Origin of the sequence: Streptomyces sp. NPDC050535 (assembly GCF_044457665.1) — a bacterium.
GTDB lineage: Bacteria > Actinomycetota > Actinomycetes > Streptomycetales > Streptomycetaceae > Streptomyces.
Window position 1 is genome coordinate 1 of the sequence record NZ_JBITHE010000011.1, and the last position, 56,455, is coordinate 56,455.

Consider the following 56,455-nt stretch of genomic DNA (forward strand, 5'->3'; position numbering starts at 1 on the left):
CCCGCGGTCCGGTGCGGCCGCCTCCCGCCCGCCCTCTTGTTTTTGTGCTTTTGTGGGGGGGGGGGGGGGGGGCCCCCCCCCCCCCCCGCCCCTCCGCAGACGTACGGACTACGCGTCGCCGCCCGCGGCGCCCGGGTCGGCGGCCTGCACGTCGAGCAGCTGATAGCGGTCGATCGCCTGCTTCAGCACCGACCGGTCGACCTTGCCCTCGCGTGCCAGCTCGGTCAGCACCGCGACCACGATCGACTGCGCGTCGATGTGGAAGAAGCGCCGAGCCGCGCCGCGCGTGTCCGCGAATCCGAAGCCGTCCGCGCCGAGCGACTGGTAGGTCCCCGGCACCCACCGGGAGATCTGGTCCGGAACGGAACGCATCCAGTCCGAGACGGCGACGAACGGCCCCTGGGCCCCCGACAGCTTCTGCGTCACGTACGGGACGCGCTGCTCCTCCTCGGGGTGCAGCAGGTTGTGCCGCTCCACCTCGACGGCCTCCCGCCGCAGCTCGTTCCAGGAGGTCGCCGACCAGACGTCCGCCTTCACGTTCCAGTCGGACGCGAGGATCCCCTGCGCCTCGACCGCCCACGGCACCGCGACACCGGACGCCATGATCTGCGCCGGGATGGTGCCCTGGTCGCCGGATTTCAGGCGGTAGATGCCCTTGAGGATGCCGTCCACGTCAACGCTCTCCGGTTCGGCCGGATGCTGGATCGGCTCGTTGTAGACGGTCAGGTAGTAGAAGACGTCCTCGCTGTCGGGGCCGTACATCCGGCGCAGACCGTCCTTGACGATGTGCGCGATCTCGTACCCGTACGCCGGGTCGTACGAGACACAGCCCGGGTTCGTCGAGGCGAGCAGCTGCGAGTGGCCGTCCGCGTGCTGGAGACCCTCACCGGTCAGAGTCGTACGACCGGCGGTCGCGCCCAGGACGAATCCGCGCGCCAACTGGTCGGCCATCTGCCAGAACTGGTCACCGGTGCGCTGGAAACCGAACATCGAGTAGAAGACGTAGACGGGGATCAGCGGCTCGCCGTGGGTGGCGTACGCCGAACCCGCGGCGATGAGCGAGGCCGTACAGCCCGCCTCCGAGATGCCGTCGTGCAGCATCTGGCCCGTCGGCGACTCCTTGTACGCGAGGAGCAGCTCGCGGTCCACGGACTCGTACTGCTGGCCGAGCGGGTTGTAGATCTTGGCGCTCGGGAAGAACGAGTCCATGCCGAAGGTGCGGTACTCGTCGGGCGCGATCAGCACGAACCGCTTGCCGATCTCCTTGTCCCGCATGAGGTCCTTGAGCAGCCGCACGAACGCCATGGTCGTGGCGATCGACTGCTGGCCCGAGCCCTTCCTCACGCTCGCGTACGTCTTGTCCTCGGGGAGCGCGAGGGGCTTCGACCGCACGACACGGGTCGGGACATACCCGCCCAGGCCCTTGCGGCGGTCGTGCATGTACTGGATCTCCTCCGAGTCACGGCCCGGGTGGTAGTACGGCGGCGCGCCGCCCTCCAGCTGCTGGTCGGTGATCGGGATGTGCAGCCGGTCGCGGAAGCCCTTGAGGTCCGCGGTCGTCAGCTTCTTCATCTGGTGCGTCGCGTTGCGGCCCTCGAAGTTCGGGCCCAGCGTCCAGCCCTTGACGGTCTGCGCCAGCACCACCGTCGGCTGGCCCTTGTGCGCCTTGGCCGCCGCGAAGGCCGCGTACACCTTCTTGTGGTCGTGGCCGCCGCGCCCCAGGTGCAGGATCTGGTCGTCGGTCATGCCCTCGACCATCGCGCGCAGCCGGTGGTCGTGCCCGAAGAAGTGCTCGCGGATGTACGAGCCCGTCTCGGTGGCGTACGTCTGGAACTGGCCGTCGGGCGTGGTGTTCAGCTGGTTGACCAGCACGCCGTCGCGGTCCTGGGCGAGCAGCGGGTCCCAGGTGCGGTCCCAGACCAGCTTGATGACGTTCCAGCCGGCACCCCGGAACTGCGACTCCAGCTCCTGGATGATCTTGCCGTTGCCGCGCACCGGGCCGTCGAGGCGCTGGAGGTTGCAGTTGACGACGAAGGTCAGGTTGTCCAGGCCCTCACGCGCCGCGATCGAGAGCTGGCCCAGCGACTCCGGCTCGTCCATCTCGCCGTCGCCGAGGAACGCCCAGACGTGCGACTTGGAGGTGTCGGCGATGGAGCGCGCCTCCATGTAGCGGTTCATCCGCGCCTGGAAGATCGCGCCGAGCGGGCCCAGGCCCATGGAGACGGTCGGGAACTCCCAGAAGTCCGGCATCAGCCGCGGGTGCGGGTACGAGGACAGCCCGTACGGCGCCTTCGACTTCTCCTGCCGGAACGCGTCGAGCTGCTGCTCGCTCAGCCGGTCCAGGAGGAACGCGCGGGCGTAGATGCCCGGCGAGGCGTGCCCCTGGAAGAAGATCTGGTCGCCGCCGTCGCCCTCGTCCTTGCCGCGGAAGAAGTGGTTGAAGCCCACGTCGTACAGCGAGGCGGAGGACGCGAAGGTGGCGATGTGGCCGCCGACCCCGATGCCGGGGCGCTGGGCGCGCGACACCATCACCGCCGCGTTCCAGCGGGTCGCGTTGAGGACCTTGCGCTCGATCTCCTCGTTGCCGGGGAAGAACGGCTCGTCCTTGGTGGCGATCGTGTTGACGTAGTCCGTGCTGCGCATCTCGGGCACGGCCACGCGCTTCTCGCGGGCCCTCTCGATCAGCCGCAGCATCAGATAGCGGGCGCGCTCCCGGCCGCGCTCGTCGACGGCGGCGTCGAGGGAGTCGAGCCACTCCTGAGTCTCCTCAGGGTCGAAGTCCGGGACCTGGCTGGGAAGGCCGCCAATGATGATCGGGTTGCGATCGGATCCGGAAGCCACGCTGTTCCTTCGCTGTCAGAGGGGGCTGTACTTCTCTGTGTTCACACCGTTCCCCATCGTGTACCCGGCGAACGGAATCGTCACCTCTACTGAGAGGTAACCGGGACGTTCTCGCAGTACGTTGGGACGTGCCCGGCCAAAACGCAACGATACGCTCAGTCCGTGACGCGTTCCGCAAAGCCGTTCGGGCCTCGTACGCTCGGAGGGCGCCGAAATCCGCAAACCGGACAGAATGGTGTGGTCTGTGTCACCAAGTACCGCGATTCCATGACTGGAGTTGCGTCGACACCGCCAGGATCGTCACCGTTTCGGCGGTCTCGACGGCCGGGTACTTGCGCGATCCGCCCCGTCCGTGTGGACTACGGCCAATGCTTCGCGTACGCGCGTGGCGAGCAAGACTCCCCAGGCTCCGACAAAGCCGCGGGAGACCCCAACCAGAAACATGATCAGGAGGCAACCCGTGAGCGCGACCGCGGACCACGCGGAGGAGAGGACGAATCCTGCCGCAAGGCTGGGGTTCCAGCCCGAGCAGGTGGTCCAGGAGATCGGCTACGACGACGACGTCGACCAGGAGCTCCGCGAGGCCATTGAGGAAGTCATCGGCAGCGAGCTCGTGGACGAGGAGTACGACGACGTCGCCGATGCCGTGGTGCTGTGGTTCCGCGACGACGACGGCGACCTGACCGACGTACTGGTGGACGCCACCACGTACATCGAAGAGGGCGGCGCCATCCTTCTGCTGACGCCGAAGACGGGCCGTGACGGCTACGTGGAGCCGAGCGACATCGCCGAAGCGGCAACCACCGCGGGTCTGTCTGCGACCAAGAGCGCCAGCGTGGGCAAGGACTGGAGCGGCAGCCGGCTGGCCACCCCGAAGGCGGCCAAGTCCGGCAAGCGGTGACGCTCCGCCTGTCGGGCCGGTAGACCGGCTCCCGGGGCTCCCGTCCCCGGACCCCCGGACACACTCGGCCTGACGGCCTCGTCCTCGAACGCCGGACCCGCTGAGAAGTTCAGCCGGTCCGGCGTTCTGCCATGTCGGCCTCCCCGGAACCGGTGGTGACCGCTGCGTAGGGTGGACTCACCCGAACAGCCCCCTGGAAGGGAAGCGTGTGACGACCATGCCGATCGAGGCCGGCACCAAGGCCCCGGACTTCGAGCTCAAGGACAACCACGGCGCCACGGTGCGGCTGTCCGACTTCCGCGGCGAGAAGAACGTGGTGCTGCTCTTCTACCCGTTCGCCTTCACCGGGGTGTGCACCGGCGAGCTGTGCGCCCTGCGCGACAACCTGCCGCGGTTCGCCGACCGTGACACCGAGCTGCTGGCCGTCTCGAACGACTCCATCCACACCCTGCGCGTCTTCGGCGAGCAGGAGGGCCTGGACTACCCGCTGCTCTCCGACTTCTGGCCGCACGGCAACACTTCGCGAGCGTACGGCGTCTTCGACGAGGACAAGGGCTGCGCGGTGCGCGGCACGTTCGTCATCGACAAGGAGGGCGTCGTCCGCTGGACCGTCGTCAACGCCCTTCCGGACGCGCGCGACCTCAACGAGTACGTCAAGGCTCTCGACACCCTGTGATTGTTCGGTCCCAAGCCCTGCAGGGTGCGGGAACCCCTCACTAGGATCGAGACGTTGATCCGATACCGAACGCAGTCGGGGCATCCCCGCCCCCGGACACCAATGGAGGACTCGTGGGAGTCAGCCTCAGCAAGGGCGGCAACGTATCGCTGTCGAAGGAGGCCCCGGGACTGACCGCGGTCATCATCGGTCTGGGGTGGGACATCCGCACCACCACCGGCACCGACTTCGACCTCGACGCCAGCGCCATCCTGACGAACGCGGAGGGCAAGGTCAGCAGTGACGCCAACTTCGTGTTCTTCAACAACCTGAAGAGCCCGGACGGCTCGGTCGAGCACACCGGGGACAACACGACCGGTGAGGGCGAGGGCGACGACGAGCAGATCAAGGTCAACCTCGCCGGCGTCCCGGCCGACATCGAGAAGATCGTCTTCCCGGTCTCGATCTACGACGCCGAGAACCGCCAGCAGTCCTTCGGCCAGGTCCGCAACGCGTTCATCCGCGTGGTGAACCAGGCCGGCGAGGCGGAGATCGCCCGGTACGACCTGTCCGAGGACGCCTCGACGGAGACCGCCATGGTCTTCGGCGAGCTCTACCGGCACGGCGCGGAGTGGAAGTTCCGCGCCATCGGCCAGGGCTACGCCTCGGGCCTGCGCGGCATCGCGCAGGACTTCGGCGTCAACGTCTGAGCGACAAGGCCCTTCGGCTCACACCCGTCCGGCGCCGCACATCCCACGTGCGGCGCCGGACGCGCTCCGCAACTCAACGTATGACCTCGGGGAGGAAAAGGATCATGGGCGTCACGCTCGCCAAGGGGGGCAATGTCTCCCTCTCGAAGGCCGCACCCAACCTCACGCAGGTGTTGATCGGGCTCGGATGGGACGCACGCTCCACCACCGGAGCCGACTTCGACCTGGACGCCAGCGCTCTGCTGTGCAACTCCGGCCGGGTGCTCGGCGACGAGTACTTCGTTTTCTACAACCAGCTCAAGAGCCCGGAGGGCTCGGTGGAGCACACCGGTGACAACCTCACGGGTGAGGGCGAGGGCGACGACGAGTCGATCCTGATCGACCTCTCCAAGGTTCCGGCCAACGTGGACAAGATCGTCTTCCCGGTCTCGATCCATGACGCCGACAACCGCGGCCAGACCTTCGGCCAGGTCAGCAATGCCTTCATCCGCGTCGTCAACCAGGCCGACGGCCAGGAACTCGCCCGCTACGACCTCTCCGAGGACGCCTCCACGGAGACGGCGATGATCTTCGGCGAGGTTTACCGCTATGGAGCGGAATGGAAGTTCCGAGCGGTGGGGCAGGGGTACGCGTCGGGCTTGCGGGGCATCGCTCTAGACTTCGGAGTCAACGTTTCGTAAAGCCGGGTACGGCGGGGGGAAACCCCCTCCGGACTTCGTCCGGGGGTAGCCCCCCAACACACGATGGGGTAACCAGTGGTCCTGAAAACCTTCGGCTGGTCGTTCGCGGTCACCGCGCTCGGCTTGGTCGCGGCGGTGCTGATCGACGGATGGACGGCGTTCGGGATCGTCCTGATCCTTTCCATTCTCGAGATCTCGCTGTCCTTCGACAACGCGGTGGTCAACGCCGGAATCCTGAAGAAGATGAGCCCGTTCTGGCAGAAGATCTTCCTCACCATCGGTGTTCTGATCGCCGTCTTCGGAATGCGGCTGGTCTTCCCCATCCTGATCGTCGCGATCAGCGCCTCGCTCGGCCCCATCGAGGCGGTCGACCTGGCGCTGAACGACGCTGACCGCTACCAGGAACTGGTGACCGACGCCCACCCGTCGATCGCGGCCTTCGGCGGCATGTTCCTGCTGATGATCTTCCTCGACTTCATTTTCGAGGACCGTGACATCAAGTGGCTCGGCTGGCTCGAGCGCCCGCTGGCCAAGCTCGGCAAGGTCGACATGCTGTCGGTCTGCATCGCGCTGATCGTCCTGCTCGTCTCCGCGCTGTACTTCGCCCCGCAGGCACATCTGCACGCCGGACACGCCGACAAGGCGGAGACGGTACTGCTCTCCGGCGTCGGCGGTCTCATCACGTACCTGATCGTCGGCGGCCTCTCCAGCTTCTTCGAGAACCGCCTCGAAGAGTCGGAGGAGCGCGAACACGAGGCCGAGGAAGAGGCCAGGCGCACCGGCAAGCCGGTCTCCGCGGTGACCCTCGCCGGCAAGGCCGCGTTCTTCATGTTCCTCTACCTCGAGGTCCTGGACGCGTCCTTCTCCTTCGACGGCGTCATCGGCGCCTTCGCCATCACCAACGACATCATCCTGATGGCGCTCGGCCTCGGCATCGGCGCCATGTACGTCCGTTCGCTCACGGTCTACCTGGTCCGCCAGGGCACCCTCGACGACTACGTCTACCTGGAGCACGGCGCGCACTACGCGATCGGCGCCCTCGCGGCGATCCTGCTCATCACCATCCGTTTCGAGATCAACGAGGTCATCACCGGCCTCGTCGGTGTCGTCCTGATCGCCTGGTCCTTCTGGTCCTCCGTGCGCCGCAACAACGCGCTCGCGGCGGCCGAGGGCAAGGGTGAGGGCTCGGACGACAAGACCGAGATCTCGACCGGGGTCTGACGCCGGTCCGGGTTCCGGGGTGTGACCCGGGCTCCGGTGAGGAACGCTCTGAACGGGGCGGCCGTGAGGACGAGTCCTCGCGGCCGCCCCGCGGCATATCGAGTGAAGGTGGGGGCGGGAATGGGTATGTGGCAGGACCTGTGGCGCGGGCGCTCGGCGGACTTCGACTCGGGCAGCGCGGCCAGCAACTCCATCGAGCTGACCAAACGGAACCGCACGGTCTCGCTCACCAAGCAGGGCGCGGCGACCGGCAACCTGCGCATCAACCTGTCCTGGCGGATGCGCACCTCCGACATAGGCGGGCCGCAACGCGGCAGCCTGCTGCGCCACCCCTTCCGCACGTTCAAGCCGGAAGTGGTCCAGGCGCACACCCAGAGCATGGTCAACGTCGACCTCGACCTCGGCGTCATGTACGAGCTCAAGGACGGCTCCAAGGGCGTCGTCCAGCCGCTGGGCGGCTTCTTCGGCGAGATCAACGGCCCGCCGTACGTCAAGCTCAGCGGTGACGACCGCTTCGGCTCGGCGTCCGGCGAGACGATCTACGTCAACCTCGACCACCGCGACGACATCAAGCGGCTCCTGGTCTTCGTCTACATCTACGACCAGACCCCGGCCTTCGACCGTACGCACGCCATCGTCACGCTCTTCCCGAGCAACGGCCCACGCGTGGAGATCAGCCTCGACGAACGCCACCCGCAGGCCCGTTCCTGCGCGGTCGTGATGATCGAGAACGTCAAGGACGAGCTGATCGTGCGCCGCGAGGTGCGGTTCGTCTACGGCTTCCAGGCCGAACTCGACCGGCTGTACGGCTGGGGACTTCAGTGGGGACGGGGGTACAAGTCGAAGGCCGCCCGCTGAGCGCCGCGCCTCCGGGCGCGGCCGTCCGTCAGCCGCCGAGCGCCGCCCTTACAAGGCGGATGTCGGCACAAGGCTCTCTCAGCGTCCGATGAACTGCGGTCCCTGCGGCGGCAGTTTGAAGTCCGGGTCCGGCCGGCTGCCGACCGCCTGCGGGAAGCCGTACGCCGGTGCCGCGGCCGGCGCGGTCTGCGGCCCCGGATATCCGTAGGCGGGCTGACTGGACGGCTGTGGATAGCCGTACGCGGGCTGGGTGGGCGCGGGCGCGCTCTGCGGCCCGGGGTAGCCGTACGCGGGCTGCTGAGGCACCGGGGCGGGCTGCTCGGGCGGCAGTGGCATGGAGGTCTCGGGCGCCGGGGCGGGCGCGGACCAGGCGGGGGAGTCGGGGGCGGCCACCTCCGACTCGTCCACCGAGATCCCGAAGTCACCGGCCAGCCCCTGGAGACCGTTCGAATAGCCCTCGCCGAGCGCCCGGAACTTCCAGCCTCCGCCGCGCCGGTACAGCTCGCCGCAGATCAGGGCCGTCTCCGAGCCGGTCTCCGGCTTGATGTCGAAGTACGCGAGCGGCTCGGCATCCGTGACGGACGCGTCGTACAGCAGGATGCGCAGGCCCCGTACACGGTCGAAGGTGACGTCCTCCGCCGATGCGACCAGCAGAATCTGTCCGACCGCGGGCTCGACACCCGACAGATCCGTCTGGATCGTGTCGGTAAGACCCTCGGTTCCGCGTTTCTTCCCGAGCAGCCTGACCTTGCCCGAGGGGTGGCGTGGCTGGTTGTAGAAGACGAAGTCCTCGTCGGATCGCACACGACCGTCGGGGCCGAGGAGCAGCGCCGAGGCGTCCACGTCCGGGACTCCCTGTCCGGGCGTCCAGCGCAGCACGGCCCGCACCGCTGTGGCGTCCAGCGGGACGTTCGACCCCTTCAGCATCGCGTGCGTCATGCGGTCATCCTGCCCTCTGGGGCCTGGTCACGACAATGCGGGGCAGAAGATCCCCGCACGGAGACGAAGAACAGGTGACACCGCTGAGTTACCAGAACTTCATGCTCGGTGGGAACCCCTGACATGGATCCATACGTACTATTACCGGCCACATTCGATCAGGCCGACTAGCCGCGACGGGGAGTTTCATGCGTCATTTTGGTCATATCGCCCCGGAAGAGCGGCAGCGCCTCTTCTACCGGGAGCCGAGCTTCTTCACCGCCGAATCATCGGCGCGGGTGCTCTCCGCGGCCCTGGGAGCCACCCTCTACAGCCCCGCGACCAGGCCCCAGCTCGCCGACGACATCGTCAAGCAGGCCGGGCGCGGCGTGGTCTCCATGGTGCTGTGCCTGGAGGACTCGATCGACGACGCGGAGGTCGTCGGCGCCGAGGAGAACCTGGTCAGGCAGTTCACCGACCTCGCCGAGCGGCCCGGGACCCCCGAGCTCCCGCTGCTCTTCGTACGGGTCCGTGAGCCCGAGCAGATCCCCGACCTCGTCCGGCGGTTCGGCCCCGCGGTGCGGCTGCTGTCCGGATTCGTACTGCCGAAGTTCACCGAGGAGCGCGGCGTCCCCTTCCTGGAGGCGCTGACGGCGGCCGAGACCGCGAGCGGGCGGCGCCTGTTCGCCATGCCCGTCCTCGAGTCGCCGGACCTGCTCTACGTGGAGAGCCGCAGGGAGACCCTGGAGGGCGTCCACCGCACGGTCACCAAGTACCGCGACCGTGTCCTCGCGCTGCGCCTCGGCGTCACCGACTTCTGCTCGGCGTACGCGCTGCGCAGGGCACCCGACATGACCGCGTACGACGTCCAGATCGTCGCCTCCGTGATCGCCGACGTGGTGAACGTGTTCGGACGGGCCGACGGCACCGGCTTCACGGTGACCGGGCCGGTGTGGGAGTACTTCCGGGTCCAGGAGCGGATGTTCAAGCCGCAGCTGCGCCGCAGCCCCTTCACCCCCGAGGCCGAGGACCTGCGTGACTCGCTGATCGAGCACGACATGGACGGGCTGCTGCGCGAGATCGCCCTCGACCGCGCCAACGGCCTGCTCGGCAAGACCTGCATCCACCCCTCGCACGTCCTGCCCGTGCACGCGCTGTCCGTCGTCAGCCACGAGGAGTACAGCGACGCCGAGGACATCCTCAGGCCCGAGCGCGGCGGCGGGGGTGTGCTGAGGTCGGCTTACACGAACAAGATGAACGAGGTGAAGCCGCACCGCGCCTGGGCCGAGCGCACCCTTCAGCGCGGCGAGGTCTTCGGCGTCGCCAACGAGGACATCGGCTTCGTGGAGCTGCTGGCCGCCGGACTTCCCGACCAGCCCTAGCCACTGCTCCCGAGCAGTGACGTGTACCGGTACCGATAAGGAATTGATGAACAACGTGGTGTGGACGGGGGCCTGGGTCGCCGAGCGGCTCGGCGTCGAACTGGTCGGCGACGAGAAGCTGAGCGACCTGCTGGGGCTCGCGCTGCGGCGCAACCCCAAGCGGGCGCATCTGCTCGTGTCGAACGTGCTCGGCAAGCACGTGCCGCAGTCGCCGTCCGTGGTGTACGGCTACGGGTTCGCGCTCGGCCGGCGCGTGCGGGACCTGCTGGGCGCCGAGGAGTCCCGCGCCGCGGTGGTCCTCGGTTACGCGGAGACCGCCACCGGGCTCGGCCACTGCGTCGCGGACGGGGTGGGCCTCGCGCCCTACCTCCACTCCACCCGCAGGCCCGTTCCCGGCGTCGCCGGCGCGGGCGGCTTCGAAGAGGCCCACTCGCACGCCACCTCGCACCTGCTCCTCCCCGAGGACCCGGACCTCCTCGCCGGCTCCGGCCCGCTGGTCCTCGTCGACGACGAGTTCTCCACCGGCAACACGATCCTCAACACCATCCGCGACCTGCACTCCCGCTACCCGCGCGAGCGGTACGTGGTCGTCGCCCTCGTCGACATGCGGTCGGCCGCCGACACGGGGCGCCTGGACGAGTTCGCCCGGGAGATCGGCGCCCGGGTGGACCTGGTGACGGCGGCCTCGGGGACGGTGCGGCTTCCCGAGGGGGTGCTGGAGAAGGGGCAGGCGCTGGTCGCCGAGCACGAGACGGCGGGGTCCTCGGGGTCTTCGGTGTCCCCGGGGTTCTCTGGGTCCTCGGGGTCCTCTGGGTCCGACGCGCTCGCTCAGCCGCGGCCCGGGAGAGCCGGCCGTGTCGAGCTCGGCTGGCCGCGCGGAGTTCCGGACGGCGGGCGGCACGGGTTCACGCCCGGCCAGCGAATACGTCTCGACGGCGCTCTGCCCGCCCTGGCCGCGCGGATCGCCGACGCACTGCCCGACGAGGCCCGGCGCGTGCTCGTACTCGGCTTCGAGGAGCTGATGTACGCGCCGCTGCGGCTGGCCCGCGAACTGGAACAGGTCGTCGCCGCCGAGGTGCGCTACTCCACGACCACCCGCTCGCCGGTGCTCGCCCTGGACGATCCCGGCTACGCGATACGCAGCCGGCTCGTCTTCCCCGCCCACGACAACCCGGACGACGGCCCCGGCGAGCGCTACGCCTACAACGTCGCCGGTGCCGGCTTCGACGCCGTGGTCGCCGTCGTCGACTCCACCGCCGACACCCCCGAACTGCACGCCGAGGACGGCCTGTTGGCGCAGCTCGCCGCCCACACGCCGAACGTCCTGCTCGCCGTCGTCCCTTCGTACGTCCCCGGGCGCCCGTCCACCGAAAGGCCCTCCATGCTCTCCGAGCCCCTCCGCGGCCCAGCCTTCTCCAGTTACGCCCCGGAGGACGTCGGCTGGCTGCTCCAGGACCTCTCGGACGTGACGCTGGAGGCGCCGACCGAGGAGCGCGAGGAGGCCATCCAGAGCGGCGGCGCCCACTACGCGGAGTCGCTGCCGGTCGAGTACCAGCCGAGCGCCCACTACCAGGAGCTCTTCCACGCCGCCCTCGGCACCTCGGCCGCCCGTATCGCCCAGGCGGTCGGCGCGGTCACCGAACTCGTACTCGCCGAGAGATCGCCGCGCCCCGTCCTGGTGTCGCTGGCCCGCGCCGGTACCCCGGTCGGCGTCCTGATGCGCCGCTGGGCCAAGGACCGCCACGGCCTCGACCTTCCGCACTACGCCGTCTCCATCGTCCGCGGCCGCGGCATCGACGCCAACGCGCTGCGCTGGCTGGCCGCCCACCACGACCCCGCCGACATCGTGTTCGTCGACGGCTGGACCGGCAAGGGCGCGATCACCCGCGAACTCGCCGACGCGATCAGGGAGTTCGAGGAGGCCGAGGGTGTCACCGGCTTCGACCCGGAGATCGCGGTACTCGCCGACCCGGGCTCGTGCGTACGGACGTACGGCACCCGTGAGGACTTCCTGATCCCCTCCGCCTGCCTCAACTCGACGGTCTCCGGCCTGATTTCGCGCACCGTCCTGCGTGCCGACCTGGTCGGCGAACACGACTTCCACGGTGCGAAGTTCTACCGCGAACTCGCCGGCTCCGACGTCTCCGTGGACTTCCTGGACGCCGTCACCGCCCGGTTCCCCGACGTCGCCGACGCGGCGGGCGCCCAGGCCAAGGAGCTCCTCGCCGCCGACCGCACGCCCACCTGGGAGGGCTGGCGGGCGGTCGAGCGCATCAGCGAGGAGTACGGGATCCACGACGTGAACCTCGTCAAGCCGGGCGTCGGCGAGACCACCCGGGTACTGCTGCGCCGTGTCCCCTGGAAGATCCTGGCCCGCGCGGGAGCCGGCGCCGACCTCGACCACGTACGCCTGCTCGCCGAACAGCGTGGCGTGCCCGTCGAGGAGGTCGCCGAACTCCCTTACACCTGCGTGGGGTTGATCCACCCGCAGTACACGCGCGGTGCGACGGGTGCCGACGGCAGGGCGGTGAACGCCTGATGGCCGCCTCGCCCAGGGTGCTCGTCGCCAGCGACCTCGACCGCACGCTGATCTACTCCGCCGCCGCCCTCGCGCTGACCACGCCGGACGAGTCGGCGCCCCGGCTGCTCTGCGTCGAGGTGTACGAGGGCAAGCCGCTCTCGTACATGACGGAGACCGCGGCCGCTCTCCTGACCGAACTCGGCGAGGCCGCCGACTTCGTCCCCACCACGACCCGCACCCGCGCGCAGTACCAGCGGATCAGCCTGCCGGGTCCCGCCGCGAAGTACGCGATCTGCGCCAACGGCGGGCACCTGCTCGTCGACGGGGTGTCCGACCCCGGCTGGCATGAACAGGTGACCGCGCGGCTGGCCGGTGAGTGCGCCCCCCTCGCCGAGGTGCGCGCACACCTGGAGGCCACCGCCGACCCGGCCTGGGTCCGCAAACACCGGGTCGCCGAGGACCTGTTCGCCTATCTCGTCATCGAGCGCGAACTGCTTCCCGAGGACTGGGTCAAGGAACTCGCCGGCTGGGCCGACAGCCGCGGCTGGACCGTGTCCCTCCAGGGCCGCAAGATCTACGCCGTGCCGAAGCCGCTCACCAAGAGCGCGGCGATGCGTGAGGTCGCCCGGCGCACCGGCGCGCACCTCACCCTCGCCGCGGGTGACTCCCTCCTCGACGCCGACCTCCTCCTCGCGGCCGACCACGGCTGGCGGCCGGGACACGGGGAGCTGGCGGAGGAGGGCTGGACCGCACCGACGCTCACCGTGCTCGCTGAGCGGGGGGTTGTCGCGGGGGAGCGGATCCTTGGGGAGTTGCTGGCGAGGGCCCGGTAGGAGTTTCGCGCCATGGTCGTCCCCCGCGCCGGGGGATCAGCCGCAGCAGCCCCCGCCGCAGCAGCCGCCGCCTCCGCCACCGCCGCCAGGGGCCGGGGCCGGCGCTGAGGCCGAACCGCCCACCGCGACCGTGGACAGCAGCTTCACCGTGTCGTCGTGGCCGGCCGGGCAGGCCGCCGGGTCGGAGGACTCCGCCATCGGGCGGCTCTTTTCGAACGTGTCGCCGCAGGTCCGGCAGCGGTACTCATAGCGAGGCATGAGGCACAGGTTAGCGGGCGCCCGGTGCCGCCGACGAGGGCCGGCGGCGCCGGGCCCACAGGGTGGGCGGCGCGGGATTCATTCGCGCGGTTCGGCTCGCTTCGCCCGTTGAAGGGCGAGCGCGTGGGCCTTGGCCCGCAGGCGCTGCTCCTGTTCCTGCCGCTCGGGATGGCGGGACTTCCAGTACGGGTTGTCGTGGGGCAGGGCCGAGCCGACCCTGCCGTACATCCCGAAGAACATCAGCAGGACGCCCACGACAAAGCTGAACAGCACGTTCTGGATGCGGAACGCGAGGAAGTTCGAGCCGGTGTCGAGCAGCGCCAGGTTCACGAAGCCGCTGAGGATGAAGGCGACGCCGAGGACCATGTTCAGGGTGGAGGCGAAGTTACCGCCGATCACCATCCCCGCGAACAGGAGCAGTCCGGCGCAGATCGACAGCACGCTGAGCGCGCCGTTCGTGCTCAGCCCGGCGACCTGGTCCCCGCGGGTGTCGAAGAAGCCGACCTTGTCGATCAGGCCCAGGATGCCGAACGCGAGCAGCACGAGGCCCATCAGGCCCGCGCCGATCCGGTAGAAGGTGCTGAGACGGTGATCGACGGGCAGATGCTCGTCGAAGTCGATGCGCCGCCTGGTTCCCGGGCGGAGTACTTGCGTGGCCATTTCCGCCTCCTCCCGCTGTCCAGCGGAGGCCTACGTACTCCCAGCATCCGCCCGCGACACCCGGACCGCCAATCCCGGATACACCGGACTCGTACGAGCCGCGCCGTCGAGGCCGCTCAGGCCCCGCCGCCCCGCTCCTCGCGGATCTGCGAGACCACCCGCGTCACCGACTGCCGTACCGCCTCGGTCTCGGTCAGGAAGTGCCAGTAGTCGGGGTGGCGGCCCTCCAGCGAGGTGATGGCGCGCTCCAGGCGGGCCACCGCGTCGTCGAGGGGGCGGGCCTGGCGCGGATCGGGGGTGTTGCGGCCCGCCATCGCGAGGCGCTGGGCGTCCCGGATGGCGAAGCGGGTGCGGTCGATCTCCTGCTGCGGGTTCTTCGACACGGCGTTCAGCCGCCGCAGCCGTTCGCCCGCCGCCGAGACCGCCTCGTCGGTGTTGTTGAGCAGCGCCCGCACCGTCGACAACAGGGAGGTCGCGTCGGGCCAGCGCTGCTCGTCGCGCGCGGTCCGCGCCTCCTTCAGCTTCAGCTCGGCCTGCCGTACGCTCTCCGCGGCCTGGTCCGGCACGTGCTGGAGGTCCTGCCAGCACGCGGCCGAGAACCGGCGCCGCAGTTCGCTCAGAACCGGCTCCACCTGCCCGGAACGGGTGGTCAGCGCCTGCGCGCGGGTGCGCAGCGAGACGAGGCGGTGGTCGATCTCCGCGGCCCGCTCGGGCAGCCGGTCCGCCTCCGCCCGTACCGCCTCGGCCTCCCTGGAGACCCGCTCGGCGCGCTCCAGCGTCTCCGGTACGCCGTGGGTGCCCGCCCCCTGGTTCAGCTTGGTCAGCTCGGGGGCGAGGGCGGCCAGCCGGGCGGCGAGATCATCGGCCTTGAGGCCCGCTCCCCGTACGCCGTCCAGCGCGTTCGACGCGGCCAGCAGGGTCTGGCGGGCGCGCTCGACGGACGGGGCGAGCCGGGCGAGCTGGGTCTCGGCCTTGCCGAGCAGCGGGCCGAGGCCCTGCTCGAACCGGTCCAGATCCGCCTTGACCCGGCTCAGCTCGTCCTTGGCGGCGGTGAGCTCGGTGCGGGCCTGCGTGGCGACCGAGGCCTCCAGCTCGTCCCGGTCGAGATCGTGGGCGTCGACGGCGGTGATGTACTGCTGGCTGGCCTCGTCGATGCGCCGGCCCAGCGCCTCGAAGTCGGAGACGGCGCGGCGGCCCGCCGGGGAGGCGTCGACAGCCGTGATGGTCTCTATCGAGATCCGCAGGTCGCGCTGGGCGGTGTCGAGTTCGTAGAAGGCGGCGGCCGCGGCGTCCTTCGCGGCCTGTGCCTCGGCCCGCTGGCCCTCGGAGCGCCCGCCGAACCAGCGCCGGGTGCCGCCGCCCGCGAAGGCCGCGGGCAGCGCGAGGACGACGAGCAGGGGCATGGTCATGAGGGTCAGCGCGTCACGGGCGGCGTGGAAGAGGGCGTACCGAGCACCGGCGGCGCGGCCTTCCCGGGACCCCGGAGGGCGACCACCTTCTGTCTGCGCGCATGGCACAGACGGCGTGTACGGCTGTGAAGGTGTCGCCGTCACATCCCTCTCCCGTGCTGTGATTCGCCCTGCCAGGTGTCATTCTCCCACCCGTTAAGGACGAACACACGGGTCGGTTAGTTCGCGGTTCGCACGGTGATCTTCCCATCGCCGGTGCGGGCGGACACCACATGGGCGCTGGCGTCGTTCCGCGGCACCGACACATCCACCGAGCCGTCTCCCGTCTCGGCCGTCACCTTGTACGTCTCCCGGGGCAGCGCGATCGTGACGGAGCCGTCCTGGGTGCGGGACTCGACGAGGTCCGGTACGGCGTCCAGCTCGAGCCGTACGGAGCCGTCGCCGGTGCGGGCCTGGACGTGCCGCGAGTCGACGCCGGACGCGTGGATGGATCCGTCGGCGGTACGCAGGTCCAGCGGCCCGGCGGAGTCCTTCACCCGTACGGAACCGTCGGCCGTGCGGATGCTCAGCGCCTCCGTGAACCCCTGCGCGCGCACGCTTCCGTCCCCGTCCTTCACGTCGACGGCGACGCCGCGCGGGACCACGATCCGGTGCTTGGCCGAGCAGTCGGCGATCACGCCCGAGCACTTCATCCGCAGCACCAGCCGGTCGCCGTCCATCTTCCAGGTCACCCTGGGGTCCCCGCCGACGGCGACACTGCCCTGGAACCAGCGCGTGACCTCGACCTTCCTCGTGTCGTCCGAGTCCGCCACGACCAGCTCGAGCGCGGAGTCGTCGGAGTCGACGGTGAGTGTGCTGCCGCTCAGGGCGAAGGAGCGGTGCTCGGGGTCCTTGTCGTCCCCGGCGCTGGCCCCGCACCCGACGGCGAGCAGTGCGACGACGCCGACGGCACCGGTCACGGCCACCGCCCGGGTCCGGGTACGTGCGGTGCGACTACGTGCGGTCCGAGTACGACCTGTGCGAGCCATGCGGATCTCCCCCTGCGATACGGCGACGGGTGCCGGGCCCCTCTGGCACCTGCTCTTCCGACGCACTTCGAACCTACGGATCCGCGGACCGCGGGGGCATCCGGGCCGCTCCCGGATCAAGGGTGGGGAAAACCCCCGAACCGGCCACCGGATACGGGTTTGCGGGGCATACCCCCCGGCAATGTAGGCTGTCGACTCGTCCTGGGCGCGTAGCTCAGTGGTAGAGCGCCGCCCTTACAAGGCGGATGTCGGCGGTTCGAAACCGTCCGCGCCCACCAGTCCCAGGACACGACTAAGGCCCAGGTCAACCGGTGCGAGCCGGGGACCTGGGCCTTGATCTTTCCCGACAGGGATCCGCCGGAGGGCGCTCCTCTTCAGGCACCCCATGACCTGACGTTCTCGCGCAAGTAGTCGGCGAGTTCGATCGGTTGAAGTCCCAGCGCTGCCACGGCCGCCACGTCCAGCACGATTCGGACGGGTGAGAAGTCCCCGGTGTCGGGATCATCCAGCTCGGGACCTTGGCGGCGGTCCGGATCCATGTCCAGCACGTCCGCGCGGAAGTAGTGCTGTACGACAGTGACCCTCTCGCCCGGTTCGGTCACGGTCAGGAACTCGCCGACAGGACCGATCGTGGCACCGATCTCCTCCATGACCTCGCGGCGCAGGGCCGCTTCAAGATCCGCGTCCTCGGGTTCGACGCCTCCGCCGACGGTCGTGTAGTACGAACGCCCGCCCGGCCAACCCCGACGCAGGAACACCAGGTGACCCCCATCGAGCAGCACCGCGCGTACGTTGCGCCGGACCTTCATGCCCGCGACGATAGCGATCCTGGTGCTTCCGCCGCTCCGCTACGAGGGGATCGCTTTCCGGGCCATGCTGTCCGCGTAGTTGAGCAGGGCCGAGACGGTGTCGCGGGCGGTGCCGGCTCCGCGGATCGGTGGCGCGCCTTTCAGGCGTCGTACCCGGTCGGCCCGACCCGTTGAAAACCCGGTGTTCTCCGGCACCCCGGTTCGGGATCATGGTCGTACGGCGGCTGGTTGGTCGGCGGGGCTGGACGGAAGGACGGGCCATAGCGTGGCGATCGAGGTGACGAAGGCGATCGACGTGGCTGCGGGGGCCGCGGCGTACGACCACTCGCGTATCCCCGACACTCCGGTCGGCGGCACCGTCATTCTGCTCAACGGCACGTCCAGTTCGGGGAAGAGCAGCATCGCCCGGGAGCTTCTCGAGGTTCTCGACGGGACGTGGTTCCACATGCCGGTGGACGCGTTCCACTCCATGCGCGGGGGCGGTGAGATCGCCGACGAGGATCTTCAGGCGGAGATCGACCGGACGGCCAAGGGCTTCCACCGCGCCGTCGCGGGCATGGCGGCCGGTGGCAACAATCTCGTCGTCGATCATCCGCTGAGCCGTCGCTGGCGGCTGCTCGACCTGCTCGGTCTGCTGGTGCCCGAGGACGCGGTCCTCGTCGGAGTCCGGTGTCCGCTGCCAGAGTTGGAGCGCCGGGAGCGTGAACGCGGGGACCGCCAGCCGGGGTTGGCCGCCATGCAGTACGACGCGGTCCACTCCCACGGGCCGCACGACCTCGACGTCGACACCAGCCTGTTGAGCCCGGGGGAGTGCGCTCTTCGCGTACGGGACTTCCTGGTGGACCGCCCCCGTCCCAGCGCCTTCGAAACGCTCCGGCGGACGTTCCGTACGCCGCTGATCCCTCCGGCGATGGACTGACCCGCCGCGTTCACACCACCGGGTCCTCGGGCCGGGTGTGCTTGAGGCTCGCGCGGGCGTCGACCGTTTCCGCGGGGGTCACCGCCGACCAGAAGCGGTGGCAGGTCACGAACACGGCGAGCTCGCGCTCGCGGCGTCGGAGCTTCTCCACTTCGGCCTGTTCGTCGGAGGTCCAGCCGGGGGACGCGGGGCGTTCCACCTTGCGCCAGCCGTTGGTGTCGCTGAAGCCGTCCAGCGGTTCGACCGACCAGGGGAGCCGCTTCAGCAGGGCCAGCAGCTCGGCCCGGACCTGGTGCAGCTCCTCCTGACCGGCCAGGAGGTCACTCGGAAAGTCATAGGTCGCAGCCACGCGGCAATGGTACGCCTGTTCGAATTTGGGATGCGAGTTCCTTCCGGGACTTCACACGGCCTCGCGGGCATCTGTCCGGTGTCGTCGAAGTCTGATCGGTACGGAGTGCGGGTGGTCAGGGGTGACCCGGGTGCGGCTTGATCGTTTCTGTGGTGATGGCCGGCGTATGGAGTCCGGCCCAGGGATCGTCACCTTTCGCCCGTGGTATCTGCGACGTGAGAGGTGAGTCCTGGATCCGGATCGTGCGATACGACCCGCGTCGGGGTCGGGGGAGCTTCAACGATGTGTGGGCTGGTCGGTTATGCGGGTTTTGCGGGCCATGCGCCGCGGGGCACTGATGACACTTCGCTCAAGGAGATGACCGAGACTCTGGCGTGCCGAGGGCCTGACGCCTCCGCCGTGTGGGCCGAAGGGGCAGCGGGGCTGGGACACACGAGGCTGGCCACCGTGGACCTTGCCGGCGGCAGGCAGCCCCTGATCCTGGAGCGCGACGGACGCACGGTACTGGCCGTGGCCTTCACCGGCGAGGTGTACAACCACGCCCGGCTGCGGTCGGAACTGACCTCTCTCGGGCACCGGTTCACCACTCGTAGCGACAGCGAGGTCGTACTGCACGCGATCGACGCCTGGGGCGAGAGGGCTCCGGCCCGTCTGGAGGGCATGTTCGCGTACGCGGCGTGGGAGCCGGGCCCCAGGCGGCTGACGCTGGTACGGGACCGGTTCGGGATCAAGCCCCTGTGCTACACGCGGATCGGTGACGCGGTGGTTTTCGGCTCCGAGCCCAAGTCGCTGCTGGCGCACCCGGCGGTGACCGCCCGGCTGGACCTCGACGGGCTCCGGGAGCTGCTGTTGTCCGCCCACCCGATGATCAAAACGCCCGGACGCAGTGCCTTCGCGGGGGTGCACGAGGTCGTCCCGGGCACCGTGGTCACCCTGAACCCCGAGGGTGTACGCGCCCGCCGCTACTGGTCGTTGGCCCCGGCCGAGCACCGCGACGACCTGCCCGCAACGGTGGCGCGAGTACGGCAGCTGCTGGCGGAGGCCGTCACCGGGCAGCTGGTGGCCGACGTACCGGTGAGCGTCCTGTTGTCCGGTGGGCTGGACTCCAGCGCGATCGCCGCGCTGGCCCGCCCCGCTGCCGGGACCCTGCACACCCTGTCGGTGGACCTCGGTGGTCAGGCATCCGACCGGGACGCCATGGGGCGCGACCCGGACGGCCCCTACGTCGAGTTGATGGTGCGCCACCTGGGCAGTTCACACCGCCGGGTACGACTGGACGCCGGCGCGCTCGCCGACCCGCACCGACGCGCCCGGGTGGGTCACCTGCGCGACGGGCTGACGCTCGGGGACTTCGACACCTCGCTGCTCCAGCTCTACCGCGCGGTACGCGAGGACTTCCCGGTTACCCTGGCCGGGGACGGGGCCGACGAACTCTTCGGCGGCTACCGCTGGTTCACCCCCGAGGTCACGGCGGCGGCATCCTTTCCCTGGGACAGCGTGCTGGACCGCGCGGACCTGACCCGGCTGCTGGACCCGGCCCTGGCCGCTGCCCTGGACCTGCCCGCACACCGCGCCGCACTCCACCGGGCCGCCTGCGCCGAGATCGAGCACCTGCCGGGGGCCACTCCCGCGGAGGCCGCGCTGCGACGGGACAGCTACCTCAACCTGACCCGGTTCCTGCCCTGCCTGCTGGACCGCGCCGACCGCCTCAGCATGGGCGTCGGCCTGGAGGTCCGGGTGCCGTTCCTGGACCATCATCTGGTCGAGTACGTCTTCAACACCCCCTGGGACATGAAGACCTTCGACGGCCGCGAGAAGAGCCTGCTGCGCGCAGCCGTCGCCGACCTGCTGCCCGAACCGGTCCTGGCCCGCCGCAAGAGCCCCTACCCCATGGTCCGCGACCCCGCCTACCGCGCGGCCCTCACCGCACAGGTCGACCGCCTCCTGACCGAGGCCGGCCCCGCCACCGACCTTCTGGACACCGCCGCCGTACACAGCCTGCTCCTCGAACCCACCGGCGCGGACCGCTTCCCCCGCGAAGGACTCGAACTCGTCCTGGACCTGGACCACTGGCTGCGCACCCACCGCCCCGCCCTCCGGCTCTGACCCCTTCCGAACCACGCCGATCCGCCACCGAGAACCACAGGACACCGCCACCGCCATGCAGCACGCCGTGATCACCTCAGCCGTCCGCACCCCCATCGGCCGCGCCCACAAGGGCGTTCTGGCGACCGTCCGCCCCGACGACCTGCTCGCCCGCACCCTCGCCGAAGCCGTGGCCCGCACCCCCGGTCTGACCCCGGACCAGGTGACGGACCTGGTCGTGGGCTGCGCCCTGCCCGGCGGTGAACAGGGCTTCAACATCGCCCGGATCGCCGCTGTCCTGCTCGGCTGGGACCACGTGCCCGGGGTGACCGTCAACCGCTTCTGCACCTCCTCACTGCAGGCGATCCGTATCGCCGCGCAAGCCGTGCGCTGCGGGGACGCCGACGTCGTCGTCGCGGCCGGAGTCGAGTCGCAGTCCCGTCTCGCCCACGGCAGTTCCGACACCTGGCCCGGTACCGAGAACCCCGCCTTCCACACCGCCGGGCAACGCACGATCCGGCGCTCACAGGCCGACGCGGGCCCCTGGAACGACCCACGCGAACAGGGCGGGCAACCCGACCCGTACATCCCGGTGGGACTGGCCGCCGAGAACACCGCCGACCTGTACGGCATCACCCGCACCGACATGGACGCCTACGCCGCCCGCTCCCACCGGCTCACCCAGCAAGCCCTCGAACAGGGCTTCCACTTCGGCGACATCGTCCCGGTCAAGACCCCGGACGGCACCACCGCCACCGCCGACGACTGCCCCCGCACAGGAGTCACCCAGCAGAGCCTCGCCGCCCTGCCACCACGGTTCCGCCCCGACGGCAGGGTCACCGCGGGCAACAGCGCGCCACTGTCCGACGGAGCCGCGGCGGTCGTCGTCATGTCCGAGAGCTACGCCCACGCCCACGGCCACACCCCGCTCGCCCGCATCCTGGCCACCGCCGTCAGCGCGGGCACACCCGAGACCGAGGGCCCGGTCCCCGTCACCGCGACGCGCACCGTACTGACCAGAGCCGGCCTGACCCTGGCGGACGTCGGCACCGTCGCCGGCAACGAACCCTTCGCCGCCCAGATCCTGGCCTACTGCACCGAACTCGGACTGGAGCCCGAGCGCATGAACCCGCACGGCGGCTCGATCGCCCTCGGGGAGCCCTACGGCGCGGCCGGAGCCCGGCTGACCACAACCGCCCTTGCCGCCCTGCGCCACGACGACCTCAGCACCGCCCTGATCAGCGTCGTCGCCGCGGGCGGGCAGGGCATGGCCATGCTCCTGGAACGCACTTCGTAGACCCCTCACCGCACGACGCCCGTGATCCACAGTGATCCACGCTACTTAAACCTCGATGGCACACGCATCAACAAGTAAGGCTGCTCAGGTAAGACTGTCCAGTTGAAACTGGACAGTCTTACCTGAAGGAATTACCGTGCAGATATGGATCAAGACATCGACGGCGCCGACGGCATCTCCGAGTCCGCCGCCCGCGCCGCCCGTGATCTGCGCGTGGCGTTCAGCCGGCTGCGGCGGCGGATCCGGGAGGTCTCCGAGGCGACGGACCTCACGTCTTCGCAGGTGTCCGCGCTCACGCTGGTGAGCAAGAGCGGGGCCGCGACGGCCAGTGCGCTGGCCGCCGCCGAGGGGGTCCGCCCGCAGTCGATGGCCGCGACCCTCGCCGCGCTCGACGAGCAGGGGTTCGTCCAGCGCGACCCGGACCCGGGGGACGGCCGGCGTCAGCTCGTCACGCTGACCGACGCCGGGCGCGAGCGGGTCGAGGGCACCCGCCAGGCCCGTTCGGAGTGGCTGGCCCAGGCCTTCGAGGACCGCTGCACGGAGGCCGAGCGGCAGACCGTCATCGAGGCGATGGCCGTACTGGAACGGCTCACCCGGCCGTGACACCGAACCTTGCTCGGATACCCAACCTCGCCCGGATACCGAGCCTGGCCCGTTCCGCCCGCCCCGCCCGGCCGTCCCGCCCGGCCCCCACCGGCTTCGACCGGCGCCTCATCGCCCCGATGATCATCGGGTCCGTGCTCAACCCGGTCAATTCCTCGATGATCGCGGTGGCGTTGGTGCCGATCGGGGCCGCCTTCGGGGCGCCGCCCTCGCAGACGGCGTGGCTCGTCTCCGCGCTCTACCTCGCCACCGCCGTCGGTCAGCCCGTCGTCGGGCGGCTGGTCGACACGTACGGGCCCCGACGCCTCTACCTCATCGGTACGGCACTGGTGGGTGTCGCCGGGCTGCTGGGCGCCCTCGCCCCGTCCCTCGGCGCGCTGATCGGCGCCCGGGTACTGATCGGATTCGGTACGTCGGCCGCGTATCCCGCGTCGATGTACCTCACCCGGAGCGAGGCCGAACGCACCGGGCTCAAGAGCCCGGCCGGTGTCCTGACCGCGCTCTCGGTCGCCAACCAGACCGTCGTCGTCATCGGCCCCACCCTGGGCGGACTGCTCATCGGCGCGGGCGGATGGCGCCTCATCTTCACCGTCAACATCCCGCTGTCGCTGGCCTGTCTGGTGCTCGGCTCGCTACGGCTGCCGAAACACCCGTTCCGGGCACCGAGCGCACACCGCACACCGGACGCGGTCGGCACCCCGCCCACGAAGCGTGCCGTCGACATCCCGGGCATGCTCCTGTTCGCCGCGATGCTGGTCTCGCTGATGCTGTTCCTGATGGAACCGGGCGTCGCCGATCTGTATCTCCTCGGGCTGACGGCCGCGGCGGGGACGGGGCTGTTCCTGCGCGAACTGCGGGTGCGGGAGCCCTTCATCGACCTGCGGGTGCTCGGCGGCAACCCGCCCATGCTGGCCACCTTCCTGCGTCAGTTCCTCAGCTTCACCGCCGTCTACGGCTTCCTGTACGGCTTCACGCAGTGGCTGGAGCAGGGCCGCGGGCTGCACGCGTCCGCCGCCGGACTGCTGCTGCTCCCGCTGTCGTTGAGCGCGCTGATCGTCTCCAGCCTGACCGGGAGGCGTGAGGCGGTTCGCGCCAAGCTGGTCGTCGGCAGCGTCGTACAGATCGTCGCCTGTGCGTTGCTGCTGGTGGTGGGCTCCGGCAGCCCGGTATGGCTGCTCGCCGCCGTCGGCCTCCTGATGGGGATACCGCAGGGCCTCAACGGCCTCGCCAACCAGACCGCCCTCTACCGGCAGGCCGACGCCGACCGCATGGGTTCCGCCGCCGGACTGCTGCGCACCTTCACCTACCTCGGCGCGCTGGGCGCCTCCGCGGCCACCGCGACCTTCTTCGCCCACGGCGCCGACACCCACGGGCTGCACGAACTGGCCCTGTTCATGCTCGCCGGAGCCGTACTGCTCCTGGTGGCGACCCTCCTGGACCGCTCCCTCCGCGCCATCACCCCGACCACCCCCACCACCCCCGTTTCCGGAAAGGCCTGACCATGGCTCTCACCACCCTCGACCCCCGTACCGCACTCGTCCTCATCGACCTCCAGAACGGAATCGTCGGGAACCCGGGCCTCGCCCCGTACCCCGGTGCCGAGGTCGTGGAGCGCGCGGCCCGACTCGCCGACGCCTTCCGCGCGCACGGCCTCCCGGTCGTCCTCGTGCGGGTCACCGCCGCCGCCGACGGGGCGGACGCGGTGCCCGGCCGGATCGACGGCGGCAGCCGCTCCCGTACCTGGCCGGAGGGCTGGGACATCATCGTCGGCGACCTGACCGGGCACGCCGAGGACATCACCGTCACCAAGCGGAACTGGGGCGCCTTCCACGGCACGGACCTGGACGTGCAACTGCGCCGCCGGGGGATCACCCAGATCGTGCTGGGCGGCATCGCCACCAGCATCGGCGTGGAGTCCAGTGCCCGTGCCGCCCACGAACACGGCTACCACGTCACCCTCGCCACCGACGCCATGTCCGACATCACCGAGGAGACCCACCTCAACAGCGTCGAGCGGATCTTCCCCCGCCTCGGCGAAACGGGCACGACGGCCGAGATCGTCGAGCTGCTGGCGAAGACCCGCCCCTGACGAGCCCCGAAGGCGGCGGTCAGTGACCGGCCGCCGCCAGCTCCCGCACCAGCCCGCTCGCCACCGGCACGGCCACCCCGTGCCGCTCGGCCGCACGCAGCAACGCCCCGCCGATCGCGTCCAGTTCAAGCGGACGGCCCGCCTCGGCGTCGCGCTGCATGGAGGACTTCGTGGCGGCGGGGAAGGAGTGGTACGGCACGAGCGCGGCGACCGGGTCGGCCGGAGCGCCGCATGCGGTGCTGACGGCCGCGGTCTCCTCGACCAGTGCCGCCAGCTCCGCGCTGTGCAGGGTGCGTACGTCACCCAGGGGCAGCGCGTAGCGGGTGGTCAGCAGGGCGAGCGGCGCGAGGAAGGTCAGCTTCGCCCACAGCGTCGCGGCCTCGCTGTCCTGGACGCGCACGCCGAGCCCGGCACCCTCCAGGGCGGCGGAGAGCGCGTCCAGCCGCTCCTGTGGCACCGTCTCACCGGTCAGGTCGACGTCCGCGAACGGACTGCCGTGCTCGATCAGGCCCGGGGCCAGGCGGGTCGACTCCACCCGGATCACCGCGGGGGCCACCCGGTCGGCGCCGTAGCGCTCGCGCAGGGCCGCCGGGTGCTCGACACCGTTCAGGAACGGTACGAGGAGACCGTCGCCCGGCGCATTCACCGGGACGCGTTCCAGGGCCGAGTCGAGTGCGGTGGCCTTGACCGCGATCAGGATCGCGTCGACGGGTTCGCGCAGCTCGGTGTCGGCCTCGACCCGCGCCGTGAAGTCGCCGAAGTGCCCGCTGCGTACCCGGATGCCGTCCGCGCTCAGTGTCCGCGCGGTCTCGTCCCCCGCCAGGCAGATCACCCGGTGTCCGGCACGCGCCAGCAGCGCCGCGAGCAGGCCGCCGACACCGCCGGGGCCCAGTACCGCGACCGTCGTACGCGAAACTCGCTCTGTCCTCATGGCTGTTCTGTTCCTCTCGTCGGTCGGCCCCTGAAGAGGTGGCCGCCTCGGAACGGATCATCCCAGCTCGTACGGGCCCGCCGATACCCCGGTGCGACGGACGAGGGTCCGCGTACGCGCGACACTGGACGTATGTGCCGCAGCATCAAGACACTCCGTCCGCCCGTCATCCCCGAAGAGGCCACCGAGGAGGAGATCCGCGCCGCAGCCCTCCAGTACGTCCGCAAGGTGTCCGGCTTCCGCGCTCCCGCCGCCCACAACCGTGAGGTCTTCGACCACGCGGTCGAGGCGATCGCGGCGGCCACGGCCGAACTCCTGGACGGCCTGGAGGTACGCGGCGCGGCACCCCAGCGCGCGTGAGCCCTGTCCTGCCCTAGGTACGGTCCGGCTCCTCGGACACGGGAGGCCGCCGCATCAGGTACGCCGCGCCCGCGCCCGCGCCGAACAGCGCCACGAGCGAAACGCCTGTGGCGAGCCAGGTCGCGCCCAGCCACTGGCCGCCGAAGTAGCCCAGGGCAACGCTGTAGACCGCCCAGGACAGGCCCGCGAGGATCGACCAGGGCAGGAAGTCGCGGACCCGGCGGTGGGCGGCGCCGGCGCCGAGTGAGACGACCGAGCGGCCGGCCGGGGCGAAGCGGGCGATCACGACCAGCGCGCCGCCGCCCCGGGCGAGAGCCGCGCCGAGACGTTCCTGCGCGCTGGTCAGGCGGCGGGAACCGGCGATGGCCCGGTCGAGACGCTCACCGCCGCGCCAGGCGAGGCGGTACGCCACCAGGTCACCCAGCACCGAGGCCGTGGCCGCGGACAGGGTGAGGAACAGGATGTCCGGCACCGCGTCCGGGACGTCGCCGGTCGCGGAGCCCGCCGCGGCGGCCGTCGCGGCCATGATGACCAGCACCCCGCTCGGCAGCACCGGCAGAAAGACGTCCAGCAGGACCGATGTGGCCACCGCCACGTAGATCCATGGGCTGCCGGTCAGCAACCCCACACTCTCAAGCACCGAAACACTCCCCTGTGATTCCCCCGTCGGCACACCCACGCCGCGGCGTAGCGGGGAGCGGCAAGGCGGCCTGTGACAGCCATACAGCGTACGCGGCGGGTGTGACACGAGTTCCACGGGGGGCTCGTGGGTCTCTCGCACGACGTTCACCCGGCTGCCGCCTCCGCACGGCGCACCGCGCCGACTTCCCGTACCAACGAGAGGGGGATCGATTTCGCGGGGCGCGCACCAGCCCGACCGGGAGGGTGCGCGCGAGCCCAGGAGGAGTTGGACAGCGATGGTGGCAGGAATATTCGTCGGCGTTCTGGCGTCGGCCGTACTCGCGACGGGCGGTGGCGGTACGGCCGCACCCGACGGCTACTGGATGCGGACGGACGCGCGCTTCGCACCGCCCACCGCCTTCGTGCCGTCGGCGGCGCTGACGTACGACGCGTCACTCGTGCCGGCGGCCTCCCGGATCGAGGTGAGCCAGCACACCGAGGCGGGCGGCGCCACGACCGTACGGCTGAAGGTCGAGGGCCTGAAGCCCGGTTACGTCTACGGCGTGCATGTGCACCAGAAGCCGTGCGGCGCCGAGCCGGCCGCCGCGGGCGGGCACTACCAGCACCGCAAGGACCCCGTCCAGCCGTCGATGGACCCGGCTTACGCCAACGCCGACAACGAGGTCTGGCTGGACTTCACTCCCGATGGGAACGGCGCGGGCGACGCGAGCGCGCGGCACGGCTGGAACTTCAGGCCCGGCGAGGCCTCCTCCGTCGTCCTGCACGACAAGCCGGGCATGACCGGCTCCAGGATCGCCTGCTTCACGGTCCCGTTCGGATGGACGACCGGAAAGGCCGCGACGGACTGACCGGGCACGACGACGGCGCCTGCCCCCCCCCGCGCGTACGACGGCGCCCGCTCCCCGCGTACGACGGCGCCCGCCCTCTCCTGCTACAGCGTCCGCCCTCTCCTACGAGGGGACGGGCGCCGCCGTCCGAGGGATCGTCGCGGGCGGGGAAGCCGCTCCTGATGCCACCCCCGAGGCCACCCGAAGCGCGGCCCGCGCCACCGCGTCCGCGTCCGCGAGCGTGACCGAATCCACGCCGGGTCTGGCCCCGGCGGCGGTCACCCAGTGCACGCCTTCCGTGGGCACCCCGAACGCGAACCGCCTTGTGTGCGGCCGTCCTTGACGGTCGATCAGACGGTAGGGGCGGGGTGTCACGTCCAGCCCTCCGGTTTCGTAGCCGTCGACGGTGTGCGGGCGGCACCGGCCCGTCCTCAGCAGATGCCCGAGGAGTTCGTCGGCGGTCCGCCGCACGTCCGCTTCCGGCAGCCGCGCCTCGATGAGGGTCGTCGCGCGGACGGCGGAGCCCGGCACGTCGGGGGAGTGCGCCACCCAGGCCCCGTCCTCGGCCAGCACCTCGGCACGGGGGCCGAGAACGGTCAGCGCGCCCGCCTCGATGAGCGCCGTCATCTCCTCGACGCGCTGCCGGGGCGGCCCGATGGAGAGGAACGCGTTGAGCGGTGTGTACCAGCGGTCCAGGTGCTCCCGGCGCGAGTCGCCCGGGAGTCCTCCGTGGTCCACGATCCGCCGCAGTTCGTTGCGCAGGTCGCGCAGCACGTCCAGGGCGGCCTTGAGCGGGCCCTCGACGTTCCCGAGGGCGGCCTGTGCGGCGTCCTCGCGCAGATGGCTGAGCAGCCAGTCCCGCCAGGCGCCGGGGCCGGCGAAGACCTGCCCGGCGTACGGGCGCGAAATGCGCTCCCAGGACCAGCGGTTGGCCTCGTGGATGCCGAACTCGGCGAGAACAGAAGCCTCTTCGGGGCCGCGGTGCGCGGCGGCGAGGAAGCGGTCCCTGAACCTTCCGGACCCGGGGCGCCCCAACAGCCCCTCGTAGTAGACCGTTTCCACCTCCTTCGCCACCAGCGGCCATATCTCGCGCAGGAAGTCCGGCGCGTCACCGTTGTCCGCGCGCTTGCGGAAGGAGGCGATCACGTCGTCGGTGAGGACGATGGGGAGGTGCCTGCCGTAGGGGCCCTTCGCGTTGTCGCCGCGGGCCTGGTGCGGGATGCCGCGGCGCGAGCCGGCGTACAGGAGCGGCTCGTCGCCCGAGGGGAGGTAACGCAGGCCGCCCCGGCGGGTGCGGGTGAAGCGGCCGCCGCGGCCGGTGGTCAACAGGGCCATGTGGTCGAAGAAGTTGAGGCCGAGGCCGCGCAGCAGAACCGGCTGTCCCGGGGCGAGCGGGGCGAGGTCGACGTCGGCCGGATTGGCGGGCCGGACGCGGCGCAGACCGTGCCGTTCGGCGTACGCGGTGAGGTGCCGCTCCGCGGGGTCCGCGAGGACCGGCAGATGGCCCTGGGTGAGGATCACGGCGGCGAGGCCGGACAGGGTGCGGCCGGTGGAGAGGGCGAGCGTCTGACGGCCGTCGCGCGCGTCGTCGAGCCGGGTCGCGCGGGCGGCGTGCACCTCGACCCGCACCTCGGGCGGCGCCCCGCGCACCACCTCGCCGAACACCCACTCCAGATAACGGCCGTACCGGGCGCGGGTCGGGTACTCGTCCGGGCCGAGGGCGCCGCCCGCCCACGCGTGCAGGCTCGGCCCCGGGCGTATCGGCCCCGAGCAGTCCACGCTCTCGTCGGTGAAGAGGGTCACCTGCGAGGCCACGGTGTTCATGAGCAACTGCGGCGACTGCGCGGTGCGCCAGACCCGGCCGGGCCCCGGCGGGAAGGGATCGACGACGTGCACGGTCAGCCGTGCGCCGGGGGCGAGGAGCTCCGGCACGGAGGCGCAGAGGCGCTCCAGGACGCTGGTGCCGCGCGGCCCGGCGCCGACGAGGGCGACGCGGACATGGGGGGTCCCGGCGGGCGCGGCGGGTAGTGCGGACAAAGAGGTGACTCCCGGGCGTGGGGGGCGCAAGACGGCGGACCGCCCGCCGGAAGCGGACGGTCCGCATCATCATGCCGTCGCGCGGTGCGGGAGCCGAGACCCGGGGCGGATCATCGGCGCCGCATGTGGGATGCCTCACGAGCATCCGGGACAAGGCATCCCGCAACCGTGCGCAATGGGCTTATCAGGGGGTGAGTTCGGACTCTTCCACCGTCTCCAGGCGAGTGCCGCCGCCGCGCAGGGCCTTCGCCTGGTCGAGGTGCAGGGACGCGGAACGGCCGCGCAGCGTCAGGGTCATGAGCTGGTTGCCGAACCAGGGCCCGCCGGACCTGCCCCACTCGACGGGCGGGTGCGCGCACCGGCCGTGCCGGCGGAGCCGGTGTCCGATCACGCGCCCCAGCCGGCTCCAGCCGAAGCGGAAGCCGAACTTGACGTAGCTGGGGATGGAGTTGTGGACGGGCGAACAGGTCAACTGGAGCACCCGGGAGTCGGGTTGTACGCCGTCGACCCAGGACGGCTCGGCGACGTAGGCGTGGTGCACGTCCCCGGACAGCACGCACACCGTCGCCGGTGCGTCCTTCCCGGTCCCCACCTCGGCGATGAACTCGGTGAGTGAGTCGAACGACGCCGGGAACGCCGCCCAGTGCTCCAGGTCGGCCCCCCTGCGCACCTTCTCCCCGAACCGCGCCCACCGCTCGCCCCGTTCACCCACGCACAGCGCCGCGTTCCAGGCCTCGGCGTCGTGTATGAGCGGGGGGAGCAGCCAGGGCAGGGAGGTGCCGATGAGGAGATGGTCGTACGAGCCGGGCGTCTCCAGCGCCTGTTCGCGCAGCCACTGTGCCTCGCCGGGGTCGATCATCCGGCGGTTCTTCTCCTCCAGGACGCGGGCCGCGCGGGTGTCGAGCATGACGACGCGGACGCGGCCGAAGTCGCGGCGGTAGCTCCAGCGGACGGAGGCGGGGTCGGTGTCCGCCCGGTCGGCGAAGGCGCGCAGGACGTCGGTGCCGTCGGGTGTCTCGCGCACGGCGGCGTACAGGGGGTCCTCGGCCAGCTCGCGCGGGGAGAGGTTGCCGAGGTGCTGGTAGACCCAGTACGACGTCAGGCCGCTCAGGATTCGCTCGCGCCACCACGGCGTGTCGCGCATTTCCGCGACCCAGGAGTCGCTGGTGTTCCAGTCGTCGATGACGTCATGGTCGTCGAAGATCATGCAGCTGGGCACGGTGGACAGCAGCCAGCGGATCTCGGGGTCGAGCCAGGACTCGTAGTAGAGGCGGGTGTACTCCTCGTAGTCCGCGACCTGGTGGCCCGGCGGTTCGTCGAGGTCGCGACGGCCGGCGATCCAGCTGAGCGTGGCCTTGGAGACCTCGTCCGCGTACACCTGGTCGCCCAGCAGCAGGAGAACGTCCGGGCGCTCGTCCTCGGGTGCCGAGGCGATGCGGGCCGCCAGGGTGTCCAGCGCGTCCGGGCCCACCGGGTCCTTCTCGTGCTCGGGCGGCGCGGCCCAGCGGCAGGAGCCGAAGGTGACCCGGACGGCCTCGCCGTCGGAGGTGCTGACGACCGAGGGCGGGAAAGCGGAGTCCGGCAGTGGCCAGACGGGTTCGTCGTCGAGCCGCACCTCGTATGCCGTCTTCGTCCCCGGGGTCAGTCCGTTGACCGGCACCAGCGCGTAGTGGTGCCCGGCGATCTGGAATGTTCGGGCCTCGCCGCGAGTGCCGTCGGCGCAGCGCACCTCGGCGGTGCACGGACGGCTCGTCTCGACCCAGAAGGTCGCGGACGAGCCGTCGACGTACCTCAGCAGCGGTCCCAGGCGCAGTTCCGCCAAGTTGATCAGCCTCCTCCGTCGCCCCGTACGGTACGGAACGACGGAGGACGGCGGGGCGGTTCCGGAAACCGCGCCCTGAACAAAAGGGGTCGATTCAGCAGCCGCTGAGGACCGAGGTGAGCTTGGACTTCTCAGCGGTGTCGACCGAGAGGTCGTAGTAGTACTTCACCTGGACCCAGGCGCGGACGTAGGTGCAGGCGTACGCGGTGCGTGACGGCATCCAGGTGGCCGGGTCCTGGTCGCCCTTGGACTGGTTCACGTTGTCCGTGACCGCGATGAGCTGCGGACGGGTCAGGTCGTTGGCGAACGCCTGGCGGGTGGCGCTGCTCCAGCCGTCGGCGCCGGAGTCCCAGGCCTCGGCCAGCGGCACGAGGTGGTCGATGTCGAGGTCGGACGCGGCGGTCCAGGTGGCGCCGTCGTAGACGGAGTACCAACTGCCGCTGGTGGCGGTGCAGGCGGAGTTGGTGACGACGCTGGAACCGTCACGCTTGAGGACCGTCTCGCGGGTGTTGCAGGTGCCGGAGATGGTGATCCAGTGGTTGAACAGGTCACGGTCGTAGCCGGTACGGTCCTCCGTCGCGACGGTGAGGGAGGCGAGGTAGGTGCGGGCGGTGGCGGCGCTGACGGGCGTGGGGAGCGCTGCGGAGGCGGTCGGGCCGTTGAGAATCCCGGCCATGGCTATCAGTCCGGTGACGGCGGCGAGTATGCTCAGGCGTCGACGCGCGTAGACCTTGGGCATGCGAACTCCATTGGAGTGGGGGGCCGTTGGGGACGAGCGAGCACATGCTTGCGGCGGCGTGTTTCCAGGAGATGTGTGTCAGGTGAGAAGCTAGTGACGCGTACATGACACATCAAGACCTGGGGCTGACCAGAACGCCTACGCCCGTCGCCCTCCCTCGCGGGACCAAAGGCCCTACGAGGTCCGTCCCGCCGTCGCGTACCATGGATGGCGCAGAAGGGGAGTAGCTCTTCGCCGGACCGTCGACATACTGCTCAGCTCGCCTGAGCCGGCGCCCGGAGGCAGACCTCGTTCACGCGGGGCCGGCCAGCGAGACCTTCGGCCAGCAGTGCACTGCCCGTGCTTTCCGGCGCGGGCGCCCCTGTGTGCTGCCATGCCGAGGTGTCGCAGCGCAGCACGGACTCTCGGTGGGGCGGCCCGACCGATTGAGGAATTTTGATCAGCTTCAGCGTGATGGCGCTCGTCTTCGGAGTCGTCTTCCTCGCCGAGTTGCCGGACAAGACCGCGCTCGCCGGCCTCGTCCTCGGCACCCGCTACCGCGCCTCGTACGTCTTCGCGGGCGTCGCCGCCGCCTTCGCCCTCCACGTCGCCCTCGCCGTGGCCGCTGGCAGCGTCCTGACCCTGCTCCCGCAGCAGCTCCTGCACGCGCTCACCGGTGTGCTCTTCCTGGGCGGCGCCGCGGTGCTCCTGATGAAGAAGGACGAGGACGAGGCGGAGGTCCGCAAGCCCGAGAACCAGGGCTTCTGGAAGGTCTCCGGTGCGGGCTTCATGCTCATCCTGCTCGCCGAGTTCGGCGACCTCACCCAGATCATGACGGCGAACCTCGCGGCCCGCTACGACGATCCGCTCTCCGTGGGCCTCGGCGCGGTACTCGCCCTCTGGGCGGTGGCCGGCCTCGGTATCGTCGGCGGCAAGGCGCTGATGAAGCGCGTGCCCCTGCGGTTGGTGACCAAGGTGGCGGCGGTGCTGATGTTGGGGCTGGGGTTGTGGAGCCTGTTCGAGGCGGTTGCGGGGTAAGGCGGGGGTCGGTGGCGACGGTTGCCCGGGACGACTCCTTGCCGGCCCCGTCGGCCCCGTCGGCCCGTCGGCCGTCAGGCCTGCTAGCCCTGTCAGCCCTTCCGGTCCTGTCAGCCCTTCCGGTCCTGCCGGCCCGCCAAGTCCACTCCCGGTCCCGTCGATCCTCGATCCTCCAGATCCCCGCCTATCGCGCCCGTCTGTCTGTTCCGTCGGCTGTCTGTTCCGTCGGCCCGGGCGGACATTTCGTGCCCTTCTGGTGTCTTGATGCTGTCGGGGAGGTGTCCTTCCATGCCTGGGTGGCTGAATGCCTGGTCGGAGGCGGTGGCGCCGAAGCCCCTTCTTTTTGTATCGTTAAGGAACAAAGTGGTTCCCGTCCGCATACCCTGACCGGCGGGCGGGGCCACCTTGTTTCCCGGGTTTCCTACGCCTGCCAGGTTTCTCACGTCTCCCGCGCTCTGGAGCATGCCGATGACGACGGCCCCGACCGTTCTGACCGCCCGCGCCCTCCTGCTCGACATGGACGGCACCCTCGTCAACTCGGACGCGGTCGTCGAGCGCTGCTGGCGCCGCTGGGCCGACCGGCACGGGCTGGACGGGGGCGAGGTCATGAAGGTCGTCCACGGCAGGCAGGGGTACGCCTCCATGGCGGTCCTGCTGCCGAACCGGCCGATGGAGCTGAACCACGCGGACAACGCGCGGATGCTCGCGGAGGAGACCGCCGACATGGACGGCGTCGTCGCGATCCCGGGGGCCGCGGAGTTTCTGGCCGCGCTTACCGGCGCGGGGCTGGCGCATGCGCTCGTGACCTCCGCGGACGTCGGGCTGTCCACCGCCCGTATGGCTGCCGCCGGGCTCGCTCTTCCCGATGTACGGGTCACCGCGGAGTCCGTCGGGGCGAGCAAGCCGGATCCCGAGGGGTTTCTGAAGGGGGCGGCCGAGCTCGGGGTCGCGCCTGAGGACTGTGTCGTGTTCGAGGACTCCGGGGCCGGGATCTCGGCGGGTCGCTCCGCGGGGATGCGGGTCGTCGGGGTTGGTCCTCGGGCCGGCTTCCACCGTCCCGACGCGCTCGTCCGCGACCTCACCGAGGTGCGGGTCGAGGCGATGTGGGGCGGGGGGATCCGGCTCCACGTGGGCTGAGACCAGGCATTTTTCGCCCCCTCCGCCCCTGCCCGTCCCTTGCCTCCGGGGGCTCCGCCCCCAGACCCCCGAACGCCCGAAGGGCGCGTCCTCAAACGCCGGACGGGCTGAGATGCCCTGGCAGCCCGGTTGACGCCCACCGGCGGGAGGGGCCGGGGGCCGGTACATCACATGCCCGTCGCGTACGTTCGCGTCACCGGACGGTCCCCATGCTCGCCCGACGTCTGATCCGGCGGCGACGGGCGGATGTACCGGCCCCCGGCCCCGACCCACCCACGGACCGGACTCGGCGCGATCAGGGCTCGGTCGTCTCCTTCTCCAGGCTGGTGCGGGTGGTTCCGCCGTAGATTCCCATGCCGTCGGCCGTGAGCCCGCGGGCCCACTGGTAGCGGGCCACGGCGTCCTCGACCTGCTGGTCGTAGTCGCCGTCGGCCTCGCCGATGTAGAGGGACAACTGACGCAGGCGTAGCTGGAGTTCGGTGACCTCGGCCCCGCTGTCGCCGCGCCGCAGGGCCGGGGCGATCTCGAACTCGTCGTCCGGGTCGTCGCCGGTGGCCTCGGCCGGCCCGGTGGCGCGGTCGGTGGTGGCCGTCTGCGTCGGCGTGGCCGACGTGGACCGCGACGCCGAGGCGCTCGACGAGGGTGACGCCGAGGGCGACGGGCTGGTGCTGCGGGACGGGGCCGGGACGACCGGCGCCGGCGCCGAGGACGACTCGCTCGCGGACGGCGACGCGGAGGCGGACGAGACGGACCCCTCCGGCACGCTAGCCCGCACGGCATCCGGCGCTGCGGCGTCCCGCGAGGGAGTCTCGTACGAGAAGAGCCCGCTCGCGAACCCCGCACCGGCCACCACGATGACCGCGGCCCCGAGAACGCCCAACAGCACCAGCCGCCGACGAGGCGGCTCGCCGCCCGGCACACCAGCACCGCCCGGCACACCAGCACCGCCAGGTACGCCGACGCCGCCAGGCGGCACAGACCGCACCGACGGCACGACCCCCAACCGCATAGTCCCCTCCGCCGAAGCCACCCCGGAGAACTCCGGCCCGCCCCCGACAGCCACCGGCAGCACAGCCGTATCCGTGTCCGCGTCGGTGTACGCGTCCGAGGGAGCCCGCGGATCCACATCCGCGTCCCCCGGCTCCAACTCCACATAGGGCCGTATCCGCAGCGGATCAAAGTCCTCCGCCGCAGCCGCCGCCTCCGTACGCGCGTCCCGCAGCGCGTCGGACGCCCGCTGCGTGCAGGCGCACGACGGCGAGCCGTCCGGCGCGCGAGGCGCCGCGCACTCGGGGCAGACATGCCCGTTCGGTTCAGTCACGCGAGGGTCCCTCCCCTGTCCGCCCCCTGAGGAACTCCAGAGATTATCCGTAGGTCCCCCACACAATCTCCCCGGTGCCCCCGGAAGCCCACCCTCCGCAGGAGGAGGCAGGACTCAACAGGCCATAACCGGTCACACCGATCAGGATGGACAATGACCGAGAGGCGGGGACCGGCGGGAGGTCCGCATGACCGAGGACGGGCACGGCAGGGACGGCGGGCTGTCCGCACCCCGGGGCGTGAACGAGAGCGCCGAGCGCCGCCGCGACGCGGCCGCCACCGACGCCGGCGAGCACGCCCACGGCAGTGTCCTCGTCTCGATCGGCGCACTGCTGCTCGGCATGCTGCTCGCCTCCCTCGACCAGACGATCGTGTCGACCGCGCTGCCGACCATCGTCAGCGACCTGGGCGGCCTGGACCACCTGTCCTGGGTCGTCACCGCCTACCTCCTCGCGTCGACCGCGGCGACCCCGCTGTGGGGCAAGCTCGGCGACCAGTACGGCCGGAAGAAGCTCTTCCAGACCGCGATCGTGATCTTCCTGATCGGCTCCGCGCTGTGCGGCATCGCGCAGAACATGCCGCAGCTCATCGGCTTCCGGGCGCTTCAGGGCCTGGGCGGCGGCGGGCTCATGGTGCTGTCGATGGCGATCGTCGGCGACATCGTCTCGCCGCGCGAACGCGGCAAGTACCAGGGCCTGTTCGGCGCGGTCTTCGGCACGACGAGTGTGCTCGGCCCGCTGCTCGGCGGCCTGTTCACGGAACACCTCAGCTGGCGCTGGGTGTTCTACATCAACCTGCCCATCGGCGTCGTCGCGCTCGCGGTGATCGCGACCACCCTGCACATCCCCGTCCGCACCGCACGGCACGTCATCGACTACCTCGGCACCTTCCTCATCGCCGCCGTCGCCACCTGCCTGATCATGGTGGCCTCGCTCGCCGGCACCACCTGGGGCTGGGGCTCGCCGCAGATCATCGGCCTCGTGGTGCTGGGCGTCGTACTGGCCGGGTGCTTCGTCGCCGTCGAACGCCGGGCGGCCGAACCGGTCCTCCCGCTCAAGCTCTTCCGGATCCGCACCTTCGTGCTGTCGGCCCTGATCAGTTTCATCGTCGGCTTCGCGATGTTCGGCGCGATGACGTATCTGCCGACGTTCCTCCAGGTCGTCCAGGGCGTGACACCCACGTTGTCCGGCGTGCACCTGCTGCCGATGGTGTTCGGCCTGCTGATCGCCTCCACCGCCTCCGGGCAGATCGTCAGCCGCACCGGCCGCTGGAAGGCGTTCCCGGTCGCCGGTACGGGGATCACGGCCATCGGCCTGCTGCTGCTCCACCAGCTCGACGAGCACAGCGGTACCGCCGAGATGAGCGCGTACTTCTTCGTCTTCGGTTTCGGCCTCGGCCTGGTCATGCAGGTGCTGGTGCTGATCGTGCAGAACGCCGTCTCGTACGAGGATCTGGGCGTCGCCACCTCGGGGGCGACCTTCTTCCGGTCCATCGGCGCCTCGTTCGGCGTGGCCATCTTCGGCTCGGTCTTCGCGAGCCGCCTCGGCGACAAGCTGACGACCGCGCTCAGCGGGCAGCAGCTGCCGCAGGGGATCAGCGTGGACGGGCTCAAGGCCGACCCGAAGGGCATCGCCGACCTGCCGGCGGCGCTGCGGGCGCCGGTCCTGCACGCGTACGCCTCGTCCATCACCGACGTCTTCCTGTACGCCGCACCGGTCGCCCTTCTGGGCTTCGTCCTGGCCTGGTTCCTGCGCGAGGACAAGCTGCGCGGGGCGGTCACGGCGCCGGACGCCACCCAGACGCTGGCGAGCAATCCGGTGCAGCGGTCGTCGTACGACGAGGTGTGCCGGGCGCTGTCCGTACTCGGCACCAGGGAGGGGCGGCGCGAGATCTACGTGACGATCACCGCGCGGGCCGGCTACGACCTGCTGCCCGCGGCGAGCTGGCTGCTGCTGCGGACGAGGAAGTACGGCTGGGCCGAGCCCGCGCAGCTGGCCGAGTACAGCCACGTACCGCTGTCCGTCGTGATGGCCGCGGCCCGGCAGGTCGAGGAGCGCGGGCTCGCCGTCCGCGAGGGCCTCGACCTGGTGCTGACGGCCGAGGGGCGCCGGGCCGCGGAGAAGCTGTCCAAGGCGCGTGAGGACTCGCTGTCGGAGCTGCTCGGCGACTGGTGGGGCCAGGACCGTCCGACCGATCTGATCGGACTGGTGGAGGTGCTGAACGCGGAGCTGTGCGGCTCCGACGCGGAACGCCCGCACAACGGAACGGTCCCGCACCGCGCGCCCTGACGTACTGCCGGCCCCGTCACCCCCGCTGATCCAGCCGCTTCTCGAACCAGTGCTCGGCGTACACGTCGTCGTTGTGCGCCTCGGTCTCCGTGTAGCCGTGCCGGGCGTACAGCGCGCGTGCCTCCACCAGGTCCCCGCGGGTGTCCAGGATCAGCCGCCCGGCGCCGAGTCCGCGCGCCGCCGCCTCGGCCGCGGCGAGGAGCACCGGGCCGCCGCCCTTGCCGCGCAGGTCCTCGCGGACGAACACCCGCGTCAGTTCGCCGGTGGTCGCGTCGAGCATCCGCACGCCCGCCGTGCCGCCGGGCTCGCCGTCGAACCGCGCGACCAGCAGTACCCCGCCCGGCGAGGCGAGGTACTCCCCGGCGTCGGCGGCGACCTCCCGGTCCAGCTCCGCCCGATCCGTCGGGTGCCCCTGGTGCAGCAGGTACCAGCGGTCGCTGACCTCCGTGTAGTACGCCCGCCACAGCGCGGCGGCGACAGGGGAGTCGAAGGGCTCGGGGGCGACGGTCCAGGAGGCCGGGGTACGGGTCATGGCGGTCATTGTCACGAGGTGCCGTACGCCGCCCGCAAGCGGATTTCGACGGGTCTCCGCGCCGCGCGCGCTGTTTGAGAGGCGCGCGACGGGCAACACGGTGCAAGAACCGGCCCGTTGGGTCGAGTAAACCTCGGAAGGCACCCATGTCCACAGGCGTGATCATCGCTCTGATCGTGATTGTGGCGGCCGTTGCCGTTGTCGCGGCCGCCGTGACCCTCCTCGCTCGAAGGCCGCAGGGCGGGCGCAGCCTGCAGCGGCGCTTCGGGCCCGAATACGACCGGGCGGTGGCCCGGCACAACGGTGACGTGAAGGCCGCGGAGAGCGATCTCCAGGAACGCGTGAGCCGACACGGTTCGCTGCGTGAGCGGGCGCTCGAGCCCGCGGCCCGCGACCAGTACACGGCCCGCTGGGCGGCCGCCCAGGAGCGGTTCGTCGAGTCGCCGCGGGAGGCCGTGGCCGACGCCGACGCGCTGCTCGGCGAAGTGGCCGCCGCCCGTGGATTCCCCGGCGGCGACCAGTACGACGAGCAGTACGCGGCGCTCTCCGTCCACCACGGACCGAACGTCCACGGCTACCGCAGGGTGCACCGCGCCGCGCTGGCCCGTACGCCGGACGGCCACGGCACCGAGGAACTGCGTGAGGCCATGATCGAGGCCCGCGTGCTCTTCGAGGAACTGGTGTCCCCCACCCGCCAGGACAACTCCCACCACCGGGCTGACGTGGACGAGAAGTCGTCCACCGCCCAGACCGCAGCCGACCACCCCGAGGGCGCCGCCCCCGAGAGCCGATCCCACCTGCCTTGGTCGTTCAACAAGCGCCAGGCAAAGGGGAGTTGAGGAGCGTGAAGGACATGCAGGACGACACCGCCAAGAACCCGAACGAGGCCGCCAAGGACCCGACCCGCTCGGATCCGGCCCGTCCCGACGCGACCCGCTCGGACCCGACCCGTTCCGACCCGGCGAAGGGCCGCGCCAACCCGGCGTCCGGCGAGACCGCTCCGGCCCGCGAGGCCGCGACGAGCAGCCCGACCGGGGTCCCGACGGGCCAGAAGGCCGAGCCGGGCGACGACGCGCGGGCCCGCCGCGCGGACCCGGTCCGCACCGCTCCCGGTACCACGTCGCCGAGCGAGGGCACGGACGCCCTCGACCGCACGACGGGCGACCGCAAGACCGGCGACACCACGTCGCGTGACACGTCGACCGACCGCGACACGTCGACCGGCCGCGACAGCGGGAACGCTGACACCGCCACCGGCCGTGACACCGCCACCGGCCGTGACACCGCGACCCATGACATCGTCGGCCGTGACACCGCCTCCCGCGAGACCAAGGGAACGGGCACGGCTACGGGTACCGGTGCGGCTACGGGAACCGGCAAGGCGACCGAAACCGGCACGACGACGGGAACCGGTACGGCTACAGGAACCGGTACGGCGACGGGAACCGGCAAGGAGACCGAAACCGGCACGGCGACCAACGGTCGCCCCGCCGTGCACGAAGTCCGTCCGCTCCCGGACAAGGACACCTCCAGCACCCAGGACACTTCCCACATCCATGACACCTCCGGCACCCACGACACCTCGAAGGCCCGCGACACATCCAAGGCCCACGAGACCTCCAAGGCTGAAGGCACGTCCAAGGACCACGACACCCGTCTGATCCCCCAGGACGAGGCCGACAAGTTCGAGGTGCGGCTGCGGCACGCGGTCGTCGGGTTCGTCGACGGGCCCCGGGACGCCGTGGAGGAGGCCGACCAGGTGCTGGAGGAGCTCGCCGCCCGGTTCGCGGACGCCGTCTCCCGGCGCCGCAGCACCCTGCGCACGTCCTGGCAGGGGAAGACCGGCGAGGAGAAGGCGACCGCCGGTACCACCGACACCGAGCAGCTCCGAATAGCCCTCAAGGACTACCGCGAGGTCGCGGAACGCCTCCTGAAGTTCTGACGGCACGGAACAACCGCACAAAGCGAAACCGCACCACCGGCACCCTGAGGCCGCGCCCCGGACCATGTACCCGGGGCGCGGCCTCAGCCGTCACCCCGTCACCCGGCGTCGGCCGCGCCCTCCCGGCGCTCACGCCACTCCCGGACGATCACCTCGACGTCGTACGGCTTGAGTCCGAGGGGCGGGCCGGGCGGGGGTTTGAACATGAGCTCGCGGATCTTGGCGTTGATGTCCTCGACGATGCGGCGCACCACCCGCTCGGAGGGCGCAGCGGAGGCCGCCGCGAGCGCGTCCTCCGCCTCCTTGCGCAGGACCAGCGTGGGGGGAAGCACGGACAGGCCCTCGCGGGCCATCTTCCGCTTGATCCACCACAGTTCGTCGTACGGGGTGTCGGAGATGGCGGGCATGGGCTTGCCAGCGCCGGGGAGTTCGGTGAACTCCCCGCGTGCCTCCGCCTCACGGATCTGCCGGTCGACCCAGGACTCGTAGCTGACGCCGGGTGGCTTGCGCTCGGTCATGAGTCCCATTGTGCGGCAGCCCGCACGCTGGGGCGACGTGGCGAACTATCATGCGGCGGCGGCGCGTCAAGCACGCTCCGTACGACGACAATCGGTCCGGCGGGAACTGAAGGAGCGCACGTGCTCGAACTCACCATGGCCTCGGTCACCGGGGCGGACGCGGGTGCGACGGCCGGGATGCTGATGGCCGACTCGCCGAGCGACCCGGGTGCCATGCTGCGGGTGGGCCGGGACAAGGCCGTGTGCCGTCTCGCGACCCCGGACGACTGGCTGTTCGTGTCCCGGGTGCATCTGGAGTTCATGTGCGGCCCCGACGGCGCCTGGCAGGTCACCTGGTTGCAGGGCTCCCGGCCCGAGCCCTCCTCCGAGGTACGGCTGACGCTGGCAGGCGAGCTGACCCAGGCCCTCGCGTACGGCGGCACGGCCAGGCTTCCCGCGGGCGGCTCCGGCGAGATCGTCATCCTGGACCGCACCGGCCCGTACAGCGTGAACGTGGGCTTCTACCACGAGGTGTGAGCCCGAGGCGCGACCCCGAAGCCCCTGAAGTCCCCGAAGCCCCCGGAGAGGCTCAGGCCAGTACCCGCGCCAGCGCGAACCCGTCGTACCCCTTGCTCCCGACCGTCTGGATCGCCGTACCGTTCAACTTCGGGTGGGCGGCGATCAGTTCGAGCGCCTCCCGGGTGCCGCGGACGTGCGCTTCGGTGTTGCCGGGGTCGGCGACCTTGCCCTCGCGGACGACGTTGTCGAGGACGATCAGGCTGCCGGGGCGGGTGAGCTTGACGGCCCACTCGACGTAGTGCGGGTTGTTCACCTTGTCCGCGTCGATGAACACGAGGTCGAACGGCTCCGGGTTCTCCTCGGCCAGTTTCGGGAGCGTCTCCAGGGCGGGCCCGACCCGCACCTCGGCGATCTTGTCGAGGCCCGCGCGGGCGAGGTTGCCGCGGGCGACCTCGGCGTGCGCGGGGTCGTACTCGAAGGTGATCAGGCGGCCGTCGGCCGGGAGGGCGCGGCCCAGCCAGATCGTGCTGTAGCCGCCGAGCGTGCCGATCTCCAGGATGCGGCGGGCGCCCTGGATCTGGGCGAGAAGCTGGAGCAGCTTGCCCTGGTTCGGCGCGACGTTGATCGGTGGCAGTCCGGCCGCGTCGCTGTCGCGCAGCGCGGCGGTCAGGGTGTCGTCGGCGGGGGCGAGGAGGGCGGCGAAGTAGTCGTCGACGTCGTCCCAGAGCTGCGACTCGCTCATGCACCATGCCTTTCGTATGCCTAGTTAGATCCGCTAACTAGTCCTGCCGGTGAATCTAGTCGCGGACGCTCCGGCTTGCCAGCGGGTTGCCCGGAGTTCGGCGGGTTGCCCGGTGCTCAGGGGGCCCCGGGTTCAGCGGTCGGCCGGGTCGACCGAGGGTGCCGAGCCCGGCAGTGGCCGGCCCGCCGACTCCGTCATGAACCACACGGCCACGCCGCCGATGACGGCCGCCGCCATCATGTAGTAGGCGGGCATCATCAGGTTCCCGGTCGCCCCGATGAGCGCCGTGACCACCAGCGGGGTCGTGCCGCCGAAGAGGGACACGGAGACGTTGAAGCCGATGGAGAGCGAGCCGTAGCGGACCTTCGTCGGGAAGAGGGCGGGGAGCGCGGCGGGCATCGCGGAGGTGAAGCAGACCAGCAGCAGGCCGAGGGCGCCCATGCCGAGCGCGACCGCCAGCAGGCTGCCCTGGCGGATCAGCAGGATCGCCGGGACGGAGAGCGTGAGGAAGCCCGCGCAGCCGGCGGCGATCACCGGGCGGCGGCCGATCCGGTCGGTGAGCGCGCCCGCGAAGGGCTGCACGATCATCATCAGCGCCATCACGCCCAGGACGACGAGGAGGCCGTGCGTCTCGTCGTACCTCAGCTCACTGGTCAGGTAGCTCGGCATGTACGACAGCAGCATGTAGTCCGTGACGTTGAAGACCAGCACCAGGCCCACGCAGAGCAGCAGGGCCCGCCACTGGCCGGTCACCATCTCGCGCAGCGGCACCTTCGGGCGGGCCGCCTCGGACTTCGCCATCTCCGCCGCGAACACCGGCGTCTCCTCCAGGCGCATCCGCAGATACAGCCCGACGACGCCCATCGGGCCGGCGATCAGGAACGGGATCCGCCAGCCCCAGGAGAGCAGGTCGTCGGTGGAGAGCAGGGCGGTCATGAGGGTGACCAGGCCGGCGCCGCCGATGTAGCCGGCGAGCGTGCCGAACTCCAGCCAGCTCCCGAGGAAGCCGCGTTTCCTGTCGGGCGCGTACTCGGCGATGAAGGTGGACGCGCCCGCGTACTCGCCGCCGGTGGAGAAGCCCTGGACGAGCCGGGCGGCGAGGAGCAGCAGGGGAGCGCCGACGCCGATCGCGCCGTACGACGGGATCAGGCCGATCGCGAAGGTGCCCGCCGCCATCATGATCATGGTGAGTGCGAGGACCTTCTGCCGGCCGACGCGGTCACCCAGCGGGCCGAAGACCAGGCCGCCGAGCGGGCGGACCAGGAAGGCCGCGGCGAAGGCGCCGAAGGTGGAGAGCAGTTGGGCGGTCGGGTTGCCCGAGGGGAAGAAGACCTTGCCCAGGGTCACCGCGATGTAGCTGTAGACGCCGAAGTCGAACCACTCCATCGCGTTGCCCAGGGCGGCGGCCTTCACGGCACGCTTCACCAGGGCGGGGTCGGTGACGGTGACGTCCGCGGGGGGAGCGGTCCGGGGCGCGACGGCTGCGGCGGTCGGCAAGGGTTTTCCTTTCGTCGGGGGCGGGAACAGGGTGTCCTCGCGGCAGGGCGAGCGGGGCCCGGGGGGCAGGAACGAGCGGGTCCCCGGGGGCAGGGCCGACGGTCCTCGGGGCAAGGGCGCGGTCCGCCCGAAAGCGGACCGAAAAGCGACCATAGGGGCGGCCGGCCACATTACGTGCCGTGTGCACCTAATCGCGCAGTGCGCATAAAAGCCGCGTACGCAGGCGAGACGACCAGCAGGGATGTGTCCTTCCGGCGGCCGGTCTGTGATCTATGTCGCGGACCCGTGGTGGAACTGAACCGTTCGCGCACTATCGTCATCCGGACAAAAGATGGAAGGACGTCAGGTGAAGAGGGGGTTGCCTGCGTCTCTCACCCGGGGCGGTGCGAGCCTCTGGGGACCGGACAGGAAACCCGCGCGCGCGACGCGTGGGACGAACGGGGCGGGAGGGCTGACGCGGCGTGGCGAACGTGGAGCACGGCGGAAGAGCGGGTAATGCCTTCGGGGCGGGGGCTGCCGAGCGGGCGAAGGCACGGCTGAAGGCTGTCCGTATCGGGCTGTGGGTGATCGCCGCGATGCTCGCCGTACGGCAGCTCACCGCCGTCCTGAGCACCCCCAAGGGGGAGCGGCTGACGGATCTGGAGACCTGGGTCGGGACGGACGGCGTCCTGCACGTGAAGGGCTCGCTGTACGACTCGACGCAGTTCACCGGCACCCCGTTCGGGGGACTCGTCCTCAAGCCACTCACCCGTTCGGCGGAACAGGCCCTCGGCTGGGGCTGGACCTTCGGCACCCTGCTGCTGGTCGTCGCGCTCGGCATGGTCGCGGCGCGCGCCCTGCCCAAGCCGGTGACCCGGCGGGCGTCCCTGCTCGCCGCGCCCGTCACGATCAGCCTCCTGATGCTGTCGCTGCCGGTGCGCAACACCCTCTACCTCGGCCAGACCAGCATCATCCCGGTGCTGCTCGTCCTGCTCGGCTGCTTCACCGTGCGCGGGCAGCGGGCCAGTGGCGTGCTGATCGGCCTCGCCGCCGCCCTCCAGCCCGCCGTGCTGCTCTTCGCGCCGCTGCTCTGGTTCACCGGCCGCAGACACGCCGCCGTGTCCACCGGTGCCACCTTCGCGGGCCTCACGGCGCTCGCCTGGGCCGCGATGCCGCACGACTCGTACACCTACTGGGTGCACCACGTGGCGGGCGTCGGGCTCGGCGGCAAGGCGGACGGACTCGCCAACCAGTCACTGCACGGCGCGCTGCTGCGGTTCGGGCTGGAGGGCCCGCTGGAGATCGGCCTGTTCCTGCTGCTCGGCGCGGCCGTCGCGGTCCTCGGCCTGCGCCGCGCGGTGCGTTACGCACGCGACGGACAGCTGCTGCTCGCCGTCGCGATCACCGGCTGTGTCGCGGTCGCCGTCTCGCCCACGACCTGGCAGCACCAGCTTCTGTGGGTGCTGCTCGCGGTCGTCGGCCGGGTCGGCAAGAAGACCTCGGACCGGTACATGTGGCCCGTGGCCGTCGTCCTGGTGATGACGCTGCCCGCCAAGATGATGCTGCCGAACATGCCGGTGCTCCACCCGCTGCGCGACAACGTGGTGCTGATCGCCGCCCTCGCCGCCGCCCTCGTCGTGCCGTTCCTGTCCCGCACCTCCGAGTACTACCGCAGACCGATCCCCACCGAGTACGCGCCCGCCGTCCCGACCCGGTGGAGCCGCGTCCCGCTGCTGCCGTTCCTCGGCCGGGTCCTCTCCCGCCCGAACCTGCTCCTCGAACTGCTGCTGATCCGCGTCGGCTACTCCGCCTACCAGCAGGTCAGGCTGGCCGCGACGGGCGGCACCAACGCCGGAGGCCGGGTCACCGCCGAGCACCACGCCGACCAGATCCTCTCGATGGAGCGGTTCCTGCACATCGACATCGAGCACTGGGTCAACCACGCCGTCGTGAAGGTCGACTGGCTGCGGGGCTTCTTCGACTTCTACTACACGTCGTTCCACTTCTTCGTCCCGCTGACGGTGCTCGCGGTGCTCTACATCCGCCGCCCCTCCGACTACCGCTGGGCCCGCTCGGCCCTCGGCTTCGCCACCCTGTTCGCGCTCGTCGGCTTCTGGCTCTACCCGCTGGCCCCGCCGCGACTGATGCCGGGCTTCGGCATCATCGACACGGTGCACGGCGTCCAGGACTTCTCCAAGCCGGACTACGGCACGCTCACCGCCCTCACGAACCAGTACGCGGCGATGCCCTCGCTGCACTTCGGCTGGTCCCTGTGGTGCGGCCTGGTGATCGCGATCCTGGCGCCGAAGTGGTGGATGAAGGCGCTGGGCCTGCTGCACCCGTTCTTCACCGTTTCGGCGATCGTGGCGACCGGCAACCACTGGGTCCTGGACGCCGTGGGCGGCGCGATGGTCGTGGGCGCCGGCTTCGGACTGACCTACCTGCTCCAGGGGCCGCGGCCCCGGACCCTGCCGGAACCGGTCGAGCTCAGCAGGAAGGAGCCGCCGGTCCCGGTGACGGGCCGTACGCCGAGCTGATCCGGTACTCGCCGGGGCGGGAGACCGTCAGCCGGGTGAACTCGCCGTCCTGTGCGAGGCAGCCCCCGTCGGCCCGCAGCCACGGCGAGTACGCGACCTTCACGGTGACCGAGCCGGGCTCCGGCACCCGCACGTCGACCTCGGAGCTGGTGGTCCGCAGGACGGCGCCGGGCGCCGACACCAGCGGCACCGCGTCACGCACCCGGAATACCCGCCAGTGGGCGTCGTTCCACACCGGCTCCAGCCACGCGGGCGGGTTCCCCACGAGGCGGGCCTCCTCCTCGGCGAACCCGTCCGGCTTCCCGTCGGGCAGTACGACGAGACCGACGGCCCAGCGGTCCAGCCAGGCGCGGTAGGTCGCCGCCGAGAAGGTGCCGTCGTAGAAGAGCCGGCCGCGCTCCATGTCCAGCTGGCGGTTCCAGCCGCGCGCCAGGTTCACGTGCGGGGCGAGCGCGGTCGCCTCGCGGTGGTTGCGGGCGGGGACCACCTCGACGCGGGTGCGGTCCGCGCCGAGCCGGTCCAGGGCGCCGATGACCCCCCGGGTGTCGGCGGCCCAGGCGGGCACGTCGGTCGACACCTTCAGGTCGTCCACGGTCTTCTGGCCGACCCAGAAGAGCGAGTAGCACAGGGCCCCGATCAGCGCGGTGCGCCGGAGAGCCCTGAGACGCGGCGCGCCCAGCAGCAGCGCGAGCAGCACGGCCGGGGCGAACAGTTCCGCGAACCGCTCGACGTTCGTGCCGACGGGCGAGGCGACCAGATACGTCAGTACGGTCCCGGCGGCGTAGACGACGCCGCTCCACCGTGCCACCCGCCAGCCGCGCGGGGCCAGCACCGCGACGGCCAGCCCGAGCAGCACGGGCGGCCAGATACGCCCGGCCGGCATCAACTGCTCGCCGCTGAAAGGGAACAGCAGCGTGGTCGCCCCGACCACGGCGGCGGGCGGCGCCAGCAGCACGCAGGCCCGCACCCGGTCCCGCGCCACGAGATACGCCGCCCCCACCACCGCGAGGAACAGCCCGGCCACCGGACTCGCCATCGTCGCGAGCGCCGCGTAGGCCGTCGCGAGCAGCAGCCGCCGCTCACGGGTCAGCAGGACGCAGGCGGCGAGCCCGAGAGCCACGCCGAGCGCGAAGGTCGTACGCCCCGAGGCGACGTTGCACCACAGCGCGAGCGACGCGAGCAGCGCGGGGCCCACCGGACTCCGTATCCCCGTACGGCCGATCAGCACGGCCGCCAGCCAGCAGGCGGCGAGCCCGGAGACCACCGTCACCGTGCGGACGCCGAGCCCGGCCATCAGATACGGGGATATCAGGCTGTAGTTGGCGGTGTGCATCCCGCCGTACCAGAACAGGTTGTACGCCGAGCCGCCGTTGCGGGACGCGAACTGCGCCCAGGCCTCCTGCGCCGCGAGGTCGCCGCCGCCGGTGGCGAGGAACACCCACCACACCGCGTACAGCGGGACGGTGGGGAGGGTGGCGAGGAGCGGGAGACGGTGGCGGTGCCAGAAGCCGCGGAGCCGGTGGTTCCGGTGCGGTGCCGGGTGGTCCTGCCGGACGGCGGTCAGATCGGTCAGGTCGGTCAGATCGGCGACGTCGGTCGCGTCGGTCAGCTCGGCAGAGACCACTGCTCTGGGATTCCGTTCGAAGTCTGCGGAGGTGCGGGGCGGTTGTGCCGAGTGTGTAGACGCGAGATGGACCGAAAACGTTCATCAGGGAGCCATGGGACGTCGGGTCGTGGACGAAGTCGGAACGTGGACGGAGTCGGGCGTCCGTGTGCGGGCGGTCACCGGCGTGGCGCGGCGGCCAGCCGCTCCTGGAGCCTGGCGTGGCGGAACTGGTACGCCGGACCGGTCGCCCGCAGCAGGTTGCGGCGGCGGGCGTCCTCCAGGAACGACATCAGGCGTACGGGGGTGCCCTCGGCGGCGGAGAGCTGTACGGCGGTCAGCGCGGTCGCCACTCCCAGGTTGTTGACCGGGCCCGCCACGAGACCCGCCCACAGGCCCGCGCCGACGCCGAGCGGGGCGCCGGCCCAGAAACCGTTCATCCAGGTGGCGGCGGGGACGATGAGCAGGGCGACCGAGAGGCCGACGAGGAGACCGAGAAGAAGTCTCAGCCTGATGTGGTGCAGCCACACGTCTCGGGGTCCGATGGACCGGGTGTCCACCAGGGGCGGACCGCTGTGATCGTCGCGGACCTTGTCGAACCAGGATCCCGTTCCAGCGCCGAGGACGGTCCCGGCGACGAGTTCGTAGCCGCGGCCGTAGACCAGGATCGTGCCGAAGCCGGTGGGCGCCGTGGCGAGGAGACAGAGCCAGGCGGGCAGCGGGGTGTCCGTCAGAGGCCCGAAGAGGAGCCAGACCGTGACCGCCGTCAGGAGCCACTGGACGACACCCGCCCGGACCGCGGACCAGCCGAAGATGTCACGCCACCCGGCGCTCGGCAGCGGCTGCGGGTCGCCGCTGCGGCGGCTGAGCAGGCCGGCGGCGAACCCGCTCCCGAGCGCGGAGCCGGGCCCCAGCACGCAGGCCCACACAAGACCGGTCATGTGCCAGATCATCAGGAAGGCGGGCACCCCGTAGAGCAGGCCGACGACGGACCCGATGGCGATCGCCCGGGGGCGGCGGTCCGCCCAGGTGGGGATGTGCCACCAGAGCAGGTCGTGCGTGCCCTGTTCGGTGAGGCGGACGGCGAGGTGGCGCAGCGCGCGGTCGGCGGCCTCGGGGGAGTGGCGGGGGCGCGGGCGTCCCGGCCGGGCGGTGTACGCGGCGGTGACGGCGTGGTCGAGGAGGTGGTCCTCGACGGAGCGGGCGGTGGGGAAGCGGCCGGTGTCGAGGAGTTCGTCGACAGGATCGCTGTCGCCGTGGGCGTCGCGCAGGAGACTGATCGCGAGCGGGCCGGTCAGGGCCTGGGCCAGGGGGCTGTCCGGGGTGTCCAGGAGTCCGCGCGCGAGCCTGTCCCAGGCGGGCGGCGGCGGCTCGGGCAGCGGGCCGAGAAGGTACGCGGCGGCGTCGGCGGGGCGTACGGGGAGGATCTCCAGCGCGACCGCACCGCCCAGCCGGGACCGCTTGGCGGTGAGGACGGCCTCCTTGGCACGGGAGACCAGGACGAGGCGGAAGTCGGCGGCCTCCAGCGCGCTCACCATCGCGGCGCGCAGCTTGCCGGGGACCTCGTCCAGCGCGTCGAGGAACAGCGAGACGCGGCCCGCCTCAAGGAGTTCGAGCGCGCGGGCTCGGCCGTCCCGGCCACGGAAGAGGGTGTACTCGCGGGACAGCCGGCCCGCCGCCCACTCGGCCGGGCTCTCGGCGGCGGGGTCCCAGCCGTGCGGCGAGAGCATCACCGGTACGGGGATGAGGGCGCGCCGGTCGGGTGACGCGGTGTTCGCGCGGTGCTGGAGCGCGTCGAGGAGCAGGAGGACCGCGGCGGCCGTCTTGCCCGCGGCCGGCGGCCCGACGAGGAGGAGGCGGCCGGACGCCAACCCGCCGTAGGCGGCGTGCAGTTCGGCCAGGCCGCCGCCCAGGCGCAGCGAGTCACGGGTGGCCGCCACGACTCCCGGAAGCGGCGTGAAGCGGGCGCGGGCCCCTTCGGCGGTGGCCCCGGTGACCCGGCCCGCCGCCCTGCGGACGCTCACCTGCCAGCGCACGGGCAGCGGAGCGGGTTCCAGGAGGCGGCGGAGTCCGGCCTCCTGCTGCCACTGACGGCGTACGGCGGCGGCCAGCTCGTCGGCCGAAGCATCCAGCGGCGACCGGGAGTTGACGTCGTAGCGGACGTTCATGGTGTTTCCGGCGCCGACCTGGAGGGCGGTGGGGCCGTGGAAGACGTTGCCGGAGACCTGGGGTGGCTGCGCCGGTCCGTCGGAACGTTCTGCCGGTCTGTCCGGGCGTTCGGCCGGTCTGTCGGGGTCGGTCATCCGGCGCTGCCGAAGTGGTTGTCCTGGTGGTTGTGGTCGCCGACCTGGAGAGCGCTGGGGCCGCTGAACGTGTTGCCGGACACCGCGCCCCGGCCGGGCGACCGGTCCGCCGACTCCTCGGCCAGCGCGCGCAGTTCGGCGACGAACCGCTCGCGCTCGGCCTGCCCCAGGCTCTCCAGAAGCGCCTCGAACCGCCCCTGCCAGAGCCCTACTTGGAGGTCCCGGACCCGCCCGGACTCCTCCTCGTCCGCCGCGTCCAGCACGGCGGCCGTCCGGTCGAGCCGCTCCAGCGCGTCGCTCTCCCGCGCGGGATCTCCACGCCCGATGACCCTGGCGCAGCGGTCCCGGAACGCGGTCCACAGGTCCGAACTCGCGCTCTGCACCACCGTCGTGCCCGCCGCCGCGGCCGCCGCGGTCATCGCTTCCGCCAACATCGTCAGCCGCCCCCTGAAGGTCCGTCACTTCTCCGACGGGACCATAGTTCCTCCCCGGCACTCGAACCACATGGTCTTTCCGGCCCCGGTCGCGTCGGGCCGCGCACCCCACCGGTCGACCATCGCGTCGAGCAGGACGAGCCCGCGGCCACTCTCCGCGTCCGCGCCGGGGAGACCGGCGGTGGGGAGACACGGCGAACTGTCCGACACCTCGACGCGGACGCCGTACGGCTGCCGAAGGACCAGCAACTCGCAGCGCCGGTCCGGGACATGACGCAGCACGTTGGCGAGCAGCTCGGTGACGGCCAGGCCGACGGGGTCGGTCAGTTCCGGCATCTCCCAGTAGCGGAGGTAGGCGCGGACGATCCGCCGGACGTGACCGGCGGAGTGTTCGCCGACCGTGAAGCGCATGCCGTACTGGACGGGTGGGGGAGGAATGAGTTCGTTCACAGGACGAGCGTGACGGCCATTGGCTACGCTGAGCTACCGACCGAACACAACCGACTCGCGAGCCGAGTTCGCGGACAGGGGCCGTACGTGACCAACATCAGCGTCCTCGACCCGAGCGCGTCGCCGCTCGACTACTACGGCTTCGAGCTGCGGCGGCACCGGGAGGCGGCGGGCCTGACGCAGAAGCAGTTCGGCGACGTCATCAACTACACCGGGTCGCTGGTGGGGCAGATCGAGACGGCCCGCAAACTCCCGACGGACGTGTTCAGCGAGCGGGCGGACGCGGCGCTGGGGACGGGCGGGTTGTTGTCGCGGTTGGTGGGGCTGGTGTTGCGGAGTCAGCTTCCGGCTTGGTTTCAGCAGGTGGCGGAGCTGGAGGCTCGGGCGAGCGAGATCTGCACTTTTCATACGCACCTGGTGCACGGCCTGTTGCAAACCGAGGGGTACGCGCGTGCCGTACTCGGCGCCCTGGACACCAGTCGGCTCGATGACCGGACTGCCGTACGACTGGCTCGGCAGCGCATCTTCGAGAAGAGCGAGCCGCCGGTTCTCTGGGCGGTCGTCAGCGAGGCTGCGCTCTACCAAGAGATGGGGGGCCGGGCGACGATGCGGCAGCAACTCGCTCAGCTGTTGGACTTCGAGGAAAACCGTCGGATCAACATCCAAGTACTGCCGTACTCGGCCGGTGCCCACGCTGGACTCCAGGGCTCCTTCGACCTCTTTCGGTTCGCGAGTGACCCCGACATCGTCTACACCGAGGGCTACGGGATGGGGCATCCGACCGCCAATCCGGAAACTGTCAGGGACTGTTCGCTCCGTTACGATCATCTACAAGCCGCCGCGCTGTCCCTCCGGGACTCGGCGGAGGTGATCCGGCGCGCAATGGAGGAACGCTATGGGGAACAACGCGATTCCGACCGGCATCCAGTGGCGTAAGTCGAGTTACAGCGGCGACCAGGGCGGCTCGTGTGTCGAGTGCGCACCCCTCGGCCCCCTGGCTTGGCGCAAGTCCAGCTATAGCACCGACACGGGTGGCTCCTGCGTCGAGATCGCCCCAACCCCCCACGCCACCATCGCCGTTCGGGACTCCAAGATTCCCGACGGCCCCGCCCTCACCCTCACCCCCGTCGTCTTCACCGCCTTCGTCACCGGGCTTTAGCGACCAGCTCCTCCGTCGTCACCACCGTGGCGAAGCCGCCGCCGTGCAGGGTCACGGCCGTCGCGCGGGAGAGTTCGTCCGCCGTGAGGTGCCAGCCGAACGGGCCCTCCTGGTCGAAGGTGTACGTCGCGTCGAGGGCGAACAGGACGTCGTAGCCGAGGTTGCCGCCCATGCGGGCCGTGGTCTCGGCGCACATGTTCGTCTGGATCCCGGCGACGGCGATCTGGGTGATGCCCTCCGCCTTGAGCCAGGCGTCCAGGTCCGGTGTGCCGTAGAACGCCGAGTTCACCGTCTTGGTGATGAACAGCTCCGGGCCCTTCCCCGCGCCGCGCCGCCGCTCGACGTACTCCTTGAAGCCGTTGCCCGGCTGCCCCGGCCGCAGGGGTGAGTCCGGCTTGACCGAGTCGTGCCGTACGAAGACGACCGGGCGGCCGGTGTCCTGCCAGACGCCGATCAGGGAGGCGATGTTCTCGTCGGCGGCCGGGTTGTTGCGCGGGCCCCAGGCCTCCAGCTCCTCGAAGCCCTGCTGTACGTCCACTACCACCAGCGCCGCGTTCTCTGTGATCTCCATGCGGACCATCCTGCCGCCCTTCACGTGTCCGCCCCAGGGGGCAGGAAGCCAGCGTTCGATGATTTACTGCCAGGATGACCCGGTCGACGACACAGACTCACCGCATCGCCCTCCTCACCTTCCCCGGCGTGCGGGCCTTCGACGTCAGCGTGATCACCGAGGTGTGGGGTGTGGACCGTACGGACCGTGGCGTACCGGCCTTCGACCTGCGCCGGGTCGCCGCCGACCCCGCCCCCGTGGCGATGCGCGGCGGACTCGCGGTCACCCCGGACCGGACACTGGCCTGGCTGTCCCGGGCGGAGCTGATCGTGGTGCCGGGGCTCGACGACCACGTGACGCCCGCGCCCGGACCCGTACTGGAGGCGCTGCGCCGCGCGCATGCCCGGGGGATCACCATCGCCGCCCTGTGCGGCGGGGCCTTCACGCTGGCGCAGGCGGGGCTGCTGGACGGGCGGCGCGCGCTGACCCACTGGAATCTGATCGACCTGCTGCGGAAGCGGCACCCGGGGGTGCGCGTCGAGCCGGACGCGTTGTTCGTCGAGGACGACAACCTCTGGACGTCCGCGGGGACGGCCGCCGGGATCGACCTCTGCCTGCATCTCGTGCGTGCCGTGCACGGGGCGGAGGCCGCCGCGGCGATCGCCCGCTCGATGGTCACAGCGCCGTTCCGGGCGGGCAGCCAGGCGCAGTTCATCGAACAGCCCGTCGCCCCCGCGGACCCGGACGCCGACGCGCTGGCCGCCGTACGCGAGTACGCGCTCGGGCATCTCGACGAGCCGCTCACCGTGCCCGCGCTGGCCGCCCGCGCGGGGATGTCACCGCGCTCCTTCGCCCGGCACTTCGCGGCGGCCACCGGGACAACTCCCGTGCGCTGGCTGCTGGATCAGCGCGTCGCGGCGGCGCAACGGCTGCTGGAGCGGACCGGTCTCACCATGCCCGAGGTGGCCCGGCGGGCGGGCTTCGGCAGCGAGGTGACCATGCGGCAGCACTTCGCGGCGCGGCTGGCGACGAGTCCGCGGGCCTATCGGACGTCGTTCGCCGGAGGCGGGCGCGCGGTCGGAAGCGGGGGAGGCAGGGGCGGGGCGTAGGGATGGTGAACGCCCCTGCCTCCCGCGCGGGACGGGCCGACGGTGCCGGGAGGTGTCGGCCCGAGCGCGGACGGCGTACGTGTGGCTATCGCGTGTGGCTGACCTGGAGTTCCTTGACGCCGTTGAGCCAGGCGGAGCGCAGCCGGCGGGGGGCGCCCGCCAGTCGCAGGTTGGGCATGGCGTCGGCGATCGCGTTGAAGATGAGGTCGATCTCCAGGGTGGCGAGGGACTTGCCGAGGCAGAAGTGCGGGCCTCCGCCGCCGAAGCCGAGGTGGGGGTTGGGGTCGCGGGTGATGTCGAAGAGCTCGGGCCGGTCGAAGACCTCGGGGTCGTTGTTGGCGGAGGAGTAGAAGACGCCGACGCGCTGGCCCTTCCTGATCTGGTGGCCGCCCAGTTCGGTGTCCTGGGTCGCGGTGCGCTGGAAGGACACGACGGGGGTCGCCCAGCGGACGATCTCCTCGGCGGTGGTCTTGGGGCGTTCGCGCTTGTAGAGGTCCCACTGGTCGGGGTGGGTGAGGAAGGCGTGCATGCCGTGGGTGATGGCGTTGCGGGTCGTCTCGTTGCCGGCGACGGCCAACAGCAGGACGAAGAAGCCGAACTCGTCCGGCGCGAGGTTGCCCTCGTCCTCCGCGGCCACCAGCGTGCTGACGATGTCCTTGGCCGGGCACTGCTTGCGGTCGGCGGCCATGTTCATCGCGTACGAGATGAGTTCGGTGGCCGACTCGGCGCCGACCTCCTCGGTGATCGCGTACTCCGGATCGTCGTACGCCACCATCTTGTTGGACCAGTCGAAGATCTTCGACCGGTCGTCCTGCGGGACGCCGATGAGCTCCGCGATGGCCTGGAGGGGGAGTTCGCTGGCGACCTGGGTGACGAAGTCGAAGGCGCCGTCGGGGCCCGCGCCCGCGAGCGCGCTCTCGACGATCGAACCGGCGCGGGCACGCAGGGCGCTCTCCAGCGAGCGGATCGCGCGCGGGGTGAAGCCGCGCTGCACGATCTGGCGGACCCGGGTGTGCTCGGGCGGGTCCATGTTGAGCATGATCAGGCGCTGGACCTCGATCGTCTCGCGCGGGATGTGCTCCTGGAAGCGGATGACGGCGGTGTTGAGGAACGAGGAGAAGATCTCGGGGTGCGTGGAGACGTACTTGACGTCCGCGTGCCGGGTCACCGCCCAGTAGCCGTCGTCCTCGAAGCCCGCGATACCGGGCTGTTGGGCGATCCAGTGGACCGGTTCGATCGCGCGCAGCTCGGCGAACTCCGGCAGGGGCACGCGGTGGTGCAGCAGATCGGGGTCGGTGAAATCGAACCCGTCGGGCAGCGCTGGACAGGGCATCGGCAACTCCCGCCGTTCAGACGGCCTTCTGGTCTTCTCGGTGTGTTCTGACGGTCCATCAGTAACTGGAGACTGCCGTGAAGGTAGTAACGGGTTCTACAAGTCGCAAGGGGCGCGGCGGCCCGAATCGTGTGCGGGTTCGCGAGGAAACCGTGTGCGGGTTCGCGAGGAAGTCGACTTCCACGGCTGCACGACCCTTGCGGCACCGGGGGTTGGCTCAGCAGACTGCACAACAGAACTAGAACGCGTACTAGTTCGGCGCGGCGGGTGGCCGGGACGCCCGCGCCGCGCGGGTGGACAGGCCCAAGGAGAGGACGAGCCCCCATGGTCGCGGAACCCGTCATCGTCGAAGCCGTACGCACCCCCATTGGCAGGCGCGGCGGCGCACTCGCCAATCTGCACCCCGCCTACCTGTTGGGCGAGACCTACCGTGAACTCCTGGGCCGTACCGGCATCCAGGCCGACTGCGTCGAGCAGATAGTCAGCGGCACGGTGACCCACGCCGGCGAACAGTCCATGAACCCCGCCCGCGTCGCCTGGCTCACCATGGGCCTGCCGTACGAGACGGCCGCGACGACGGTCGACTGCCAGTGCGGCTCCTCGCAGCAGGCCTCGCACATGGTCGCCAACATGGTCGCGGCGGGCGTCATCGACGTCGGGATCTCGTCCGGCGTCGAGGCGATGTCGCGGGTGCCGCTGGGGTCCGGGTCCAAGCACGGGCCGGGCAAGCCGTTCCCCGACGAGTGGAACGTCGACCTGCCGAACCAGTTCGAGGCGGCGGAGCGGATCGCCCGCCATCGCGGCCTCACGCGCGAGAACGTCGACTCGCTCGGGCTGATCTCGCAGGAACGCGCCGCCGTCGCCTGGTCGGAGGAACGCTTCAAGCGCGAGACCTTCGCCGTGCAGGTGCCGACCACGGAGGAGGAGCAGCGGGCCGGGCAGGGCATGTGGCGGCTCGTCGACCGTGACGAGGGTCTGCGTGACACGTCGATGGAGGCGCTGGCCCGCCTGAAGCCGGTCATGCCGACGGCCGTCCACACGGCCGGCAACTCCTCCCAGATCTCCGACGGCGCCTCCGCCATCATGTGGGCGTCCAAGCGGATGGCGCGTGCGCTGAAGCTCC

52 protein-coding genes and 1 tRNA gene (1 of these 53 cut by a window edge) are annotated in these 56,455 nt (G+C 71.0%); 29 read left to right on the forward strand and 24 right to left on the reverse strand.

Translation table 11 applies throughout. The annotated features are described in order from the left end of the window. Positions 1–108: 108 nt before the first annotated feature. The gene (aceE, locus tag ACIBLC_RS23885; RefSeq protein WP_399213191.1) at positions 109–2,841 is read right to left on the reverse strand and encodes a pyruvate dehydrogenase (acetyl-transferring), homodimeric type; all 2,733 of its coding nucleotides are present in this window, start codon (positions 2,839–2,841) and stop codon (positions 109–111) included. Positions 2,842–3,301: 460 nt separating this feature from the next. On the opposite strand from aceE, the gene ACIBLC_RS23890 reads away from it, so the two are divergent. From ACIBLC_RS23890 to ACIBLC_RS23915, 6 genes are all read left to right on the forward strand, one after another. Continuing rightward, positions 3,302–3,742, forward strand: coding sequence for a DUF3052 domain-containing protein (locus tag ACIBLC_RS23890; RefSeq protein ID WP_399213192.1), 441 nt, complete (start codon positions 3,302–3,304; stop codon positions 3,740–3,742). Between the two features lie 217 nt (positions 3,743–3,959). Beyond that, entirely contained in the window at positions 3,960–4,418 is a 459-nt protein-coding gene (locus tag ACIBLC_RS23895) for a peroxiredoxin (RefSeq protein ID WP_399213422.1), read from the forward strand. Positions 4,419–4,531: 113 nt separating this feature from the next. Beyond that, the gene (locus ACIBLC_RS23900; RefSeq protein WP_055617911.1) at positions 4,532–5,107 is read left to right on the forward strand and encodes a TerD family protein; all 576 of its coding nucleotides are present in this window, start codon (positions 4,532–4,534) and stop codon (positions 5,105–5,107) included. Positions 5,108–5,211: 104 nt separating this feature from the next. Beyond that, the gene (locus ACIBLC_RS23905) at positions 5,212–5,787 is read left to right on the forward strand and encodes a TerD family protein (RefSeq protein ID WP_399213193.1); all 576 of its coding nucleotides are present in this window, start codon (positions 5,212–5,214) and stop codon (positions 5,785–5,787) included. 75 nt (positions 5,788–5,862) lie between these two features. Then, on the forward strand, positions 5,863–7,008 hold the full coding sequence (locus tag ACIBLC_RS23910; protein WP_399213194.1) for a DUF475 domain-containing protein: 1,146 nt from the start codon (positions 5,863–5,865) through the stop codon (positions 7,006–7,008). Positions 7,009–7,128: 120 nt separating this feature from the next. Further along, positions 7,129–7,866, forward strand: a complete 738-nt coding sequence (locus ACIBLC_RS23915) for a Tellurium resistance (protein WP_399213195.1) — start codon at positions 7,129–7,131, stop codon at positions 7,864–7,866. Between the two features lie 78 nt (positions 7,867–7,944). On the opposite strand, the gene ACIBLC_RS23920 is transcribed toward ACIBLC_RS23915, so the two are convergent. Further along, positions 7,945–8,805: a TerD family protein gene (locus tag ACIBLC_RS23920; RefSeq protein WP_399213196.1), complete on the reverse strand. Its 861-nt coding sequence runs from the start codon at positions 8,803–8,805 to the stop codon at positions 7,945–7,947. Positions 8,806–8,993: 188 nt separating this feature from the next. On the opposite strand from ACIBLC_RS23920, the gene ACIBLC_RS23925 reads away from it, so the two are divergent. The 3 genes from ACIBLC_RS23925 to ACIBLC_RS23935 are packed head-to-tail and all read left to right on the forward strand — an operon-like array spanning position 8,994 to position 13,520. Beyond that, positions 8,994–10,166: an HpcH/HpaI aldolase/citrate lyase family protein gene (locus ACIBLC_RS23925; RefSeq protein WP_399213197.1), complete on the forward strand. Its 1,173-nt coding sequence runs from the start codon at positions 8,994–8,996 to the stop codon at positions 10,164–10,166. A gap of 46 nt (positions 10,167–10,212) precedes the next feature. Beyond that, entirely contained in the window at positions 10,213–12,705 is a 2,493-nt protein-coding gene (locus ACIBLC_RS23930) for a phosphoribosyltransferase (RefSeq protein ID WP_399213198.1), read from the forward strand. Then, on the forward strand, positions 12,705–13,520 hold the full coding sequence (locus tag ACIBLC_RS23935; protein WP_399213199.1) for an HAD family hydrolase: 816 nt from the start codon (positions 12,705–12,707) through the stop codon (positions 13,518–13,520). The genes ACIBLC_RS23930 and ACIBLC_RS23935 overlap by 1 nt, the downstream gene beginning before the upstream one ends. A 36-nt stretch (positions 13,521–13,556) precedes the next feature. Here the strand turns inward: ACIBLC_RS23935 and ACIBLC_RS23940 are convergent, their stop codons facing one another. The 4 genes from ACIBLC_RS23940 to ACIBLC_RS23955 form a co-directional block, all read right to left on the reverse strand. After that, entirely contained in the window at positions 13,557–13,778 is a 222-nt protein-coding gene (locus ACIBLC_RS23940) for a zinc ribbon domain-containing protein (protein WP_399213200.1), read from the reverse strand. Positions 13,779–13,856: 78 nt separating this feature from the next. Continuing rightward, on the reverse strand, positions 13,857–14,438 hold the full coding sequence (locus ACIBLC_RS23945; RefSeq protein ID WP_399213201.1) for a DUF4383 domain-containing protein: 582 nt from the start codon (positions 14,436–14,438) through the stop codon (positions 13,857–13,859). Positions 14,439–14,554: 116 nt separating this feature from the next. Next, positions 14,555–15,991 carry a hypothetical protein gene (locus ACIBLC_RS23950; protein ID WP_399213202.1) on the reverse strand — a complete coding sequence of 479 codons (1,437 nt, stop codon included), beginning with the start codon at positions 15,989–15,991 and terminating at the stop codon, positions 14,555–14,557. A gap of 74 nt (positions 15,992–16,065) precedes the next feature. Beyond that, positions 16,066–16,875 (reverse strand): DUF4097 family beta strand repeat-containing protein, encoded by an 810-nt coding sequence (locus ACIBLC_RS23955; protein WP_399213203.1) that lies wholly within the window; start codon positions 16,873–16,875, stop codon positions 16,066–16,068. Positions 16,876–17,078: 203 nt separating this feature from the next. Between ACIBLC_RS23955 and ACIBLC_RS23960 the strand changes: the two genes are divergently transcribed. Then, a tRNA-Val gene (locus ACIBLC_RS23960) sits at positions 17,079–17,153 on the forward strand. 96 nt (positions 17,154–17,249) lie between these two features. Here ACIBLC_RS23960 and ACIBLC_RS23965 read toward each other — a convergent pair. After that, positions 17,250–17,684, reverse strand: coding sequence for an NUDIX domain-containing protein (locus ACIBLC_RS23965; protein ID WP_399213204.1), 435 nt, complete (start codon positions 17,682–17,684; stop codon positions 17,250–17,252). Between the two features lie 295 nt (positions 17,685–17,979). On the opposite strand from ACIBLC_RS23965, the gene ACIBLC_RS23970 reads away from it, so the two are divergent. After that, positions 17,980–18,603 carry an AAA family ATPase gene (locus ACIBLC_RS23970; protein ID WP_399213423.1) on the forward strand — a complete coding sequence of 208 codons (624 nt, stop codon included), beginning with the start codon at positions 17,980–17,982 and terminating at the stop codon, positions 18,601–18,603. Between the two features lie 10 nt (positions 18,604–18,613). On the opposite strand, the gene ACIBLC_RS23975 is transcribed toward ACIBLC_RS23970, so the two are convergent. Next, complete coding sequence (locus tag ACIBLC_RS23975; RefSeq protein WP_399213205.1) at positions 18,614–18,952, reverse strand: hypothetical protein; 339 nt, start codon at positions 18,950–18,952, stop codon at positions 18,614–18,616. A 282-nt stretch (positions 18,953–19,234) separates the two neighbouring features. Between ACIBLC_RS23975 and asnB the strand changes: the two genes are divergently transcribed. The 5 genes from asnB to ACIBLC_RS24000 all read left to right on the forward strand — a co-directional run bounded on the left by asnB (position 19,235) and on the right by ACIBLC_RS24000 (position 25,026). Continuing rightward, positions 19,235–21,058 carry an asparagine synthase (glutamine-hydrolyzing) gene (gene asnB / locus ACIBLC_RS23980; protein ID WP_399213206.1) on the forward strand — a complete coding sequence of 608 codons (1,824 nt, stop codon included), beginning with the start codon at positions 19,235–19,237 and terminating at the stop codon, positions 21,056–21,058. A 55-nt stretch (positions 21,059–21,113) separates the two neighbouring features. Then, positions 21,114–22,334 carry an acetyl-CoA C-acyltransferase gene (locus ACIBLC_RS23985; protein WP_399213207.1) on the forward strand — a complete coding sequence of 407 codons (1,221 nt, stop codon included), beginning with the start codon at positions 21,114–21,116 and terminating at the stop codon, positions 22,332–22,334. A 144-nt stretch (positions 22,335–22,478) separates the two neighbouring features. Further along, the gene (locus tag ACIBLC_RS23990) at positions 22,479–22,937 is read left to right on the forward strand and encodes a MarR family winged helix-turn-helix transcriptional regulator (protein WP_399213208.1); all 459 of its coding nucleotides are present in this window, start codon (positions 22,479–22,481) and stop codon (positions 22,935–22,937) included. Beyond that, a complete protein-coding gene (locus ACIBLC_RS23995; RefSeq protein WP_399213209.1) occupies positions 22,934–24,436 on the forward strand; it encodes an MFS transporter in 1,503 nt (500 codons plus the stop codon). Before ACIBLC_RS23990 ends, ACIBLC_RS23995 begins: the two co-directional genes overlap by 4 nt. A gap of 2 nt (positions 24,437–24,438) precedes the next feature. Continuing rightward, positions 24,439–25,026, forward strand: coding sequence for a hydrolase (locus tag ACIBLC_RS24000; protein WP_399213210.1), 588 nt, complete (start codon positions 24,439–24,441; stop codon positions 25,024–25,026). Positions 25,027–25,045: 19 nt separating this feature from the next. Here ACIBLC_RS24000 and ACIBLC_RS24005 read toward each other — a convergent pair whose 3' ends face one another. Next, positions 25,046–25,957: a ketopantoate reductase family protein gene (locus tag ACIBLC_RS24005; RefSeq protein ID WP_399213211.1), complete on the reverse strand. Its 912-nt coding sequence runs from the start codon at positions 25,955–25,957 to the stop codon at positions 25,046–25,048. A 132-nt stretch (positions 25,958–26,089) separates the two neighbouring features. Here ACIBLC_RS24005 and ACIBLC_RS24010 point away from each other — a divergent pair, with 132 nt between their 5' ends. Beyond that, on the forward strand, positions 26,090–26,317 hold the full coding sequence (locus ACIBLC_RS24010) for a DUF2277 domain-containing protein (protein WP_399213212.1): 228 nt from the start codon (positions 26,090–26,092) through the stop codon (positions 26,315–26,317). 13 nt (positions 26,318–26,330) lie between these two features. Here ACIBLC_RS24010 and ACIBLC_RS24015 read toward each other — a convergent pair whose 3' ends face one another. Beyond that, the gene (locus tag ACIBLC_RS24015) at positions 26,331–26,957 is read right to left on the reverse strand and encodes a DedA family protein (RefSeq protein WP_399213213.1); all 627 of its coding nucleotides are present in this window, start codon (positions 26,955–26,957) and stop codon (positions 26,331–26,333) included. 277 nt (positions 26,958–27,234) lie between these two features. On the opposite strand from ACIBLC_RS24015, the gene ACIBLC_RS24020 reads away from it, so the two are divergent. Continuing rightward, complete coding sequence (locus ACIBLC_RS24020; RefSeq protein WP_399213214.1) at positions 27,235–27,807, forward strand: superoxide dismutase family protein; 573 nt, start codon at positions 27,235–27,237, stop codon at positions 27,805–27,807. A 102-nt stretch (positions 27,808–27,909) separates the two neighbouring features. Here ACIBLC_RS24020 and ACIBLC_RS24025 read toward each other — a convergent pair whose 3' ends face one another. The 3 genes from ACIBLC_RS24025 to ACIBLC_RS24035 form a co-directional block, all read right to left on the reverse strand. Continuing rightward, entirely contained in the window at positions 27,910–29,823 is a 1,914-nt protein-coding gene (locus tag ACIBLC_RS24025; RefSeq protein ID WP_399213215.1) for an FAD/NAD(P)-binding protein, read from the reverse strand. Positions 29,824–30,007: 184 nt separating this feature from the next. Then, entirely contained in the window at positions 30,008–31,645 is a 1,638-nt protein-coding gene (locus ACIBLC_RS24030) for an alkaline phosphatase D family protein (RefSeq protein ID WP_399213216.1), read from the reverse strand. Between the two features lie 94 nt (positions 31,646–31,739). Then, entirely contained in the window at positions 31,740–32,384 is a 645-nt protein-coding gene (locus tag ACIBLC_RS24035) for an HNH endonuclease family protein (RefSeq protein WP_399213217.1), read from the reverse strand. A gap of 435 nt (positions 32,385–32,819) precedes the next feature. Between ACIBLC_RS24035 and ACIBLC_RS24040 the strand changes: the two genes are divergently transcribed. Together ACIBLC_RS24040 and ACIBLC_RS24045 are read left to right on the forward strand one after the other, a co-directional pair. Continuing rightward, positions 32,820–33,401, forward strand: coding sequence for a TMEM165/GDT1 family protein (locus tag ACIBLC_RS24040; protein WP_399213218.1), 582 nt, complete (start codon positions 32,820–32,822; stop codon positions 33,399–33,401). A 462-nt stretch (positions 33,402–33,863) separates the two neighbouring features. Continuing rightward, positions 33,864–34,538 (forward strand): HAD family hydrolase, encoded by a 675-nt coding sequence (locus tag ACIBLC_RS24045; RefSeq protein ID WP_399213219.1) that lies wholly within the window; start codon positions 33,864–33,866, stop codon positions 34,536–34,538. Positions 34,539–34,833: 295 nt separating this feature from the next. On the opposite strand, the gene ACIBLC_RS24050 is transcribed toward ACIBLC_RS24045, so the two are convergent. After that, the gene (locus ACIBLC_RS24050) at positions 34,834–35,859 is read right to left on the reverse strand and encodes a peptidoglycan-binding protein (RefSeq protein ID WP_399213220.1); all 1,026 of its coding nucleotides are present in this window, start codon (positions 35,857–35,859) and stop codon (positions 34,834–34,836) included. Positions 35,860–36,046: 187 nt separating this feature from the next. Here ACIBLC_RS24050 and ACIBLC_RS24055 point away from each other — a divergent pair, with 187 nt between their 5' ends. Continuing rightward, positions 36,047–38,146 (forward strand): DHA2 family efflux MFS transporter permease subunit, encoded by a 2,100-nt coding sequence (locus ACIBLC_RS24055; RefSeq protein ID WP_399213221.1) that lies wholly within the window; start codon positions 36,047–36,049, stop codon positions 38,144–38,146. A gap of 16 nt (positions 38,147–38,162) precedes the next feature. Here the strand turns inward: ACIBLC_RS24055 and ACIBLC_RS24060 are convergent, their stop codons facing one another. Continuing rightward, positions 38,163–38,678: a GNAT family N-acetyltransferase gene (locus tag ACIBLC_RS24060; RefSeq protein ID WP_399213222.1), complete on the reverse strand. Its 516-nt coding sequence runs from the start codon at positions 38,676–38,678 to the stop codon at positions 38,163–38,165. Positions 38,679–38,824: 146 nt separating this feature from the next. Here ACIBLC_RS24060 and ACIBLC_RS24065 point away from each other — a divergent pair, with 146 nt between their 5' ends. Then, positions 38,825–39,517, forward strand: coding sequence for a hypothetical protein (locus ACIBLC_RS24065; RefSeq protein ID WP_399213223.1), 693 nt, complete (start codon positions 38,825–38,827; stop codon positions 39,515–39,517). Positions 39,518–39,531: 14 nt separating this feature from the next. Beyond that, on the forward strand, positions 39,532–40,620 hold the full coding sequence (locus tag ACIBLC_RS24070) for a hypothetical protein (protein WP_399213224.1): 1,089 nt from the start codon (positions 39,532–39,534) through the stop codon (positions 40,618–40,620). A 98-nt stretch (positions 40,621–40,718) separates the two neighbouring features. On the opposite strand, the gene ACIBLC_RS24075 is transcribed toward ACIBLC_RS24070, so the two are convergent. Next, entirely contained in the window at positions 40,719–41,138 is a 420-nt protein-coding gene (locus ACIBLC_RS24075) for a DUF1992 domain-containing protein (protein WP_399213225.1), read from the reverse strand. A 120-nt stretch (positions 41,139–41,258) separates the two neighbouring features. Between ACIBLC_RS24075 and ACIBLC_RS24080 the strand changes: the two genes are divergently transcribed. After that, entirely contained in the window at positions 41,259–41,654 is a 396-nt protein-coding gene (locus ACIBLC_RS24080) for a hypothetical protein (protein ID WP_399213226.1), read from the forward strand. Positions 41,655–41,706: 52 nt separating this feature from the next. On the opposite strand, the gene ACIBLC_RS24085 is transcribed toward ACIBLC_RS24080, so the two are convergent. Then, entirely contained in the window at positions 41,707–42,378 is a 672-nt protein-coding gene (locus ACIBLC_RS24085) for an O-methyltransferase (RefSeq protein ID WP_399213227.1), read from the reverse strand. Between the two features lie 132 nt (positions 42,379–42,510). Continuing rightward, positions 42,511–43,875: a glycine betaine/L-proline transporter ProP gene (gene proP, locus ACIBLC_RS24090; RefSeq protein WP_399213228.1), complete on the reverse strand. Its 1,365-nt coding sequence runs from the start codon at positions 43,873–43,875 to the stop codon at positions 42,511–42,513. Between the two features lie 461 nt (positions 43,876–44,336). Between proP and ACIBLC_RS24095 the strand changes: the two genes are divergently transcribed. Beyond that, positions 44,337–46,391 carry a bifunctional glycosyltransferase 87/phosphatase PAP2 family protein gene (locus ACIBLC_RS24095; protein ID WP_399213229.1) on the forward strand — a complete coding sequence of 685 codons (2,055 nt, stop codon included), beginning with the start codon at positions 44,337–44,339 and terminating at the stop codon, positions 46,389–46,391. On the opposite strand, the gene ACIBLC_RS24100 is transcribed toward ACIBLC_RS24095, so the two are convergent. The 4 genes from ACIBLC_RS24100 to ACIBLC_RS24115 form a co-directional block, all read right to left on the reverse strand. Then, positions 46,342–47,964 carry a hypothetical protein gene (locus ACIBLC_RS24100; RefSeq protein ID WP_399213424.1) on the reverse strand — a complete coding sequence of 541 codons (1,623 nt, stop codon included), beginning with the start codon at positions 47,962–47,964 and terminating at the stop codon, positions 46,342–46,344. The two genes, ACIBLC_RS24095 and ACIBLC_RS24100, sit on opposite strands and share 50 nt — an antisense overlap. 209 nt (positions 47,965–48,173) lie before the next feature. Further along, the gene (locus ACIBLC_RS24105; RefSeq protein WP_399213230.1) at positions 48,174–50,297 is read right to left on the reverse strand and encodes a hypothetical protein; all 2,124 of its coding nucleotides are present in this window, start codon (positions 50,295–50,297) and stop codon (positions 48,174–48,176) included. Further along, on the reverse strand, positions 50,294–50,731 hold the full coding sequence (locus ACIBLC_RS24110) for a hypothetical protein (protein WP_399213231.1): 438 nt from the start codon (positions 50,729–50,731) through the stop codon (positions 50,294–50,296). The genes ACIBLC_RS24105 and ACIBLC_RS24110 overlap by 4 nt, the downstream gene beginning before the upstream one ends. A gap of 24 nt (positions 50,732–50,755) precedes the next feature. Then, on the reverse strand, positions 50,756–51,181 hold the full coding sequence (locus ACIBLC_RS24115) for an ATP-binding protein (protein ID WP_399213232.1): 426 nt from the start codon (positions 51,179–51,181) through the stop codon (positions 50,756–50,758). Between the two features lie 87 nt (positions 51,182–51,268). Between ACIBLC_RS24115 and ACIBLC_RS24120 the strand changes: the two genes are divergently transcribed. Together ACIBLC_RS24120 and ACIBLC_RS24125 are read left to right on the forward strand one after the other, a co-directional pair. Beyond that, positions 51,269–52,117, forward strand: a complete 849-nt coding sequence (locus ACIBLC_RS24120) for a helix-turn-helix domain-containing protein (protein ID WP_399213233.1) — start codon at positions 51,269–51,271, stop codon at positions 52,115–52,117. Beyond that, a complete protein-coding gene (locus ACIBLC_RS24125; RefSeq protein WP_399213234.1) occupies positions 52,077–52,340 on the forward strand; it encodes a DUF397 domain-containing protein in 264 nt (87 codons plus the stop codon). The genes ACIBLC_RS24120 and ACIBLC_RS24125 overlap by 41 nt, the downstream gene beginning before the upstream one ends. Here the strand turns inward: ACIBLC_RS24125 and ACIBLC_RS24130 are convergent. Further along, the gene (locus tag ACIBLC_RS24130; RefSeq protein ID WP_399213235.1) at positions 52,327–52,911 is read right to left on the reverse strand and encodes a cysteine hydrolase family protein; all 585 of its coding nucleotides are present in this window, start codon (positions 52,909–52,911) and stop codon (positions 52,327–52,329) included. The genes ACIBLC_RS24125 and ACIBLC_RS24130 overlap by 14 nt on opposite strands. A gap of 74 nt (positions 52,912–52,985) precedes the next feature. Between ACIBLC_RS24130 and ACIBLC_RS24135 the strand changes: the two genes are divergently transcribed. Continuing rightward, entirely contained in the window at positions 52,986–53,999 is a 1,014-nt protein-coding gene (locus ACIBLC_RS24135) for a GlxA family transcriptional regulator (protein ID WP_399213236.1), read from the forward strand. Between the two features lie 85 nt (positions 54,000–54,084). On the opposite strand, the gene ACIBLC_RS24140 is transcribed toward ACIBLC_RS24135, so the two are convergent. Then, on the reverse strand, positions 54,085–55,332 hold the full coding sequence (locus tag ACIBLC_RS24140) for a cytochrome P450 (RefSeq protein ID WP_399213237.1): 1,248 nt from the start codon (positions 55,330–55,332) through the stop codon (positions 54,085–54,087). Positions 55,333–55,656: 324 nt separating this feature from the next. Between ACIBLC_RS24140 and ACIBLC_RS24145 the strand changes: the two genes are divergently transcribed. Then, on the forward strand, positions 55,657–56,455 hold the 5' portion of the coding sequence (locus tag ACIBLC_RS24145) for a steroid 3-ketoacyl-CoA thiolase (protein WP_399213238.1). The gene runs 371 nt beyond the window's last position; 799 of the gene's 1,170 nt are visible here — the first part of the coding sequence; its start codon is at positions 55,657–55,659; its stop codon lies off the right edge, out of view.

Bases quoted from the DNA above. Each gene is read 5' to 3' on its own strand.
- ACIBLC_RS24135 (WP_399213236.1), top strand. From the start codon at position 52,986: ATGACCCGGTCGACGACACAGACTCACCGCATCGCCCTCCTCACCTTC.
- ACIBLC_RS24130 (WP_399213235.1), bottom strand. From the start codon at position 52,911: ATGGAGATCACAGAGAACGCGGCGCTGGTGGTAGTGGACGTACAGCAG.
- ACIBLC_RS23925 (WP_399213197.1), top strand. From the start codon at position 8,994: ATGCGTCATTTTGGTCATATCGCCCCGGAAGAGCGGCAGCGCCTCTTC.
- ACIBLC_RS23920 (WP_399213196.1), bottom strand. From the start codon at position 8,805: ATGACGCACGCGATGCTGAAGGGGTCGAACGTCCCGCTGGACGCCACA.
- ACIBLC_RS24035 (WP_399213217.1), bottom strand. From the start codon at position 32,384: ATGCCCAAGGTCTACGCGCGTCGACGCCTGAGCATACTCGCCGCCGTC.
- asnB (WP_399213206.1), top strand. From the start codon at position 19,235: ATGTGTGGGCTGGTCGGTTATGCGGGTTTTGCGGGCCATGCGCCGCGG.
- ACIBLC_RS23985 (WP_399213207.1), top strand. From the start codon at position 21,114: ATGCAGCACGCCGTGATCACCTCAGCCGTCCGCACCCCCATCGGCCGC.
- ACIBLC_RS24010 (WP_399213212.1), top strand. From the start codon at position 26,090: ATGTGCCGCAGCATCAAGACACTCCGTCCGCCCGTCATCCCCGAAGAG.
- ACIBLC_RS23915 (WP_399213195.1), top strand. From the start codon at position 7,129: ATGGGTATGTGGCAGGACCTGTGGCGCGGGCGCTCGGCGGACTTCGAC.
- ACIBLC_RS24005 (WP_399213211.1), bottom strand. From the start codon at position 25,957: ATGAGGACAGAGCGAGTTTCGCGTACGACGGTCGCGGTACTGGGCCCC.
- ACIBLC_RS24065 (WP_399213223.1), top strand. From the start codon at position 38,825: ATGTCCACAGGCGTGATCATCGCTCTGATCGTGATTGTGGCGGCCGTT.
- ACIBLC_RS23955 (WP_399213203.1), bottom strand. From the start codon at position 16,875: ATGGCTCGCACAGGTCGTACTCGGACCGCACGTAGTCGCACCGCACGT.
- ACIBLC_RS24110 (WP_399213231.1), bottom strand. From the start codon at position 50,731: ATGTTGGCGGAAGCGATGACCGCGGCGGCCGCGGCGGCGGGCACGACG.
- ACIBLC_RS23895 (WP_399213422.1), top strand. From the start codon at position 3,960: ATGCCGATCGAGGCCGGCACCAAGGCCCCGGACTTCGAGCTCAAGGAC.
- ACIBLC_RS24060 (WP_399213222.1), bottom strand. From the start codon at position 38,678: ATGACCCGTACCCCGGCCTCCTGGACCGTCGCCCCCGAGCCCTTCGAC.
- ACIBLC_RS24125 (WP_399213234.1), top strand. From the start codon at position 52,077: ATGGGGAACAACGCGATTCCGACCGGCATCCAGTGGCGTAAGTCGAGT.
- ACIBLC_RS24020 (WP_399213214.1), top strand. From the start codon at position 27,235: ATGGTGGCAGGAATATTCGTCGGCGTTCTGGCGTCGGCCGTACTCGCG.
- ACIBLC_RS24000 (WP_399213210.1), top strand. From the start codon at position 24,439: ATGGCTCTCACCACCCTCGACCCCCGTACCGCACTCGTCCTCATCGAC.
- ACIBLC_RS24070 (WP_399213224.1), top strand. From the start codon at position 39,532: ATGCAGGACGACACCGCCAAGAACCCGAACGAGGCCGCCAAGGACCCG.
- ACIBLC_RS23990 (WP_399213208.1), top strand. From the start codon at position 22,479: ATGGATCAAGACATCGACGGCGCCGACGGCATCTCCGAGTCCGCCGCC.
- ACIBLC_RS23940 (WP_399213200.1), bottom strand. From the start codon at position 13,778: ATGCCTCGCTATGAGTACCGCTGCCGGACCTGCGGCGACACGTTCGAA.
- ACIBLC_RS24105 (WP_399213230.1), bottom strand. From the start codon at position 50,297: ATGACCGACCCCGACAGACCGGCCGAACGCCCGGACAGACCGGCAGAA.
- ACIBLC_RS23930 (WP_399213198.1), top strand. From the start codon at position 10,213: ATGAACAACGTGGTGTGGACGGGGGCCTGGGTCGCCGAGCGGCTCGGC.
- ACIBLC_RS24085 (WP_399213227.1), bottom strand. From the start codon at position 42,378: ATGAGCGAGTCGCAGCTCTGGGACGACGTCGACGACTACTTCGCCGCC.
- ACIBLC_RS23965 (WP_399213204.1), bottom strand. From the start codon at position 17,684: ATGAAGGTCCGGCGCAACGTACGCGCGGTGCTGCTCGATGGGGGTCAC.
- ACIBLC_RS24140 (WP_399213237.1), bottom strand. From the start codon at position 55,332: ATGCCCTGTCCAGCGCTGCCCGACGGGTTCGATTTCACCGACCCCGAT.
- ACIBLC_RS23935 (WP_399213199.1), top strand. From the start codon at position 12,705: ATGGCCGCCTCGCCCAGGGTGCTCGTCGCCAGCGACCTCGACCGCACG.
- ACIBLC_RS24055 (WP_399213221.1), top strand. From the start codon at position 36,047: ATGACCGAGGACGGGCACGGCAGGGACGGCGGGCTGTCCGCACCCCGG.
- ACIBLC_RS24045 (WP_399213219.1), top strand. From the start codon at position 33,864: ATGCCGATGACGACGGCCCCGACCGTTCTGACCGCCCGCGCCCTCCTG.
- ACIBLC_RS23905 (WP_399213193.1), top strand. From the start codon at position 5,212: ATGGGCGTCACGCTCGCCAAGGGGGGCAATGTCTCCCTCTCGAAGGCC.
- ACIBLC_RS23945 (WP_399213201.1), bottom strand. From the start codon at position 14,438: ATGGCCACGCAAGTACTCCGCCCGGGAACCAGGCGGCGCATCGACTTC.
- ACIBLC_RS24075 (WP_399213225.1), bottom strand. From the start codon at position 41,138: ATGACCGAGCGCAAGCCACCCGGCGTCAGCTACGAGTCCTGGGTCGAC.